Below are 57,050 nucleotides of genomic sequence, written 5' to 3' on the forward strand. Positions count from 1 at the left end.
CCGATACGCGTATCGATCCCGGTCCTGGTTTCAATCTGTTCTGTGGCGACAACGGACAGGGTAAATCCAATCTGCTGGAGGCCGTGGACTACGTAGCCTGTCTCCGGAGCTTTCGGGGAGCGGGCACGGCCGACCTCATCCAACGGGGGCGGGAGTGCGCAACGCTCGCCATGAGCGTGCAGGACAACGGCCCGCCTCGTACCCAGCGTGTGCTGCTGCAACGGGCCCATGGGCGCAGGCTCAGTGTGGACGGAAAGCGACCGCGCAGCCGCTCCGCCTACTTCAAGGGCTGTCAGGCGGTGCTCTTTCACCCGGGGGACAACCAACTGGTGCTTGGGTCCCCGGAAGGACGCCGAGCCTTTCTGGATCGCATTCTGGAGCAGATCGATCCCACCTACGCGAGCGCGCTGACCACCTACCAGCGAGCATTGCGCAGCCGCAACCGCCTGTTGCGTCAGCCCCCGGCGGCGCGTCCGGCGGTCCAGTCCTACGATCCGTTGCTCGCGAGCGCGGGCGCGGTCTTGGGCGCCTCCCGAGCCCTGCTGGTGGAAGCGCTTGGAGCCGCGCTCGAGCCGTCCTTCAGGCAGATTTCGGGTGATGGTCTGGCCATCAGCGCTCGCTATCTGCCCCGTGTGGAGCCTCGTGTGGAGCTATTGGCTCGTGCGCTTGCCGAGGATTTCGACAAGGACACGGCGCGGGGTTTCACGGGTCGTGGGCCGCACGCAGACGAGCTCGAACTGCGACTGAACGACGAGCCCGCGCGGCACCATGCTTCTCAAGGGCAGCAGCGAACCATCGTTCTGGCTCTCAAGCTTGCCGAGCTGCGCTATTTTGAAACCTGCACCGGGCGGCGACCGTTGCTATTGCTGGACGATGTATCAAGCGAGCTGGATCCAATCCGTAGTCAGAGGTTCTTCGGCCTGCTTCGGGAGCTTGCAGGTCAGGTGTTCGTGACCACCACACGTCGCGAGTACGTGCAGCTCGGCGCCGAACATCGTGTCTACCACGTGGACGCTGGGGTGGTCAGCCTCGTAGACTAGTCCAGGGTGCCGCTGCTGTGCGAAGATTGGCGTGAGCGCTTGCGCTCGCTCGACCCGGTAGCTGTAGAGGGTCGGATCGATGCTGTCGTGGGTCTCGGCCTGCGCGCGGTCATGCCCGAGATCCGGGTGGGTGCCTTGGTCCGCGTGCGGCGCCGCGCTGGTGAGCCGCTGCTGGCGGAGGTGGTTGGTTTTCAGGGCGACCAGGCACTGCTGCTGCCGTTCGGCGAGACGCGCGGAGTCGGGCCCGATGACCGTGTCGAGCTCTTGCAAGCGCCGCTCGAGATCACCTTCGGGGATTGCCTGCGTGGCCGTGTCCTCGACGGGCTGGGCCGTCCCATCGACGGCGCCGGAGAGCTGCGCGGCGTGCGCTGGCCGGTCATGCGAAAGCCGCCCGCGCCGCTGCAACGTGCGCGCATCGAGCGGCCGCTGGCGCTAGGGATACGCGCGATCGATGCGTTCGCAACGGTAGGCGAGGGCCAGCGCGTGGGCGTGTTTGCCGGCAGCGGTGTGGGCAAGAGCACGCTGCTTGGCCAGATAGCGCGGCACGCGGACGCGGATGTGTTTGTTGTGTGCTTGGTCGGAGAGCGAGGCCGTGAGCTGCGCGAGTTCTTGGAGGATTGCCTGGGCGCGACCGGCGCCGGTCGCTCGGTAGCGGTATGCGCCACGAGCGACGCCCCCGCGCTGCTGCGCGTCCAAGCGGCCTACGTGGCCACTGCCGTGGCCGAAGGGTTCCGCGATCGGGGCCGCAGAGTAGTGCTGCTCATGGACAGCCTGACCCGTTTCGCTCGGGCGGCGCGCGAGGTAGGGCTTGCTGCCGGCGAACCGCCCGCTCGCCGTGGTTTCCCTCCCAGTGTGTTCGCGGCTCTGCCAGGGCTGGTCGAGCGGGCGGGCACCGCGAGCAAGGGCTCGATCACGGCCTTCTATGCAGTGCTCGTGGAAGGGGGCGACCTGGATGAGCCGGTCGCCGACGAAGTTCGCGGCATCGTCGATGGACACATCGTGCTCAGTCGGGAGATCGCAGCCAGAGGTCGCTGGCCGGCCGTGGACGTGCTGGTGAGCCTGTCCCGCGTCATGGATCGGGTGGTGGATCCGCCGCACCGAAGGGCAGCCGAGCGCGTGCGCGAGCATCTCGCGATCTACGAGGCCAAGCGCGACCTTGTGCTGCTCGGCGCCTACAAGCCGGGGAGCGATCCGAGGCTCGATCGGGCGCTCGAGCGTATCGAGGCCATCGAACGTTTTCTGAGGCAGCGCTCGGACGAGACAACCCCCTACGATCAGACCCGCTCCGCCCTACTCGAGCTAGCCGGGATAGAGGCGAGCTAACCCGTCGCCGACATGAGTTCCCGCCCAGAATCGCGCGACAGCGGTTTACGTCCTCGCCCCGGCCCTGCGAAATACTTCCAGTATTCCTCGGTCCGGCGCTCCGGGCGCACGCGCTCTCGCATCGATTCTGGGCGGGAACTAACCGAGCCAGGTGCGTAGCTTTTCCAAGAACGACTGCTGTCTTGGGTGGGTTTCGGCGTCGAGCTCGGCAGCGAGCTGCTGAACCAGGCGGGCCTGGCGTTCGCTGAGCTTGGCTGGAACCTCAAGATGCACGGTCACCAGCTGGTCCCCCTTGCCGTAACCACCGAAGACCGGGAAACCCTTACCTCGCAACCGAAATACCGTGCCGGGCTGTGTGCCTGCAGGCACTCTCATGCGCAGCTTGCCCTCGAGCGTGGGCACATCCACGTGTGCGCCGAGCGCAGCCTGGGCGAAACTGATGGGTATCTCGCACAGGATGTTCGCATCTTCGCGGGTAAACAGCGGGTGCTTTTTCAGATGCACCTCGACGTGCAGGTTGCCCGTGCCGCCGAGCGTCTGCTCGCCGCCGCCCCGCAGCGTCCGCACCGCGCCATGTTCTATCCCGGCGGGCACACGCACCGTCATCGTTTCAGTGCGCTGTACGGTGCACTCTGCGCGGCACTCGCTGCAGGCAGTCTGGATGCGTTTGCCGCTGCCGTTGCAGGCGCTGCATGAACGACTGGCGCTGAAGAAGCCACGCTGGAACTGAATCTCGCCCCGGCCCTGACACGCCGGGCATTCGGTGAGCGGCGTACCGGGCTCGGCTCCACTTCCCGAGCAGTGCGGGCAGATAACCTGCCGCTCGAGCTGGATCTCCTTGGTCACGCCCTTGGCTGCTTCCTCCAGGGTCAGCTCCAACTCGTAGCGAAGGTTTCGCGGAGCCCTGTGCCGCGGTCCGGCTCGGCGCATTCGGAACACGTCGCCGATCAAGCCTTCCAGTATGTCGCTGATTGCCCCGAAATCCACCTGGTCGCGGTTGGATCCCGAGGTTCTTTCGTAGGCGGCGGCTCCGACCCGGTCGTAGTGGCGACGCTTGTCCGGATCGCTTAGCACGGAAAACGCTTGACTCGCAGTCTTGAAGGCTTCCTCTGCGCCTTCGTCGTCGGGATTGTGATCGGGATGGTGCTTTATGGCGAGCTTGCGATAGGCTCGCTTGATGTCTTCGGTGGAGGCGGTTCGGTCTACACCCAATACCTCGTAGTAGTCCCGGGAGGCCATGGTGCGCAGCCTGTCCTAGGGTGTTGTGGAAGGCAACTGCCAGAGCCGAGTCATGGCCCGTAACGACCAGCCGGGGGGCGATCAAGCGAGCAGCCTGACCGTTGCCCGCGATCAGGCGGGTCTTCGGCTCGATGTCTTCATCCGGGAGCGCTTCCCCGGCTGCGGCCGTAGCCGGGCGCGGGCGCTGCTCAGACAGGGAGCCGTGCTGCTCAACGATCGCAGGGCAACCGCCGGCCAGCGCCTCGAGGCGGGCGACCGTGTGAACTTCAGGCGAGCACCCGAACAAACCGCTTTCGAGCCTCAGGTCAACCCGGCGTTCGAGCTCGAGCTGCTCTTCGAGGACGCGCACCTGGTTGCCGTAAACAAGCCGCCTCACCTGCCGAGCCATCCACTGCGGTCGGACGAGCGGGACACCGTGGTCAACTTCCTGCTCGCGCGCTTTCCGGAAATGCTGGATGTGGGCTACCGGCCGCGCGAAGGGGGGCTAGTGCACCGGCTTGACGGGGGCACGTCGGGACTGATGCTGGCCGCGCGCACTCGCCCTGCGTTCGAGGCACTGCGGCTGCAGCTTCGCAGCTCAGAGCTCGACAAGCGCTACTTGGCGTTGTGTGCCGGCGAGCTTTCGGCTCCGATCGAGCTCAGGCACCGCTTGCTCGTGGCTCATCGGCGCAAGGTGGTTGTGCAAAAAAGATGCAGCTCGGGCGGAGTTTGGGTACGCAGCTGGATCCTCCGAAGGTCGCTTTTTGATTCGCGGACCGCTCTCGGCCCCCTGTCGCTGCTATGGTTGAAAGCGCCCCGCGCGGTTCGTCACCAACTGCGCGCTCAACTGGCCGCCATCGGTCATCCGATCGTGGGCGACCGCCTGTACCAAGGACCCGAGCTTGCTCCCCTCGATCGCCATTTCTTGCACGCCAGTGAGATTCGCTTCCGACATCCGGTCAGCGCTAGACCGTTGCGGCTGCGCGCGCCGCTCAGCGACGATCTGCGGAGCTGTCTGGCCGGGATAGCTCCCTGAAATGAGGATACCAGCGACAGCAACGGCGGGCTCTTTGCGCCAGAGCATGGTCGACCAGCAGCTACGGCGACGTGGCATCGCCGACGAACGTGTGCTTCGTGCCATGGCCGCCGTGCCGCGCGAAGCCTTCGTACCCACTCGGTTGGTCACCGAGGCGTACGCCGACCGCGCATTGCCCATCGGACATGGTCAGACCATCTCCCAGCCCTTCATTGTTGCGCGCACGTGCGAGCTCGCCAGCATTGCGCCTGAGGCCACAGTGCTCGAGCTCGGCAGCGGCTCGGGCTACCAGGCGGCTGTGCTGGGCGAGCTGTGCAGGCACGTGGTCACGATCGAGTGCATTGCCGAACTCGCTGCACGAGCGGCTCGCAATCTCGAGTCCATCGGCCAGCGGCGCGTTCAGGTCGTGACCGGCGACGGCCGGCAAGGCTATCCGGCGCTCGCTCCCTATGCTGCGATCGTGGTGGCAGCGGCCGCCCCCGCGGTGCCGCCAGCGCTCATCGAGCAGCTCGCCCAGGGCGGCCGCCTCGTCATGCCGGTCGGTGCGCGCGGCCTGCAGTCGCTCATTGTCATGCACAAGGGCGAAGAGCGGCTCACCGAGACGTCCTACGATCCGTGCGTGTTTGTTCCTCTGGTGGGCCAGGACTAGCTACATGGCGGTGCAAGAGTAGGGGAGGTCTTTCAATGCCTTCAGCAACCGGATAACTGGGCTGCCAACCGGAGCTGCGCTTTTTTTCGCAGGACCGAGCCCGAGGCCGAGAGCGCCCTCTTCCAGGAGCGCTGGTTGCGCTTGCAGCCCAGGCAGCCTACTCTTACTGGTAGGAGTAATACTATGAAGATTACGTCAAAGGGCCAGGTGACCATCCCGTTCGAAGTGCGTGAGAGGCTCGGTTTGCTTCCGAATACAGAGGTAGAGTTCGTGATGGAGCGGAACGCGGTGCGCATCGTCAAGGTCGTGCCCCGACGAGGACGCGGTCGGGGGGGGGACGCCGTTGCTCGCCTGAAGGGACGAGCGGACGTTCGCATGAGCACAGAAGCGATCCTCGCCCTCACGCGCGCGAAGCGATGACCCGTGTTCTCGTCGACAGCAACGTCATTCTGGATGTAGCGACAAATGACCCCGACTGGTCCGACTGGTCAGCGAACGCGCTCGAATCTGTAGCGAATCGATCGTCCCTCGCGATCAATGCTCTGATATACGCGGAGGTCTCGATCGCCTTCAGCCGTATCGAGGATCTGGAGCAAGCGCTCCCGTCAGCGCTGTATCACCGCGCAGTGCTTCCGTATGAAGCCGCCTTTCTTGCGGGTAAGGCCTTTGTTAAGTACCGGCGCAGGGGTGGTGTACGCACAGCTCCGCTTCCCGACTTCTACATCGGAGCACACGCCGCGGTTGCTGGCTTTCGGCTGCTGACAAGGGACACCAAGCGTTACAGGACGTACTTCCCGTCAGTCGAGCTTATCGGCCCGGAGCCGGAGTAGCCTACAGTCCGGCGGCCCCCACCGCGCCGCATGCGGAACGGGGCTGTCAGAAGCGTGCGTCGACCGCCTCAACACAAGCGCTGCCGCCGTTCCAAGCTAGCGCGTATTCCGCAAGCGGGTTCCATCTGGCCGGGCGAGGTCGTTCACTGGTTAGGGCCCGGAGGCCGGAGCTTCCCGCCGCTCTGATTGACGGTGAAGGTGATGCTCTCGGCAGTCCATATGCAGCCGTAGGTGTTCCAGTTGTCGCGGCCGATCGGTGCAGTGCTGCCCTTGGGCGGGTCGCGGGTAGTTTGAAGGACTAGAACGGTAGGCGCAGGCCGGCCATTCCGATCATGGCTTTGCCGTAGCGAGGATCGAAGCGCGTTACCGTGTAGGTGCGCCATGCGTAGTCGAAGCTCAGGTCGGCCCATGCCCTGCTGGCGAAGCCGAACAGGCTGTCCTCGAGGAAGAACAAACGCATCCGAATCTGCGCGCCCGCTTCGTGGCTGGAGAACGCCCCCATTTTGGGGTCCGCGCTGAAGTAGATGTCGATCTGCTGCGAATAGGGCTGATTCTCCTTGAAGAAGATCGCACCCGATTGACGATAGTAGCGATAGCGCCAGCGCAGCACCAGGTCGTCACCCACTTCCTTGAAGACCCGCAGCTCGGGCGTCAGCGCGGCCAGCTTCCACGAGTCCAGGTAGGCGCGATACATGGCATGCACGGCGATCTGTGTGTCCGGGTGGTACCACGCCAGTCGTGCCTGCAGGTTGTGCCGCAGGCGCCGGCCCGGGTGCTGCTCGGGTACGGGGGGCGAATCGTTGGTGCGAACCGAGCGATAGCGGTTCGCCAAAAACCCGGTGAGATATCCAAACGTGTAGGAAAACGAGGCCACCATGGTGGGGGAGACGACCTGGTCCCAACCGAGCAGCGTGCTCGCGCCCCGCAGGATACGGCGCTGCTGTTCCGATACCACGTTGAAGCCGCGCAGCACCCTGCCCACTTCGTCCTGCGGCAGCACGGTGAGCGCCAGGTGCAGCACGCTGTTGCGCTCGTTCAGCGACAGCTGCACGGCGGCTCCCGCGCTGCGTGACACGTAGTCCGGCTCCTGGCTGATGCGACCCGACACCGTTGTTTTGAGCTGAGCTTCGCCCAGATCCGCTTCGTAGCCGACGTACAGTCCCCCTTCTTTGCGCCACTCGGTAAAGCGGCGATCGACCAGCAATCCGGCTGAGATGCTCGCGCTGGTGATCACGTCCACCAAGCCCGTGGCGCCGAACTCGAGCCCTCCGGGAGTCTGGACGTGCCCGTAGAGTGTGGGCACGACGACTCGAGTGGATCGATCCCAGTAGTAGCGGGCGCGCGGCTCGAGGTAGCCCGACCAGCTCCCGGTGCCCTGGTCGGCTTGCGCCGCTGCTGTCACGCTCGACAGCAACAACACCATGCCTATCCAGCGCCGCGTGCGAGGTCCGAGTACCCACCCTGTTGCCACGCTCCTAGTTGCAGCCACAACCGCCACCCGTGCTGCTGCTGCTTCCGACGGCTCCTTCGCGCGAATCGTAGATATGGCCCCGGAACGTCTCCTGGGGTCCCTCACGCTCGAGATCCATGCTGGGCCGGGCGAGGTACTCGCGTTCGTAGGGTGCCACGTGAACGCAGCCCGCAGCGAAGCCGGCCAGGCACACCGTGACCAGCAGAAGCTTAGGAGGCTGCGCCCGGTCGGAGCGGCTGTTTCTCGGAGCCTCTTTAATCCTCATTGTCGAGTGCACGTGCCAGCCAAATCAGCGGCGAGAGCAGCTGTCGCGTGAACCCGCGCAGCGTTTCGTTGTGCCGAATTGCTCGAGCCGCCACGGGCCCGTGCCGGTAGTACAGGTCGACCAGATAGCGTCCGGCTGCGTAGGGCATCAGGTAACGATCCCGGAACCTGCGAAGGACGAAGACCTCCTCGGCCAGCGGCGTGCCAAAGGCAGCGCTCGCCACGAAACAGGGGGAGACCGTGGTGAAGTGGATCTCGCTCGTGGTCACTTCAGCCACCGCGATCGGCCCGGCGCTCGCGCAGCTGTCCACGGCGCGAATCCCCACGTAGTAGCGGGTCTCGGGAGCCAGGCCGCCGAAATCGATCGAGATCGTCGGCTCTTCGCCGGCAACTGGAATCTTCAGCGCATCCATTTCCGAGCTGGCCGATTTGGCGGGCAGCGCACGCAGGAAGGAGGTCTCGTCGCTGATCGGTTCGGTACCGACACGCACTTCGTAGCGCGCTATCTGCACGTCGTCTTCAGGGGCCGTGAAGCTCAGGTGGGCCCACTGATGCGAGTGCTTTTCGTTTCCGTGCCGGAGCACGCTCAGGTCTTGGATGGCTCCCGGTGCACGATCGCTCTTACAGCCGCCCGAAACGCCGATCTTGAAGCGGCTGCCGTCGGACATGGCCCGCAGGCGGTCGGCGCCGCTGCCGGGTGCCAGGGCCGGATTGTCCCGTATGCCCAACATGCTTTGGTTGATCTCTCCAAAACCAGGCGCCGTGCTATCCCAGGTGCCACGACCAGCAGCCTCCTTGGTCTGGAAGGTCGTCTCCCGGCCGCTGTACGTCTCGAACGGCAGGGCGTAGACGACGGACGGTTGGCCCCGATAGGGGTAGCCAAAGGTCAAGGCCCAAGAGTCCCAGCTGTCTTGAGGCGTGCTTGGCGTCGGCAACGCGTCGGGTCCAAAGGCCGTGCTGCCGGCGCCGTAGTCGCCCTCGACGTTGATTTCGAGCCAGGCCACGTAATCGCCGGGCGCCAAATCCAAGGGAAACGGCCACGTGTAGTCGACGAGCTCGTCTCCCGGCTGAGTAGCGTGGGTGACCGCGTCGATCTCGGGCATCACCTGGCGCACATCGCTGGCGAAGCGGGCAACGTCCTGGTGGTCGAAGCACGAGGTGGCGGCACACCGCCTGACGTCGCTGCGTGCGGGATAGAGCGAGCTCAGCGACAGCGGACGCATCGTGCCCGCGCCCCGGCTGGCCTCGTAGGGCTCCCCGTAGCCACTACCCACGTCGAGCGACGTAAGGTAACGGCCCTTGTCGCTGTTGAACTGGCTCGCGCAGGTTATGGCGTCGAGCTGGTCGTGCCGCGACAGCTCGGCGTTGAACGACAGGCAGAAGTAATCGTCGGGGGAGAAATCGTTGCTCGAGCGCGATGCGTAGCCCTCCGCAGGCACGCCGCCGGCATTGCGACGGTCCTGAAAGATGACGCGAGGGAAGCTCTGCGCGCCGGGTGCCTGCGCCCTGGCGTGCGCCCACACCGGCAGCACCCCTTCGCGGCGCCCGTAGGGCCAGCGCCAACCGCTGTTCATCTGTGAAGCACCGGGCCGGTTGCCGATGCCTCGGCGAGCCACGGCTTCGGTAAGCCAAACGGTACGCAAGAACTCGCCTTCGGCGCTCTCGATCCAGATGGCTATCTGGGCTCGCTTGGTGGGAACGAATTCGAAACGCACCAGGGTGGAGGCTTGCTGGGCAGCCGCCTCCGGGCAGCTCGAAAGAGCACCCAGTGCCGCCAGCGCCACACCAAGCCAGCGCGCGAACCCTCCTCCCGAGCATGATGGCATCCGCGCAGCCTAGCGCGCGGACCGGTCGCACTCAAGCGTTTAGCGCGGGCCTTCTTGGGGCCACCTTGGCGGCTACGTGGGCCTTGCGCGGCTGCATTTTGCGCGGTAGCCCGATCAGCGGCGAGCCCGCCGAAAAGCGCGTCTCTGACGCCCTTGGCGCGTGTTTCCAGGTTGCTGGGCTCCGCCCTGCAGGTTGGTGATGCGGTCCCTCAGCTCCCCCGCCCTCTCGAACTCGAGTTGATCTGCCGCAATCAGCATTTCGCTCCGCAGCCGTTCGATCAGCAGCGGGAGCGACTCCGAGTGCGCGTCGTCCTCGGGTGCGTCCCCTTTGGGCACGGGCAGATAGTCTTGTTCGAGGGCGTCGGTCGCCATGTCCGGCAACGCCTTGCGCACGCTGCGAGGCGTAATGCCGTGCTGGTGATTGTACTGCGCCTGGATCTCGCGGCGGCGCTCCGTTTCGTCGATGGCTTGCTGCATGGCCCGCGTAAGACGATCGGCGTACATGATGACTTGTCCGTGTACGTTGCGCGCCGCCCGGCCGATGGTCTGAATCAGCGAGCGCGGCGAGCGCAGGAACCCTTCCTTGTCGGCGTCCAAAATCGCCACCAGCGATACTTCAGGCAAGTCCAGCCCCTCTCGAAGCAGGTTGATTCCCACCAGCACATCGAACTTGCCGGAGCGAAGATCCCGCAGGATTTCCACACGCTCCAAGGTGTCGATGTCGCTATGCAGGTAGCGCACCCGCACGCCCAACTCCGCGTAGTACTCCGTAAGATCTTCGGCCATGCGTTTGGTCAGCGTGGTGACGAGCACGCGTTCATCGCGCTCGGCGCGCAGTCGGATCTCGTGCAGCAGATCGTCGACCTGGTTGCTGACAGGCTTGACCGTGACCTTCGGGTCCATCAGGCCGGTGGGTCGCACGACCTGTTCGATCACGACACCGCCCGTCTTGTCGAGCTCGTAGTCGCCAGGCGTCGCGCTCACGTAGATACGCTGGCTGGCCCGCTGCTCGAACTCCTCGAACCGGAGCGGCCGGTTGTCGAGCGCGCTCGGCAGGCGAAAGCCGAAGTTCACGAGGGTTTGTTTGCGCGAGCGGTCCCCACGGAACATCGCGCCGAGCTGCGGGACGGTCTGATGCGACTCGTCGAGCACGAGCAGATGATCCTCTGGCAGGTAGTCGAGCAGGGTCGGTGGAGGCTCGCCCGCGGAGCGACCCGAAAGATGCCTCGAGTAGTTCTCGATGCCGTGGCAGAATCCCATCTGTTCCAGCATCTCCAGGTCGTACAGTGTTCGCTGCTCGAGACGCTGCCGTTCGAGCAGCTTGCCCTCTTGTGCGAGCTTGGGCAGCTGCACGCGCAGTTCCGCGCGGATGGACTCGATCGCCCGCCGGCGCTGATCCTCGGGCGTGACGTAGTGCGACCCCGGATAGACGCCGTAGCGCTCGAGCTCACGCACGACCTTGCCCCGCAGCGGCTCGATCTCGCTGATGCGCTCGATCTCGTCGCCCCAGTACTCGATCCGTACGCCCAGGTCTTCTTCGTAGGCAGGAAAGATCTCGACCACGTCACCTCGGACACGGAAGGTACCCCGGTGAAAGTCGACGTCGTTGCGTTGGTACTGGATGTCGACCAGCCGCCGCAGCAGCTCGTCGCGCAGCAGCTCTTCGCCTCGCTTGATGGTGACGATCATGCCTTGATAGGCTTCCGCCGAGCCCATGCCGTAGATGCACGACACGCTGGCGACGATAATCACGTCGCGGCGCGACAACAGCGATCGGGTAGCGCTGTGTCGCATGCGGTCGATGCGGTCGTTGATGATCGCATCCTTTTCGATGTAGGTATCGGTGGTGGGAAGGTAGGCTTCGGGCTGATAGTAGTCGTAGTAGCTGACGAAGTACTCCACCGCGTTGCGCGGGAAGAAGCTTTTCATCTCCGAGTAGAGCTGCGCGGCGAGCGTCTTGTTGGGCGCGATGATCAACGCGGGGCGCTGCAACTGCTGGATCAGCTGGGCGACGGTGAACGTCTTGCCGCTGCCCGTGATGCCCAGCAGCACCTGATGCTGCTGCCCCTGCGTCAGGCTCTGGCACAACTGCTCGATCGCCTGCGGTTGATCACCGCGCGGCGACAGGTCGCTCAGTAGCTCGAATCGTTGCGCCGCTTCGGGCATGCCGCGACTAGTAGCACGAATCACGAGTTCACCAGGGTCCTGCGGACCGGCCACCAGTCCAAGGGCCCGCGGAAGAATAGCTCATCCATTTCGCCGGTTCTGACCACCGCCGGCTATGTTGCTCCTCCTCGAAGTATCCCCAATACTCCTCGTCGGCGCGCCTCGCCAGCGGCGCCCAGTCCTCACCGAAACGCACGAGTTATTCTTCCGCGGGCCCTAAGGGCCCGAATCCTGGTTGACCGCCTTGCGCACGAAGAGGTCCTCGAGGGTCTCGCGCTTCGGCGTCACCGCGATCAAGGTAGCCTGATGGTCGAGCGCGCTGCGGACGACTTCAGGCACTGCTGCATCGCCTTCGATCGTGACTACCAGGCTGCCCTCCAAGTCGCTGATCTGCATGGCTTGCCGTTCGAGCTGCGCGCGGCACGCCGCGGTCACGTTCGCAAGCTCGACCTCGACGTGGCGCACCTCGGGTCGCAGGAGCGTGGAAAGCGACCCCGTTGCACTGACGAGGCCTTGATTCAGAATCGTCACCTCATCGCAGAGCATCTCGACATCGCTCAGGATGTGACTCGTGAAGATCAAGGTCTTGCCGCGCCTGCGTTGATCCAGCAGCACATCGCGCACGTGCTTGCGCCCTACGGGATCGAGCCCGCTGAACGGTTCGTCCAGGATCAGCATCTCGGGATCGTGCAGCAGCGCCTGCGCCAGGCCGATGCGTTGCATCATGCCTTTGGAGAAGCGACCGATCGGTCGATCGACGGCGTCCGAAAGCCCCACGTCTTCGAGCTGCTTCGTGCTGCGCGCCTTGCGTTCGCGTTCTTGGAGCCCCACCAGCCGGCCGCACAGGTCCAGAAACTCGAGCGGACGCAAATACTCGTAGACATAGGGGTTTTCGGGCAGGTAGCCCAGTCGCGCGCGCGCCTCGCGGCTGGCGCCCTCCGAGCCGAACAGCCGGATGCTGCCCCGGGGGGGATGGATCAGGCGCAGTGCCATCTTGATCGTCGTGGTCTTTCCTGCGCCGTTCGGTCCCAGAAAGCCGAAGATCTGGCCCCGCCGCACGCTGAAGCTAATGCCCCTGACCGCATGCACCGGCTTGCGAAAAAAGCCGATGCGGAACGTCTTGTGCAGGTCACGGACCTCGAGCACGCTGTCGCCAGCCATGGAGCAGGGTGCGCGGCTGGCACGCGTCATGGTGCTTTTCCCGCGCCGCCCCCCAGCACAGCAGCGACGGCGTCGATCACGAGTTGCTGTTCGCCGGCTTGCAGCGTCGGATAGAGCGGCAATGCGATGCCGTATTCGGCGATGTGCTGAGCGTTTGGAAAGGAGCGTCCCCGTTGCCGAGCCAGCTGGCTGGCCTGTGCCAGCTGCGGCAAGCTATGCATCGCGTACGAGAGCATACCGGCCTCGACGTTCCTGGCACGCAGCTGTTCGAGCACGCTGGCGCGCCGGCTTGCAGACCGCGGAAGCAGCGCGCCCATGGTCTGAACGTTCCACTCGGCACCGGCTGGGGCGCGCTGGAACTCGAGCCCGCCCAGCGCCGCACGGTAGCGGGCCGAGAGCGCTCGCCTGCGGGCCACGATGGCATCCAGACGTCCGAGCTGGATGCTGCCCATGGCGGCAGCCATTTCGGTGAGCCGGAAGTTACCCGCAGGCTCGCGGAACCGGCCGGGCGCGGATTGACCGTGGTTGCGCAAGACCGTGAGCCTGTGCGCCAGCTCGGGTTGGTCGGTCAGGCAGGCGCCCCCTTCGCCCGTAGTCAGCAGCTTTCTCGGATGGAAGCTGAGGCAGGCGATGAGTCCCATCGAACCGCAGGGCTCACCATGCAGGGAGCTTCCGAGGCTGCAGGCCGCGTCCACGATCAGCGGTAGCTCGCCCAGCGCCGCCTGGATTTCGGTCACTCGGGCGGGGACACCAAACTGGTCGATCACCACGGCGGCGCGCGTCCGATCGGTACGTGCTTCGGCGAACGCGGCGGGTAGGGCGTTCCATTCGTGGCGATCCACATCCACCAGCACGGGGCTCGCGCCGCAGCGGATGATGGCATGTGCGGGGCTTGGCCAGCTCAGATCCGGGCACAGTACCTCGTCGCCGGAGCCCACCCCCGCCGCCTGCAGCGCGAGGCTCAGCGCGGCCGTACCGCTCGCCACGGCGACCGCGAAGGTGCGCCGGCAGGTCGCGGCCAGCAACTCCTCGAACTCGGCGACCCGTTGCCCTTGCACGAGGCGGCCCGAACCGAGCACCGCCGCCACGGCGTCGAGCTCTTCGGAGCCCAGCATCGGCTTGCACAGAGGGATCACTGCCAGGTCGCGTTGTCCCAAGCCACGTCTTGCGCTCGATCATACGTCAGTTCGGGGGTCCCTCTGCGCTTCTAGTTTGATACTTTTGGCCGTGTTCGTACCCACGGGACGGGGCCGCGCGGACCCCGTTCGTCTTCCCGCGCTCGGTCAGGCCGGGTTATCGTGCCCGCATGCAGCCCGAAGGCCTGCTCGAGGCCGCGCTGATCGCGCTTGACAAGCTGGGTGTCGAGGTACGCGTCCAGAGGCTGCCCGACGAAGCGCAAGTACTCGGTGGCGTCTGCCGCATCCAGGGCCGGCTCACCGTCTTTGTGTCGCCGCACGCTCCCGTCGCCGACAGGCTGGCGCTCGTTCTCGACGCGCTGCGGCGTTCGGACCACGAGTCCATCTGGCTTGCGCCGCTGCTGCGCGACGCGCTGCGATCGGGGCCGGCAGGACAACAGCCGAGAGATACGAGACTGGAGAGCAACAGTTGAGAGGTAACCGTTATCCGAACCGCAGCCCGGCGTATTCCTCGTGCGACTGCTGCGGGCGTGCGCGCCCAGAAAACCGCCCGAAAGCCCGGCTTCCTGGGACCCCGAACGGTTTCGTTGAGAGCCGAAGCCGAGCGCCTACTGTCGACCCCGTAGCGCCCATGTCACGATTGTTACGCTCGTGTGTCGAAAGCGACCCGTTTTTCCACAGCGCGGATCGGCGCCCATGTGGATTCCCTGTGCAAAAAACGTATAAGCACTCGATAATAAAAATCAAACGCCTGCTGCCGCTTGTGGATGGCTGGTTGCGTTATTGTCACCCCTGGGGGATGGGTGAAAACCCTCGCCTTTAGGCGAAGCCTTCAGGAGGCGTAGCCGAAGCGGATTATCCCCCGCATGAATGCGGGGGTTTTGACCTGTTTTTTCGTGAATGCCTACCTTTCCTATCGTGGTAATATCGGGGTGACCCGGATCAGCCCGGGCCCCGAGCGTCCAAGACGTGGCCGAGCTGCGTTTGATCCAGGGCGGCTGACCCATGTCCGACTCTCCCACACGCAGCCACCCGGAGTCCCACGGCCACAGCGGGGTGAGCTCGAGCGACCATGGCGCGTCCGGCTTTGCGCCGCCGACCGCGCTGGAGCGCGCTTGGGCCGACCGCGCGGCCGGGCAGCGAGAGCGGGCCCTTCGCCTGGCCCTGACCGCGATCGAGGGCCGCACCGCGGGTCCGTGGGCGGCTCTGCTGGTGGTGCGGCTGCTGCTCGAGGCGAGGCGCGACCAGGTGGCGTCCCGCGCCATCGATCCCCTCGTCACCGCGTTCATCGACCGCGGTGACCTGCCGGGCGGGGTGGTAGCCGCAGGGCTGCTTGCCGCAGAGCGAAGGCAGGCGGCGCTGCGGCGTCTGGCTCAGGCGTTTGCGCGGGGCTCGGAGCGCGTGACCGATGCCCCTGTCGCCCCGCCGCCGTTGCCAGACGGCAAGCCGGCGCCAGCCGAGCAGCAAGCGCTAGCCGGCGAGCCCCTCTTGGGGCGGGCGGAGCAACTGCTGCAGCTGTATCTGTCCCTGGAGGCCGGCAGCGGCGCACCGTCCCGGCTGCCACGGCTCGCGCTGTTCGGGTCGCTGTCCGCCGACGCGCTCGTGCGCCTGTTGGGTATTCTCGGTTCACGGGAAATCCAACCCGGGGCCAATGTGGTTCGCGAGGGGGAGCCTGGTCGCGAGGCCTTCGTGCTGGCGCGGGGTCGGCTGCAGGTCGTTCGGCAGAGCGCGGGCGAGCATGCAGGGCTCGCGAATCTGGGCCCGGGCGATCTGTTCGGCGAAATGGCGCTCGTCAGCGACGCTCCCCGTGCGGCCTCGGTCATCGCAGCCACCGCCTCGGAGGTGCTGGTGGCGTCGCGCGAGCGCCTTGAAGAGCTTGCGGGTCAAGAGCCCGCGCTCGGCGAGACCTTGGCCCGTTTTTGCCAGCGCAGGATGCTCCAAAACCTCGTACGCCACAGTCCCATCCTGTCGAGCCTACAGCCCAAGCAGCGCGAACAGCTCATGGGTCGCTTCAAGACCTGCCACTTTGGAGCGGGTCGGGCACTGATAACGCAGGGAAGCCAAGCCCCCGGGCTGTATCTGATTGCCAGCGGCGAGGTGAGCGTCTGCAGTCCTGACGAAGACGGCGACACCGTGGTCCTCGCCGTGCTCGGTCCGGGCGACGTCGTGGGCGAAATTTCGCTCGTTCTGCGTCGAGAGGCCAACGCCAGCGTGGTCGCGACCCATCCCACAGTCGCGCTGGAACTCACACACGAGCAGTTTCAACACAGCATCCGCGAGCACCCCAACCTGCTCGCACGGCTTTACGAAATCGCCACCCAGCGCGACGAAGAAACCCGTAGCGTGGTTGCACAACGAGCCCTAGATGTGGAAGATGTTGTGCTGGTTTAGGCAGCTGGCGGGATGGTTGTGTTCGCGCAAACCCACAGCGAACGAGTGGCTTGCCGGAACATGATGGAGCTTGGCTTGGCCCTGACAGACTCGGATGCTGCTCTCGCGCTTGGCGTTTCCGGGCGCCGCCGGAGCTTTTATTTCGGGGGCGTGCGTTTCGATGTCCGGGTAAGGGGGTTGCAGTGGGATGTTCCTCCAGCGGTACAGTCCTACATCACCGCCTGCTCGGACGCACTTCCGGTGGCTGGCCGAATCGCGTGTGCGCTCGAAGCGGGCCCGGGCCCTACGCTCGAGGGGGACGCTGACGTCGCATGCGAATGGCACGGCGATCGGGCTAGAGTTCGCACACGCGGTTTGCATGCGATGCTCCGTCGGTGCGACCGGGGTGACTACGCGGCAAGGGCGCTCGTGCCGTCCGCGCACGAGGGAATCCGGGCGCTTACCTCCGCGCTCTCTGCGACGGTCGTGGAGCGTGAGGGTGGCATTCGTCTGCATGCTGTCCCGCTTCAGCTCGGTGAGAAGGTCGTACTGCTCATGGGTCCTTCGGGCGCCGGCAAGTCCACCTCGGCCGATCAGTGCGCCGGCGCTCGTGTGCTGTCTTATGATCATGCTGCTCTGGTTCGCTGCCGCAGCCGCTGGTTCGCGTGGGGAGTCCCGGGCGGCGCGCCTGCGCACTCACCAGTATCTTCGAGTAGGGCTCTGGCGGTGGCCGGTATCCTGCGAGTTCGCAAGGCAAGTTGCTCGCCCGCTCGCATAGTCCCGCTGCATTTGGTTCACGCCACCCTCGCTGTGCGTGAGAATGCCAAGAGCGGTACCGGGGCTTCTGGCGAGGCGAGGTTCTTGGCGGCCTGTGCCGAGATCAGCCGCGCGCTCCCCGTCGCCGAGCTTTGGACTGTCCTCGGAGCCCCGTTGCGCGACGTCATTGAAGAATGGATGAACAATGCCTGAGCAACTCGCTCCAGGGTCGAGCACCAAGCTCAATGGTCTGATTCGAAGGGCCGACCGGGTGGCATGGCGTAACGTTGACGGTCGTGCGGTTCTGGTGATTATCGATCGTCAGGAGCTCCATGCGCTAAACGATGTGGGCAGCCGAGTCTGGGAACTCGCGGACCGCCGCTCCATCCGTGAGATTGCGGTTCGCCTCGCAGAGGAATTCGAAGTGGACTGCGTCAAGGCGGAGGCGGACGCGCGCTGCTTCGTTGAGCGCCTCCACGAGTTGGGAGCATTGCAGTGCGAGTAACAGCCACGAGCGGGGCGGCAGCTAGTCAGACGGCAAACGCGGATGACTTGCTCTTTCGCCTTGGCGAGGCACGCGACTTTCCCCTCACGGCAACCATCGAAATCGCGGACCGCTGCAACGAGGTTTGTGTCCACTGTTATCAAGTGCAGGGTAAGAAGGGGGAGATGACAACCGAGCAGGTCAAACGGGTCATGGATGAACTGGCCGGTCTGGGCGTGCTCATGTTGTGCATCTCGGGTGGCGAGGCTACGCTCCGCAGGGATTTTCTCGAGCTCGTCGAGTATGCGAGCGGGCTTGGCTTCTCGATCACTTTGTTCACCAACGGGCTGACGATGAGCAAGGAGTTGGCCCGTGCCCTCGCGCGCCTCAACGTGCGTGAGGTGCAGATTAGCCTGTATTCGCCACGCCCAGAGGTACACGACTGGGTGACGGGCGTGCCGGGATCGTGGGAACGCACCACCAGAGGAGTGCGGTACCTTGTCGAAGAGAACGTGCGCGTGCGCGTCAAGACGCCGATCATGACTGTCAACGGCGGCGACTACAGGCGCTACATGCGGTTGGCCAGCGACCTTGGTGCGCTTTTCAGTCTGGATCAGAGCGTGCTTATGCCGCGCGAAGACGGCCGCCGGGATCCCGAGGCCATGGCGTATCCATGGGAGCTCAAGCAGCGCATCGTTAGCGACCCCGAGATCAAGAGGAGAGCGCAGATCACCGGGCCTCGTTACAAGAGCAATGAACGTCCTGTTTGCGGAGCCTGCCGAACGCTTCATATCGAGGCCAACGGAGAGCTCAGACCGTGCTCTCAACTCGAGGTGGCGTGCGGGAACGCGTCGCGCGACGGGATCGAGGCTTCCTGGAAGTACGACGAAAACGTCAGGACGATTCGAGAGCTGACCTGGGACGATCTGCATGGCTGTCGAGAGTGCGACCTGCGCCATTATTGTTCTCGCTGCTTTGCGACGGCGCGCGCAGCCGGCGATGCCCTCGGCCCCTATGGGGCAGCATGTGCGGCCGCCAAGACGCGCTACCAGTCGGTTCACGGGAGATCGCCCTTCGATCGAGAGGTATCGCCCATTGGGCCGTACCGCCAGGCTGCAAGGGGTAGTTTCGAGTCGTTTCCCGACCGGATCACACCTCGCGACGAAGAGCTCTCGGCGGCGCTGAAATGGGTGCGACCCGAAGAGGGTGGGGCGCCAGCACCCGAGGCTTCGGCGATGCCGGGCCAGCTCGTTAAGTTGCGGAGGCCGGGGAAGCGACCGACTTGGGAGACCGTCCCCTCTGGGGCGGCGCCGACTTGAACATATGCAGAGTGACCCACAGGCGCTGGACTTGTCATGGAGCGGATTTCGGACGAAGGAGACACTCACATGGTGATCGGCCAGGTTCCAGGCGTTGATAGAAGAGCAGCCGCGGTGAAACAGCTGGATCGCCCTGCCGCGCGGGAAGCGGGCGTCATCTGGACGCTTGCATCTGTATTGTTTTGCGGCTGCAGCGTCAGCGACGATGGCGCGGGCATGCTCACGATCGTGAGCCCAGCGCCCAACCAGATGTTCACACCGGCGGACGATATCAGTCCGGACCAGCCTGGCTTTCAGACGCTGGTGGCGGTCACGTCCACGAATCTCACCAGGCAGGCGAGGATCGTCTTGCATGTCGACGCCGGAGACCCGGTGCTCGCGAGGCTGCTCGAGGGGGTGGGCGCGCCCGACGACGCGGGCAACGCCATGATCATGGTGACATTGCCCGCCGGCACGCACGAGCTGAGCGCGGAGACGTTCCTCGGCAGCGTTCGGTCCGCGGGTGTGGTGTACACGGCTCCGGACCTTGGGGGTGGTCCGCCGATCGGGCCGGGAGGATGTCCCACGGCCTTGTTCGTGACACCGCTGCCGCCGGCCATGGGTGCCACGCAGCGGACGCTCGGACCGGGAAGCGACACCGTGGGCGAGGGCTGCGGGATGACCTTTGCCACCACCGTCGCGCTGGCGACCAACGCGCTCGACGGCGTGGAAGGGCAGCTGTTCGTCAACGGCACGCCGGGGCCGGTGGTCGCGGCAGCGGGTGGGGCGCTGGTATTCGACGACGTCGAGCTCGGCAACCGCGGCACGTTTCCGAACCTGCTCGAGGTCAGGTTCAACCTCGCGGGCGTCGTGTGCGATGCGCTGCGCTATCCAGGCGATCTGCTGGTCGACTGCGAAGGCGCAAGTTGCGAGCTGACCGCACCACGCACCGATACGGGTTTTCTCAACCTCGAGGACGATGTGTCGAGCATGCCCGGTTTTCAGACGGACTTTCAGGTCACGACCGACAGCTCCGCCGCGAACCAGCCCGTGCGGCTCATCGTGGACGGCAATTTCAATACCCCCCCCATGATGAATCCGGTGGTCAACGGGCCCCAGGCCATTGCGACTTTCGGAGGCGTTTCACTTGAAGACGGCGGCCACACGGTCTTTGCCGAATGCCGGGACGACGCTGGCAACCTCACCAGGTCCGCTGCCGGGCGCTGGGTCGTGGACACCGTGCCCTGCACCCTGGGTATCGATTCGCCTGCGGCGGGCACGAGCTTCATCGAGACCGACGACGTCAACAGCATGCAGGCCGGGCTGCAAGTCGAGCTTGAAGGCACCCTCATGGGCGACGGCTGCACCGGGGTGCGGGCAGCGGAGTGCACCGGGATCGAGGGCGTTCCGTTCCAGACGCACGATGGATCGCGGAGCGTGAGCGCCAATGTCACGCTGTCGAGTAACCGTATGCAGTCCCTGTGCCTCGAAGTGCGTGACGTGGCTCGCAACGTTGCCCAGGAACGAGTCGCCGTTGAGCGCCAATCAGATGCACCGAAGCTCGCCTTCGCCGTTCCGGACCCTCAGAACCCGGATGCATTGCGCTTCAACTCTGCGGGAAACACGTACGAGGGCCAAAGCTATGTGGCGGACCTTGACCCGACGACACCCGCTTGCGACGTGCGATTCGAGGTGCTGTGCGACGAGGTGGGCCGCCCCGTTACACTTCATGTTGAAGCTACGGGTGTTCAGCTGTCGGGCGGCAGCGCCGACTGCGTCGCGGCGCCGGCCATGCCCATGGGATTCCGAGGTCGAGCCACCTTCGCTTCAGTAGCCGTCGCCGCGGGGACCTCGCCCACCGTCAATATCGTCGCCCGTCAGCAGGGCGGCCGGCTGGAAGGCCAGTCAAGCCCGCTCACGCTGAACCACGACTGTCAACCACCGGATGTACTTTTCTACGAGCAGGATCCAGTGGACGGCGCCTTGTGCCAAGCATTCACTCCTTCGACCTCAGGGGGCGAGATCACCAAGAATGTTCGGGTATTCTCGCCGGTTGCAGCGCTTGAGCTGAAGATCTTCCGTACCGATGGCATGACGCCAGCCGTGCCGGTTTTCACGTCAACGACGCCCGTTCCCTCAGGCGCCTCACAGTTTCTGTTCCCGAATGTGAGCTTCCAAAACGGAGGAACCTACTCGGTGGTGGTGGAGGCTACCGACGGTGCTGGCAACCTCGGCATCACCCCCCCGTGTCAGGTGCAGGTCGTGGATATCCCCACCCTTGCGATTACGGCCCCCATGAACGGGGCGGCATTGGATGCCTCGGGGGGATGCGCGGGTACGGGGATGTTCAATGTTCAGGTCGAAGCAACTACAGACGCGGCCGCGGGCTCGTTGGTCGAGATTCAGATTGCGGACCTTCCCGTCGAGACCACGTCCGTCGGCGTTAGTGGAGACATCAGCGAGTGCGTGGCGGCCAAGCAGGGCGAGGTTGATATTCGAGTGAGAGTTTCGGACACAGCAAGAGGTGGTGCGTTCGCCGAGCAGGTGCTGACTGTGACCATTGACAGCCTTCCGCCGCCCAACCCGATCACGGATCTGACTCTTCTGGATCCAACAACGACGCCTGCTACGGAGGATGACAATCCGCGCGCAGGCACGGTGCGCTTTCGCTGGACCGCGGTGGATGATGCGGCAATGGGTCAGCCTCTTGCAGGCTACGAGCTTCGCTGTGTTGTGGCGCCGGGGCAGATCGCCGACGAAGCCAGCTGGTCGGCGGCTAGGTCCTATACGCTGGGCGTGAACCCAGCGGCGGGCGGGAACGTGCAGGAGGCGAATGTTTCGGGGTTTCGGATGGGGGAGCCTGTGCGGTGCATTCTTCGAGGGGTGGACGGAGGAGGCCAATTGACGCCTCTACCTGCTGCGTCGGACCCGGGCTACAACGTTCCCGTCGCTCTGAGCTTTCGTGACCACCAAGTCCAGCTTGCCGGCTCGGCTCGGCTCGGCATGCGCATGGTAGCGTTGGGAGACGTCAACGGGGACGGCCGCCCCGATCTCATGCTCGGTGGCGATGGCGAGGCGTATCTGTACTTTGGCGCTCGGGCCGGAGATCGCTTGCCGGATGCCCCATCGGTGACTTTCACGGGCTTGCCGGACTCGATGACAGTCCAGCATGGAGCCTTCGGTGAGCAAATCGCGGGCCTCGGAGACTTCAACGGGGACGGTTGTGCTGATTTTGCTATTGGAGAAGGTGCTGGGCTCGGCTCAACGCAGGGCGGGGACATGGGACGAGTCTATGTGTTTTTCGGGCGTGATGCTGATCCAGGCAAAGCCTGTCCCGATGAGTGGCCCACCGCTATCGATGTACCGGCGGGTTGCGGCGTGGCGGGACGGGTTGACGTGTGTTTGGTATCGAGTGAGTCCCTTGCCGTGCTGGGTGGGCGGGTAGACGCTGTCGGTGATTTCGACGGCGACGGTCTCTCGGACCTGGCAACGAGTGCCCGATTCGCCAGCGGGTTCGAGGGCAGAGTCTACGTTGTGCTGGGCCGGAAAGCCTATGCATCCGGTACCAGGATCGTCGTTCCTGGAACGCCCGGAATGGCGGGGAATGACCCGGATGGCTTTGTTTTCGCCGTTTCCGGAAGGTACCAGTTCGGTTGGGGGGTGACGGGGGTCGGTGACTTGCAGGGTGATAACCGTTCCGACCTCGTAATCACGACTCTGGGTCGTGGCCGAACCGGTACCCCCTGGTCGGTCTACCGTGTATTTGGCCAGACCTACAGTGCTGGCGGCGGGCTGGTCGCCGTGGATCAGAGTGAGCTGCTCGAGATCGCTTCGGGACCGCCAACTGGTAGCCCAGTTCGGGTCGCAGCGTTGGGTGACGTTGTCGGCGGTTCTGGACCCGATCTGGGGCTGTGGTTCCTCGCCGGGGGCCTCGGTCAGGTGCAGGTGTGGCCCGGCGACGGGCTCGGAAGCTTCGACCCCAGCCAAGCGGTTGTGCTTGACAACGCGGGCGGCGCCAACACGGATTCCCTCGGCGTGGCGATGGCATCGGTTCGCGGCCCCTTTTCCTCGAACGCAGACATTGATGGTGACGGCAAGGGCGAGCTGTTCATCGGTAGCGCCGGGTTGGGTGGACATCCCGGTGCCGGGCTGCTGTTCTATGCCGACAACGTCGCGTCGGGCGCACAGTCCGGCGCCATCGGCACAGACGTGGCTTCTGTTAGGCTACGGCATGACATGGCGGGCGAGCCCCTAATAGTTGCGGGCAATTCCAGCGACAATCAGAACGTATGGGGCTTCGTCCAGTATGTAGGTGATATAAACGGCGACGGTTTCCCTGATCTCGCATTCGGCGACCCCAAATCGAACTCGGGTCGCGGCCGGGTGCAGATACTCTACTAGTGAAGCCTTGGAGAATCCAAATGAAGGACGAAGTCCCTGGGCAGAGCGAACCACCTCAGGACCCAGCTAGGCGGCCCTACGAGCCACCGGCGATCGAAGAGAGCGCTCAATTCAGCGTGCTGGCCTTGGGCTGCGATATTCAGCCGGGGGTTTGCGAGTTCCCCGATACGCCCAGTGCGAGCCTTTAGGGCCCGCGAGAGAATGATTTGCGCGTTTCGGCGAGGACCGGGCGCCGCTGGCAAGGCGCAACGACGAGGAATGTTGGGGATATTTCGAGGAGGATGGACACAGCCAGCCGTGGTCGGAAGCGGCGAAACCCATGGGGGCGCCGCTTCTGTTCGTGGAGACCTTGCTGTTAACGATGCTAACGATGAGAGGGGTTTCTTCCTTGCTCTGTCCAAGCTGAGCGCTCCGCTGCGCCTGCAAGGAAACAGCATGATGCCTTGGGTGTGGCCGGGAACACGGGTGTCCGTTGTTGCCTGCAGACCGGAAGAGTTGCGAAAGGGAGACGTGGCTGTCGTGGCGCTGACGGGAGCGCTGCGGGTCCACCGGGTGATCAGCCGAGACCCTGGAGCTGGTTGGATCCTCCGCGGCGATGCGTTGGCTAAGTGCGATCCCAAACACTACAGCACTCGGATCGTTGCGCGAGTGCCCGGTACGGTGCTCTTTCGGTGGCATTGGCCGACGGCGCCCCCGGCGCTTGGCTGGGCCGTCAACCGTGCGATACTGTTTTCCACACGTGCCTCACGACCGATCTACCGGCGCTTGCGCAGAATTCGTGCGAGAGCGGAAGGGCTTGAGCGTGAAGTGCTCGCCTGCCGCAACACCACGAGAATCAAGCGTCTCGTTTCGCGGGGGACAGCAGTCCGAGCAGCAGCCAAAGATAGCGCTGGTGCAGAACATCGCTGGTGAAACCGACCAACATTAGCGCACAAGTGGTCAGCCACAGCGTTCGATCTTCAACGTCACAGCGTCGGCGCCAGAGCGTCGCAAGTAGCCCCACAAGACTGATCACACCGAGTATGCCGGCCTCGGCGGCGAGCCCGAGGTAGGTGTTGTGTGGGGTAGCATATTCGTTGGTGCGAGGGTCGGGTCCGAGCTGATAGCGTTTGGCCACAAAACGGAGCGCGTGCCCGCCGTAGTTTCCTGGCCCTACTCCGAACCATGGGTTCTCGAGGAAGGCTGCGATGGAGGTCCTGTTGGCGAGCATGTACCGGGTCAGTGAACCACCGCGATCGTGTCGAGCTCTAAACACTACGCAGCGCTTGCGCTCCTGGAAGAAGGCGACCTGATGCTCCAGGTCGATCCGCGCACAGTCTACTGTGCGGCGGTCTGAGTCGGCTTGTGGCCAGGTATCGATTCCCAGGTTCATGATCCAGCCAGCGCCCGCCAGTCCCACAGATGCTGCGAGCGCCGCTGCCTTCACGAGTCCAGGAGCTGGATTCTTGGCCATCCTCAGAGCAACAGCGCCTGCTACGATAGGGGCCCCCAACCAAGCTCGGCTGAAACTGAGCACTTCGGTGACGCATCCAAGCGTGAGCCAGGGGCCTAAGCGCCGGGCGCCGTGGCCCGCGCCTAGCAGGGTAACGAGGGCGGTCCAGACTAGCGTGTACTCACCCATGGCCTGGGTGTCTGAGCCGAAACTTCCGGTCAGCCTCGGCCACATGTCGAACAACGGATGCCGTCCGATGTGAACGAACGCTCCTCGAGGCAGCAGTTGGGTCGTGCAAGACAGCAGGTAGCCAAGCACGGACGCAGTCAGGGCGAGGGTGCCTCCCGCCACCGCCGCGCGGATCACTAGACGGTCTCGCCTGTCGGCAGCCAGCGCCGCGCAGGCTGCAGCAACGTAGGGGAGGCCCCAAACCTTCAGGGTGCTGCGTAGGCTGCTGCCGTTCACCAGGCCGCTTGCCGTCAGGGCCAGTGCCATCGCGACGCAAGCGATGAGCAGCCGTGATCCTACGAGCCTGTCGCGGTTCCTCCAGAGCAACGGCGCGAAAGCAGGCACCGCGAGCAACATCGCAAGGTCGGCGAGTCGCAGACCTAATGCCCTGTCAACACGCCAGTGCCCGATGCCCTCGAACGGAATCAGGAAGGCGTATGCGGACAGGCCCCAGCTGCCCAGTCGAGCGCCAATTCCGTTGCACGGACGTGGGCGTGTCGGGTCCAGCACGGCAAGGAGTGGGTCACGCGACCTCAACCTAAAGCCAAGAGAAAGGAGGCACATCATAGCCCGACAGAGGCTACTGCCAGCCTAGCAGGCGGCCGCCCTGAAACACGAGGAAGCTCGCCGTCCACGCGAGCAGGGTCATGTAAACGAACATGAAGCTCGGCCAGCGAAAGCCGCCGGTCTCGTGCTTGACGACCGCGAGCGTGCTCATGCACTGGCAAGCCAAGGCGAAGAACACCATCAGCGACAGGCCGACAAGCGGCGTGTAGGTCCTGGTTCCGTCCTCGCGCAGCTCGCGCTTGAGCCGGTCCCTCAGGGTCGTGCTGCGCTCGTCCGTCCCTGCACCGAGGTTGTAGACCACGCCCATCGTGGATACGAACACCTCGCGCGCGGCAAAGGCGCCCACCAGGCCGACGCCGATCTTCCAGTCGAAGCCCAGCGGCTCGATCGCCGGCTCGATCAAGCGCCCGAGGCGACCCGCGTAGCTGCTGCGCAAGCGTGCTCCAGCGCGTTCCTGCTCGATCGCTTCGGCGGCTTCGGCGCTTTCGGCGCGCTCGAGCCGGGCATCGAGCTCGCTCTGGTTCGGCGGCTGCTGCGGGAAGCTCAGCAAGACCCACAGCACGATCGTGCAGCCCAAGATCACGGTGCCCGCCTCGGTCAAGAAGAGCTTGCTGCGCCTCCACATCATGCGCAGCACGTCGGCCATGCGTGGCAGGCGGTAGGGCGGGAGCTCGAGCAGGAGCGGCACCGGAGCCGCGCGCAGAGCCGTCCTGGAGAGCACCCAGGCGGCCCCCAAAGCCATGAGCACCGAAAACAGGTACATGGCGATCATCAGGGCACCCTGCACGGAGACGAAACCGAGCGCCGCGCTCGCAGGAAAGAGCGCCCCGATGATCAGCGTGTAGACCGGCAGGCGTGCCGAACAGGTCATCAGCGGAACCACCATCATCGTCAGCAATCGATCGCGCCGGCGTTCCATCGTGCGCGTGGCCATGATCGCAGGCACGGCGCAGGCGAACCCGGAGAGCATCGGCACGAATGCGCGACCGTTCAGCCGCATCAGCTTCATGATGCGATCCATCAGGTAGGCGACGCGCGCCAGGTAACCGCTGTCTTCCATCAAGCCGATGAACAAAAAGAGCAGCAAGATCTGAGGCAGAAACACCAGCACGCTGCCCACGCCACCGATCACCGCTTCGCAGATGAACGCGTTTATGATGCCCTCGGGCAGCAGCGAAGACACGAGCTCGGAAAACCCGGCAAGGAGCCACTCGACCCCGGTAACAACGGGATCGGCCCAAGCGAACAGCGACTGAAACACCATGAACATCAGGAGCAGGAAGATGCCGAAACCAACGACGGGGTGCAGCACCGCCGCGTCCACGCGCTCGGTCAGTGCACGCCGGGGGCTCGGGGACAGCAGCGGCGCAATCTCCCGATCGAGCCAGGCATAGCGGCCCTGGACCGCTTCGTCGTCCACGGCCTCGCCATCGAGGGGGCTCTTGCCAACCGCCGCCCGCAGCGTGTCGGGCACGTGCCTGAGCCCGTCTCCCTCGCCCAGCGACATGAGAGCCCACAGCGCAAGGCCGTCGCTCGCGGGCCAGTGCGAAGGCAGCGCCGCACGGATGCGCGCGAGCTCGCGGCGCAAGGGCGAGCTCGGCGTCCAGCGACGGCGTGGCTCGAGCGGCGGGGTGTCGAGCAGCTCCGCAAGGCGCTGCTTGAGCTCGTCGATTCCTTGGCCGCGCCGCGGTACGGTGGCCACGACGGGACAGCCGAGCCGGTGGGATAGCGGCCCGGCGTCCGCCAGCACACCCGGAGCCTCGTCCGTCATGGTCAACGCCACCAGCGTATTGAGCCCGAGCTCCTGCAGCTGCAGCAGCAGGTACAGGTTGCGCACCAGGTTGGTGGCATCCACGCACACGATCACCGCAGCCGGCCGCTTGCCGTCGACCAGGCCCAGCAGGCGGTCGATCGCCAGCTGCTCCTCGGCCGAACGGGCCACCAGCGAATAGCTGCCCGGCACATCCAGAAGCTCCACATCGCACGCCGGCGCGAGCCGCGTGGTGCCGGAGAGCAGGTCCACGGTGATTCCGGGATAGTTGCCAACCCGCGCGCTCAGGCCCGTGAGCCGGTTGAACAGGGTGCTCTTGCCGGTATTGGGGTTGCCTGCGATGGCCACGACAGGGCGAGCCGCCAGCGGTTTCGCCCGAGCGGGCACAGGCACCGCCTCGGCTTCGATCACGAAAGCACCCGGAGGCGTCGCGGCCGCTCGGGGCTGGACACCTCGAGCGCTGCGATCTCGTGACGCCGCAGCGACAGCCTCGAACCGCGCACCTCGAGCTCGAGCGGGTCGCCAAGCGGGGCGACCTTGGCGACCCGGATCCGGGTCCCCGGCACCAGTCCGAGCTCCATCAAGCGCCGGCGGAAGGCACGGGATCCCTTGATCCTGCGGATCGACGCCGCTTGCCCAAAGGGCCAAGCCAGCAAGGAACAGCAGGCCTGCCCCGCATGGGGTGCTTCGGTGTGGGGGTCGTGGGCCATGACTCGGGTCGGAAAAGCCAGGTGGGGAGCGTCGGATCGGGTATCACACCGATAATGACAATCAATTTCATTTTGTGCTAGAAGGCCGCTCGACGAAGAACGCCAAAGCGGCTATGCGGCTCCCTTGTGCGCACAAAGCGACCACGACGCGTCTTGAACACACCCCCGTCGATCCCGATGGACCGATTTCGAAAGCACGGCTGCATTCCAACCTGAAGACCAAGTTCAAAAAGCGAGGTATCCATGCGCCCACCTAGCAGCTCTGGCAGCATGATCGGCGTAGCTGGCCTTTTGGCCGTGGCAGCGCTGGCCTGCGGAGGCGAAGACGAGCACGCGGCACACGGCCTGACACCGGAAGATCGCACGTGGCTGCAGGACCTGTTGGCAACTGCGCCCGCGACCGGGGGTTTCGGCACGTCCGACCGCACCACGCTGCAGGGGATCGCAACCGCGATCCAGATGGCCGCCGGGCCGACCGGCGGCTTCGGCGCATCCGACCGCACCACGTTGCAGGGGATCGCAACCGCGATCGAGATGGCCGCCATGCCGGTCACCACGCTTCCGCCCCAGGGCGGGCCGGGCTGTCATGCCTTGCGCCCCGGGCTCGAGCATAGCGGCACCGAGGGCGAGTTCATCGTGCGGCTGTTGAACGCCTCGCCGTGGCCCGAGCACCCCGGCAGACACACCTGGCTCGTCCAGCTGCTCGACATGAGCGGCAAGCCACCGATGGGCGTCGGCATGGAGGTCGAGGCCCGCATGCCCGCGCACGCGCACGACGCCGGCCCGATCACCGTGCGCGATCGCTCGCCTGACTTCGGCGATGGAGTGTTCGAGATCGCCGGCATGGACCTAGCCATGGCCGGGCTGTGGGAGATCCGGATCGAGGCGACGCACAGAAACACGACCGACCAGATCCAGTTCAACGTGTGCCTGGTCGACCCGCCAGCGCCCGGACACGCCTTCGAGCAGCTCTACGTGTTCAGCCAGAGGCTCGGCAGCCCCAACGACCCCATGGACGACGAGGCCTGGATCACGATCCTCCGGCCCGGTGCCGAGAGGCCCGTGCTCGAGGAAATCGAAATGCACGGGGCCAACTGGGGCGATGCGGTCGTGGCTCCATCCGGCGAGCGGCTCTTCGTCAACGACCGGGGCAAGAACCAACTGGTGGTGATCGATACAGCCGCGCAAGCGGTGGAGGCCAGGCTCGACGTGGGTGGCCGGCCCACGCATCTGTACAACCCCAACCACGGGCACGAAATCTGGACCCACTCCGACGCAGAGGGCGCGTTCTACATCGCGGACATCGACACGCTCGAGCTAATGGGACCGGTCGTGGCGGCGCTCGACAACTCGGGTCACGGCAAGCTGGTCTACGACCCCTCGATCGCGCCGAAGGCGTACGCGACCAACACCAACGATGCCGCGGTCTTCCCGTTGGATCTGGACCACAAGACCGTGGACTACGCCATCCCGGTCTGCGGTTACACCGACAGCGCGGGCATGCCGGCCGGCGGCACCCACGACAAGGCCATCTCGCCCTTCAACGGCTATGCCTACTTCCAGTGCACCGGCGGCCAGGGTTTTTCCATTGTCGATACCAGCAACGATTCGGTGGTTCGCGACAAGCTGCCGCTGAGCGGTTCGGTGAGCCAGTCCCCGGACCACCGTTTCATCTTGGTGATCAATGCCTGCGTGGATGAACCGAGCTGCACCCAGGGCGAAGTCAACGTCTGGGACACGCTGCTCGGCGATGGCGTCGCTGTTGATCACACCGTGTCGCTGAGCGGCCAGCCCAGCGCGCGCGGGACCCACTTCCTCGTGCCTGGAGGAAACTACAACCGCATGCTCGCCTACATCCCGCAGTCAGGCGGCAACGGCGTGGCCGTGCTCGATTTCGCCAAGCTCGTAGCCGATCCCCTGACCCCGCAAGCGGCAGTGAGCGTGGTCGGCGTGGGCGCGGTGGCCGACCCGGGCACGTCGCACTGGTCGCGCCGCGGGGCGCTCGGTGCGGATGCCTTCTACACGGTCGTCGACGATGTTTCGGGCCAAGCGGTCGCTGCGATCGCCCTGGACGATCACAGGGTCATGGGCGAACCGATCGCCATCAAAGGCGTGATCTCCCGCCTCGCGGTGGTTCCGGCCGGCCGAGGTCATGCCCGCGCAGCGGGCCCTTAGGGCCCGCGGAAGAATAGCTCGTCTGTATCGCCCGGTGAGTGACTCGTCAGCCATAGCGCCCTTCAATGTAGTTGGCGGTTCGCTTGTCCGTGGGATTGAGGAACAGGGTCTCGGTGCGAAGGTGCTCTATCTTCTCCCCCAGCAGCATGAAGACACACTCGTCGCTGACACGCCGGGCCTGAGCCATGTTGTGGGTGACGATCAAGATCGTGTAGCCGCCGCGAAGCTCCCTGATCAGCTCCTCCACCCGCTGGGTGGCCGCAGGATCAAGCGCAGAGCAGGGCTCGTCCATCAGCAACACCTCGGGCTTCAGCGGCAGCAGGCGGGCAATGCACAGCTTCTGCTGCTGCTCGAGAGGAAGGGTGGTCGCCCGCGCACGAAGCTTGTCCTTGAGGTCGTCCCATAGCCCGACTCGGCTCAGCGCCTGCTCTACGTAGGCCTCCGTTTCGCCTGACTTCGAGCGTTGCCCTCGATGAATCCTGAGTCCGAACACGATGTTCTCGGCTATGGACAGCGGAAGTGGGTTCGGCCGTTGGAAGACCATTCCGACCCGCCTGCGAAGCTCGATCAGATCGACCTCCGGCGCATAGATATCGTGGCCGAGTATCTGCACCGAGCCCACCGTACGCACGCCTTCGATGCGTTCGTTGATCCGGTTGAAGCAGCGCAGCAGCGTGGTCTTTCCGCATCCAGAAGGGCCGATGAGCGCGGTGACCAACCCGTGCTTGATATCGAGGCTTACGTCCTTGAGCGCCTGAAAGTCCCCGTACCACAGGCTCAGCTCGCTGGCCCGGATTCCTTGCCGCACGGCCGTCATCCGAACACGCCGTGCACGTACTCGAAGGTTCGGCGGTCAGCCGGTGTCCGGCCGAACACATCGTTCGTGGCCCCGACCTCCACCAGCTCGCCGTTCAGCAGGAATGCCGTTCTGTCGGCCAAACGCCGAGCTTGCTGCACGAGATTCGTCACCAGTATGATGGCCATTCGCTCGCGCAACTGCTTGAGCACGTCCTCGATTCGCATCGTGGTGACCGGATCGACGGCGATCGAAAACTCATCGAGACAAAGCACTTCGGGCTCGTGCGATAGCGCTCGCGCTATGGTGAGCCGTTGCTGCTGGCCGCCCGACAGCCGGGTTCCCAGGTCGTCGAGCCGGTCCTTGACCTCGTCCCACAACGCCGCCTGCTCGAGGCAGCGTTGCACGAGCCGGCCGATCTCGGTCCGGTCTCGAGGCCCGGCCATGCGGGGAGCAAAAGCAACATTGTCGAAAATCGACATGGGCAGTCCCACGGGTAGCGGCGCCACCATGCCGATACGACGCCGCAACATGGAGACGTTGCGCATCCTGTAGACGTCTTCCCCGTCCAAGCGGACGGAGCCCTCCACCTTCACGTCCGCAATCCGCTCCAGGGTGCGATTGAGCACCTTCAGCAGGGTCGTCTTGCCGGACCCGGCGGGTCCTATGACGCCCAGGATCTCGTGAGCCCTCAGGTCGAGAGAGACCCTGTGCAAGGCCACCTTCGGGCCGTAGCTGACGCTGAGACCATCGAACGCCACCTTGCTCACCACCTTGCTCACCATTTTCTGCGGCTCCTGAGGTGGATTCGGAAGGCGATCGAGGCGGCGTTGACGGACAAGACGACGGCCAGCAGGGTCAGGGCGGTCGCGTAGGGAATGGCCTCGGGCACGTTCGGTACTTGGGTCGAGATCGTGAACAGGTGCATCGACAGCGCCATGCACTGGTCGTTGACCGATTCAGGCAGCAGAGGCAGAAAGAAGGCGGCCCCGGTAAACATGATGGGGGCGGTTTCACCGGCGGCCCGCGAGACTTGGAGGATCACGCCGGTGAGGATGCCGGCGATCGAGTTTGGGAGCACGACATGCCGGATGGTCTGCCAGCGAGACGCTCCCACGTTCCAACAGGCTTCCCGAAAGGCCATGGGGACGGCGGCAAGCGCTTCCTTGGTACTGGCGATGATGACGGGCAGCGTCATGATCGCCAGGGTCAGAGCCGCCGACAGAATGCTGGTCCCCAGGCCGAGAAAGAGCACGAAGGCCCCCACCCCGAACAACGCGTGCACGATCGAGGGCACACCCGCGAGATTGATGATGGCAAGGTTGATGATCCGGGTGAACCAGTTATCGCGCGCGTATTCGTTCAGATACACTGCCGCCAGCACGCCGATGGGTGCGGCCACCAGCAGCGAGACGCCCACGAGCCATACGGTACCGACGATGGCTGGATAGATGCCGCCTGCCGTCATTCCGCGCATCGGCTCATCGAGAAGGAAGTCGAGGGTCATGGCGGGCGCCCCGCGAACGATCAGCAGTCCGATGATGCCCGTGAGAGGCAGGATGAGCACGAGGGTCATGCCGAAGAAAACGCCGTAGGCGACCTTCTCCGAGCGGTGCTTGCGCGCTCCTAGCTCAGTGGTGGCAAAGACCGACATGATCATGATCCTTCATGTAGCGGCGGCGACGACGTCAAGAACCTGAAATGACCTTTACTTCGGCTACCGCTGACGCACTCCGCGGACTGCGACATCCGCGATCAGATTCACCATGAAGGTAAGCAGAAACAACAGCGTTCCCAGCACGAACAGGATCCGATAATGATCACTGCCCCTCGCCGTTTCACCGAGCTCGGCAGCTATGGTTGCGGTGATCGTGCGAACCGAATCGAGGGGACTCGTGGGGATGTTGACGGCGTGGCCCGTGGCCATGAGGACCGCCATCGTCTCGCCGATGGCCCTGCCCACGCCGAGCAGCACCGCGGCCAGCAGGCCGTTGCGCGCTGCGGGCAGCAGCACGCGCCAGGTTGTTTGCCAGCGTGTCGCTCCCATGGCCACGGCCGCCTCGCGGTACGTGTCGGGTACGGCCTTGAGCGCGTCCTCTCCGATCGAAACCATGATGGGCACGCTCATCAGCGCCAGCAGCAGCGCTCCGTTGAGGATATTGAGGCCGACGGGTGCGTCTAGCAGATCTATAATGATAGGATTGAGAATCATCAAGCCGATGAAACCCCAGACCACCGATGGGATCGCCGCCAGCAGCTCGACCACGACCTTGAGCGTCTCCTTGAGCCTGCCGGTGCAAAACTCCGAGACGTAGACCGCTGCGCCGAGCCCCAGCGGGATCGCCAGCAGCGTGGCCAGCAGCGTCACGCTGACCGTGCCGGCGATCAGCGCCAGCGCACCGTAGCGGGCGTTGACTTCGGAATCCGGATACCATGCGGGGCTGCCGACGAACTGGACGTAGTCAAGCCCACCGAAGAGCAGCGGAGCCGCCTCGCGGAACACGAAGTAGAAGATCCCGAACACGAAGATGACGGCGCTGACACCGCAGGCACGGATCACCCACTCGATCAAGAGCTCGCTGGTGCGCCCGACACGCGCTCTGACGCTGCGGGACGGTTCGATCCGGCTACCTCGCGCATCCCCGGCGCCGCCGGCCGTGTGGTTGCTGCTCAAGATGGCCTCGTTGGGCTCCCATGGCGTCCAGATCGCTGCCCGGCCGTCCGAGACCTGTGGCCGCATGCCTCCATAGGGGGGCGGGAGACTCCGAGCTGCAGGGTTGGGTCCACGCGCCTCAATGTTGTCTGAGCGTGGCCTTGGTGATCGGGGCGTAGCCCACGCTCTTGACGATCGCCTGAGCCGCCTGGGACTTCACCCAGCTCAGGTACTTGGCGATGGCACCCTTGGGCTCGCCCAACGTGTACATGTACAGCGCTCGCGCGATCGGGTAGCGCCCCGACATGGCCGTCTCCATGGTGGGCTCGACGCACGGCTTGCCCGCATCAACCTGCACGCACATGGCCTTGACCGCGCCGGTTTTGTACCCCATGCCGCTGTAACCGATCGCGCACGGCGTGTGCTGGACCAGATCCACGACGTCCTTGGAGCCTTGCATATCCCGCGAACCGAGCTTGAAGTCCTGGGTCTTGCCAAGCACCCATGACCGGAAGAACGCATACGTTCCCGAGTTGTTCTGGCGACCCACCCGCACGATTTCCTGTCCGGCGCATCCAGGGACCTCGACCTTGAGGTCGGTCCACTTGGTGCAGGTGCCCTTCTCTCCGTAGATGCAGGCCAGCTGCTCTCGAGAGATGTGTGCCATGGGGTTGGATTTGTGTGCGTAGACCGCCAGGGCATCGTAGGCGACGGTGTGCTCGACCGGGTCCTTGCCGGTGTTCTTCTTGGCCGCCTTTCGCTCCTTGTCCTTGATCCGACGGCTGGCGTTGGCGATGTCGACCGTGCCGTTCATGAGCGCCGCGATCCCGGTCCCCGAACCGCCGCCGGTCACCGCGATCACCACGTTGGAATCCACCTTGCGGTATTCCTCCGCCCAGGCCTGCGCCAGGTTGACGATCGTATCCGACCCCTTGTTCTGGATCATCGCGCGTTCGCCCCGCCCGCTGCTGCATGCCAGCCCGCCGCTGCATGCCAAGAGCGCGGCCCCGAGTAAGACGACGTACCTCATGCTTCTTCCTCTCTGCGGTCAGCGCCTATCAAAGCGTCGGTCAATTCCTTGATTCGCGAATCCAAGGATTCGAAGCATTCTTGATATGCCTTGTGCCGTTCTTCTGCGGAACCGGTTGCCAAGGACGGGTCCGCAATGTCCCAGTGAAGCTGAACCGCATCGTAGGCGACGGCCGGGCACGTGTCCTCGGCTTCCTTGCACAGGGTCACGATGACATTGAAGTCTTCGATCGGACCCAGCTTGGCGGTCGACTTGGAGCGTTGCCGCGAAATGTCGAGTCCCCGCTCCAGCATGAAATCGACCGCTCCTCGATCGAGCGCGCCAGGATCGGTGCCGGCACTTGCGAAGATCAGGTGGCCCGGGGCGACGCTTCGGGCAATCGCCTCCGCCATTTGGCTTCTGCACGCATTGCGCCTGCAGAGAAACAGCACGCGCACGTCCTCGCGAGGCAGATGGCGCAACACCTCACCGCGTACAACATACACCGCCTCCTCCGCGATGTTGCAGGCTCGATCGGCCACCCGCTCGATGCGATTGATGAGCCCCACGAGCGCGAATCGCACCGGCAGATTGACATTCCCCTCCGCGGGCTCGGCCAGCGCCTCGAAGATCTGGGAGTTGAGCCGGTCGACCTGCTGATCGGCGTCGAGGGTTCGAGTCGCAGCCTCCGCGTCTCCCTGGAGAAACGCTTCTACCGCATCGTCCAACATCCCAAAAGACACCTTGGACATCTGCAGAATGTGCTCGCGCTGGGGAATGTTCCGGGCCTCCGACGTGACGGCCACCCTCCTGGCGATAGCTTCCGCATAGTCACCGATCCGCTCCAGCTCCGAGTTGACCTTCGCGACAGCCACGGCAAAGCGCAGATGCGTCGACACGGGCATGTGGCGCACCAGGAACTCCTGGCACATCCGATCGATGTGGCGCTCCATGACGTCGATCCGGTGATCCCTGAGCACGACCCGGTAAGCGAGCTTGCGATCACCTTCCGAAAAAGCGCTGACGGCGTCCTTGAGCTGACTCACCACCAGCTTGGCCATGCTGCGGACCCGCTCGCGCAGCGCCGTGATGTCGCGCTCGAGCCGCTCCTCGAGGTGCAGTGCCGGGCTGTTCATTTCGGGCTCGAGCCTAGTTGATGTCCGGGGATGCCACAACAGCGACGACCGTGCGGCGGCGTGTCGCGTGCGCCGCGGTTGAGCCGCGGCACCCGAGCGGGGAGGCCGGCCCAGGGCTGCCTCGGACGCAGCCGCGGGTTGGCCCTGGCAGCCGGGGGCTCCCGCAAGCCATGCCAATGGCCATTACGACGAAGGCGAACCCGACGTCTCGCGTTTCCTTCACGGCATTCCTGAAGCGGATGATGGGCAGCGCGCCCACCAGCGAGAAGGCACGCGCCAGGTTGGAGCCTATGATCAACATGATAGGAGCCACGACCATGCCCAGAAGCACCAGGGTTTGAGTGTATGACTGCGAGTACGAAATACCCTGGTGAGTGTAGCGATAGATCCATGCGATCATCGACGACAATACGTAGCTGAGCAGCAGCACGATGCCGACATCCGCCAGCGTGAAAGCGCTGGTGATATCCCTGAACCGCTCCATTTCCTTCAAAAGCTCGTCCAAGTGTTCCTCCTACAACCGTATGGCCAGCTCCGAGCGTCGAGCGAGAGAATTCTGCAAGGTGGCAACGCCGGCGCAGTACTTGCTGATCCTACGCAGCTGACAGCCATGGCGAGTCAGCAGACGGCTCACCCACAGCGGCACGGCCTCGTTGGCTTTGAGGCCGCAGCCCCCCGGCCCGTCTGGCGCGACTCACTCGAAGAGGCCTATGTAGTGCCTTCACATCGCTACCACCCTAGCGCCCGCCGGCGGCGTTGGGACCTTCTCGAATGTGCCGTGCACCGCATCGACCTGCACCGCATCGACCTGAGCCGCATCGACCTGAGCCGCATCGACCTGAGCCGAATCGAAACGAAGCCGGGCAACTCGAATCGACTTTCAGGACCGTTGTTCTAGGCTGCGTGTATGCCGCAAACACGACAACTACCTGCCGGGCAAACGTCTTATTCGACCGATGGCACCCCATAGTGCAACTCATGAACCAGGTTGGGGTCAGGGTTGAGAGCTCGGTGCGCCGTCCGAGCGCTTGCGCTGCAGCACTGTGGTTGGCGTTCGGTGCGGGAGGGCTGAGCGCATGCGCGGGACCAGCACCCGAGCTCGCGCCGGACGCGGCCGCTGCAGGCTCTGGAGGCGACGGCGGGGCCAGCCCGGCCCCGCCCGAGCCCCCTCAACCGGGCCCCGACGCGGGCGGCAGGGAGGGCGGCATGACCTCGCAGGACGCTTCCCAGCCTGCGCTCGAAGCCAGCCTGGACGCCTCGGCGGATGCCGCCCACGACGCAGGCACGTTGGACGCCCAGGCTCCGCCCGCTCCACGCCCCAGCGACCTGAGGCCCCCGCTGCTGTCGGCGACGTTCATCGACCTCAGCGGTGACTACGATCGGAGCACGCGCAGGCTCGCGGCATTGGATTGCAGCGAAACCGCCGCAGCCTCGGGCAAGCCTTGCGTAACAGTCTTCGGCCTGCCCGCGAGCTCGGAGGCAGGCCCAGCTGAGCTCGGCGCCATCGGGCTGAGGGCCCGAGCGGGGACTCCGGTGCTGGCCGCGATGGCAGGCGTGGTGGATGGTGTGAGGGCCCGGGGCGACAGGACAAGCAACCAGGTACGTTTCGCGCTGTCGCTCAGACGCGGTCCCGAGAGCGCGTTCTGGCTCGATTACGCAGGACTCGACAGGCTCGTGGTTGCGCAGGGCGCCCGAGTGCAGGCCGGCGACGTGCTGGGTTACGTGGCCTCGGATGGCGCAGCGCAGCCCGCACACGTCCGGGTCTCGTTGCGCAAACAGCTCGACCGGGTGCAGCGCCTGTGTCCGCTGCGCTACGCCACCGCGGCATTCAAGACCCGCCTTCAAGCCGCGCTGGCAGCCAGTCTCGAGGCCTACCCCTCCAGCACCGCGAGCGCGCTGTGCTCGGCGGGTTCGCTGCTCTGCACGCAGGGTGACTGCTCCCGTGCCGAGCACTTCGTCGCCCGGCTCGGCGACCTCGAGCAAGGCCTGACGATCTACCGCAGCGCCTGCGGCAGCTGTCACGGCGAGCAAGCTCAGGGCGGCATCGGCCCCGACCTGCTCGATTGCGCCAGCTGCTCGACCCCACTTCGGATGGCGCAGCGCACCCGCATCGACATGCCACCGGAAGGTCGCTGCAGCCTCCGCTGCTCCGAAGACGTAGCGACCTTCATCTTCCACAGCTATACCGAGCCGTGGCGGGCCGCGCATCCACAGCAGTAACCGTTCAGGGGGTGACCACGCTTGCACGACGGCTTCCCAGGCGGTCTTCTGGGCGGCTTTCGTCCTCGGCCTCGCCCTGCGAAGTACGCGTAGTACTCCTCGGGCGATTCCTGCGGGCGCGCTCGCCCAGAAGACCGCCTAAAAACCCGACTGACAGGGGCCTGGACAGTTACCCACAGCAGGATGCGGGGACGGCGGCGCCCGACGCGATGTCGACGGCGGCCGATGCGGCAACTGCGCAGGACGCGGCCCCACCGGACGAGGGTTAGTTAGTTAAGTTTAGTGCCCATCCCGAAACGCCCGTTCCCGTTCAGAATGGATGCCAGAGCGAGCGCGCCCGCAGGAGCGGAGCGAAGGAATAGCAGCGCTATTTCAAGCTTCGGTCTGAGGACGAAAGCCGCTCTGGCGCCATTCTGAACGGGAACTAGTTAGTCTAGGGCTTGTCGTGGCTGGCCTCGACCCGTTAGCCTGGGGGGCAAGGAGGAGACGATGAAGCTCTATTCGAACCCCTTGTCGCCGAATTGCCGCAAGGTCCACGCAACGCTTGCGCATGTGGGCCTCGAGGTCGAGCAACAGCTCGTGGATGTCATGAAAGGGGAGCAGCGAACTCCGGAGTTCCTCGCCATCAACCCGAACGGGAAGGTTCCGGCGCTGGTCGATGGCGCTTTCAACCTGTGGGAGTCCAACGTGATCGCCTGCTACCTCGCAGGCAAAGCCAACTCGGACCTATGGCCAGCCAATCAGGAAAGGTACTCGATTCTGCGCTGGCTGAACTGGGAAGCCGCCCACCTTTCGCAGGCCGTCGGCACCGTCATCGGCGAGAAGATCTTCAAGCCCTTACGGGGAGCCGAGCCCGACCCGAGCGTGGTCGAGCAGGGCACCGGCGATTTCCGCAAGTTGGCCACCGTACTTTCGGGCGTGCTCGAGTCGGGCGGGTTTCTGGCCGGTGCCTCGCCCACCGTGGCGGACTACAGCGTGGCGGTATGGTTCTCCTACGACGAGCCCTGCGGCCTACCCACGCGCGAGTACCGCCACGTGACACGCTGGCTCGATCAAGTACGCGGGCTTCCAGGTGGCCCAAGCCTGGCGGCCCCCCCGATCCCCAGCTAGTTGGCGCTCCAGGGAGCGTCCGGCAGGCGGTCGCGATCGGTCTGTGAAGACCCGTGCCCAGTCCGACGGCTGCTGCCTCTTCCGCGTGAGATCAACTACGCTCTCGATTCCGAGGTGAAGACCCGTGCCCAGTCCGACGGCTGCTGCCTCACCAGCACGACGTGGGGCTGGAAATCGGGAGGCAATCGTGCTTAGTCTGCCGAAAGCTACCAGTTGGAGCAGCATGCCCCGAGCGCAGTGATGTTGGCCGAGCAAGATATCCTGCCCTTGCTGAGCGCGGCCGCGGCGGCCCGAAACAATGCGTACGCTCCGTACTCGCGCTTCCGAGTGGGAGCGGCATTGCTGGCGGGCGAGCGTGTGATTCGCGGCTGCAACGTGGAAAACGCCGCCTATGGAGACAGCATCTGTGCCGAGCGTGGCGCCGTGCTGGCCGCGGTCGCGGCCGGGCTTAGGGAGTTTCGCGCCCTGGCGGTGTCCACGGAAGCGAGCACGCCCGTGCCACCCTGCGGTAGCTGCCGTCAGGTACTGCGCGAGTTCTGCCTCGACGACTTCCCCATCGTGATGGGCGCAGCGAGCGGTACCTACACCGTGGTCAGCCTCAACGACCTGTTGCCGGCCGCCTTTACGAGCCGCTCGCTATCGGACGCTGGCCGGCCCCCGTGGCCGCCCCGCCCGCCGCCGCGCTAGAACGCCGCCTGCAGCTGCACGCGCAACCGGACGACGCCCTGGCTCCGCTGCTCGCCGTATCCCCACAACTGGAACAGATCCGCCTGCAACTTGAAGGGGTGGCGCGCGAAATAGTAGCCGCCCACGATGCCCAACTCGTTCTTGCCCTTGAGCACCGAAGCGTCGCCGCCGGGACGGGTCATCCCGAAGCGTGCCCCGAGCTCCAAAGCCATGCCTGGAAGCAGGTACCCGCCCTGCAGCATCCAGCCTATGCCGTCGGCCAGGTCGGTGCCTCCGCGACCATCGCGCCAATAGAAATCGCCGAGCACCGAGAGCCCGGCGTACTTGAACAGCAGATCGGCGTTGGCATTGTGAAAGGTGTCGTCGTCCGCTTCGGGCGCCCTGCCCTTGATGCCCTGCACGCCCGGTGCGTTCTGCAGGTAGGCATAGCCCACCCCGAGCGAGAGCCGCGGCTTCGCTGTGCGTTCGAAGTCCGCCTCCGAGTAATCCTTGAACATGCCGAAGGGCAGCAGCTCGAAGCGAATCAGGTACATGAGGCCCAGGTCACCCGCACCGGGAGTCCTATCCGAGGTGTTGCGGCCCTCGCCGATGTAGACGCCCGCGTAGTAGCGAAACAAGCCCAGGCCGAGTAGATCCTTGGACCGGAAGTCGAGTCCCAGATCCCGGTCCAAGGTGAACTCGCCGTTCGTGATGGCGCGATCGACGAACTGCAGATTGCCCGACGAGATCACCCGCTGCCGGCTGTAGGGCACCTTGTACTGGCCGACGCGCAGGGTCAGGTCGCGCAGGTAGTCGAACGTCATGTACCAGTCGAGCAGCGGCGTGGTGCCTACAACATTGCTACGCGTCGTGCCCGTCACTCCCATGCCCATGCCCGTGGGATCCTGAAGCACGACCGTCGGCTGCGTCAGGTCTTCGTCGCGCGGCGAAAACGCGAGCTCGATCTTGAACGTGTTGTGCTTGCCCCACATGTTGCCGACGAACTGCAAGCGCGCGCGACGAATGTGGAAGACCTCCTCGTCGGGTCCCCCGGCTACCCCTTCGTACTCGTAGCGGAACTGGCCGCGCAAGCGCGTGACCAGAGCAAAGCGTCCGTCCGCACTCTTGAACTCCAAGCCCTTGCCCGGGCGGAAGCGCGCACTCGAGGCATCCGCCGGGTGGTCCTTGACGAGATCCCTTTCCCAGCTCGGGGGAGGATTGGGCCCCAAGGCATCCGAGTCGGTTTTCACGTTCGCTGCACGATGGGGTTCTGCCAAGCTCGTTCCTGCAGGCGGCGGCGAGCGCTCACCGCTTTCGTGCGCGTGTTGGGCCTGCCCAGCGTTCGCCGCTCCGAGCCACAACCAACAGATGGCGGCACCCCTGAGCCGCTGCCTACTTCGATCCAATGACATGCTTTTGCGCCTCGTGTACGTCCCGGCGGTCCTGGAACAGTGATTGCTTAGATAGCTCGGGTAGCTTGGGTAACTCGGTGAGCGAAACCTTAAAACCCAAGTTCCCTCAAAGCTCAAGCTCGGGAAAGTGCAGGGGCATGCACCAATCCGGACCAATCGAGCCGTACAACGCCCCAGGATACAGGCGTGACCGCCCCGGAGACGGGGAGGGCAGCGAGCACCCCATGCATGCAGGCCCGTACCAACCCGCATCCGAGCTCACTCGCCGGTTGGCGCGCAGCCCAACAGCGTGGCCGCTCGAGCGTTTCGTAGGCTCAGAACGCCGCTTGCAGCTGGACGCGCAGGCGAGTGTTTTGGCCCGCTTTGCTGCCCTGATTCCACAGCTGAAACAAGTCCGCCTGAACCTTCAGGGGATGCTGTGCAAAGTAGTGGCCCACCACGACGCCGAGCTCGTTCTTGCCCTTGAGCACGGATGAGCGTCCGCGGGGACGGGTCATGCCGTAGCGAGCCCCGAACTCGAGGGCCGTGTAGGGCAGCAGGTAGCCTCCCTGCAGCATCCAGCCGTAGCCGTCGGACAGGTCCTCGCCGCCGCGGCCTTTGCGTACATAGAAATCGCTCAGCACGCACAGCCCGGCGAACTTGAACAACAGGTCGGCGTTGGCATTGTGGTAGTTCACCTGCTGCTTGGGCGTGCTTCCGAGGATTCCTCGACTTCCCGGTGCGTTCCGCAGGTAGGCGTAACCGGCACCGATGGAGAGCCTCGGCCTGAAGCTGCGCTCGAAGTCGGCCTCGGAATAGTCCTTGAACATCCCGAACGGCAAGACTTCGATACGCCCGAGCGCCATCAAGCCGAGGTCGCCCGCTCCGCGCGTCTTGTTCGAAGTGTTGCGACCCTCTCCAATGTAAACGCCGGCATAGTACTTGAGCACTCCGAGGCCGAGAAAGTCCTTGGACCGAAAATCAAGACCCAGGTCTCGATCCAGCGTGAACTCGGCATTGGTGACGGCGCGATCCACGAACTGCAGGTTGCCCGAGGAAACGACGCGCTGGCGGCTGTAGGGAATCTTGTACTGGCCCACGCGCAGCGTCAGGTCTCGCAGATGATCGAACGTCACGTACCAATCGAGCAGCGGGGTGGTACCCACCACGTTGGCAGCGCTGTTCGTGTTGTCGGAGAGCGCGATCGGCTGGCGTGCCATGTCGCGCGGCGCGACGGCGAACTCGACTTTGAACGTGTTGTGCTTTCCCCAGAAGTTGCCAAGAAACTGCAGGCGCGCGCGGCGGATCTGAAACGCCTGCCGGTCCTCGGCACCGCTTACCGACTCGTAGTCGTATAGGAACTGTGCTCGCAAGCGCGTTATGAGTGCGAACCGACCGTCCCCGGTCTTGACCTCGAGCCCCTTGCCCGGCCGGAAACGCATGCTAGCAGGCGCTGCCGCGTGGTTTCGGACGAGCTCGCTCTCCCAGGCCGGTACGAGGTCGTTGCGTTCTTCCGGAGCGGTGCTCGGTTGGGAAACAACACGCTGCGGCGAAGCACCAAGCTGGTCGACACCGTGCCGAGCGACACCATACCGAGTGTCAGCACCTTGTTCGGCCCTTGCGAAGAACTGCTGGGCCTTTGCGGAAGGCGCTCCCGCGGTCAAGAACAAGAGCAACGCGGCGGCATGCGCACGCGCAGGGCTCCCGTTGACTTTGCGAACCTTCGATTGCGTCAGTCGTAGCGGCATGGTTGCTTCCTATGCACCTTGCGGGGCGGTGTACTATTCGCTCCCTGGGTAGAGCGACCGCGTAACCTTGGCGGCGAGTCAGTCGCTACTATTCATCGATCGCCGGCGTCACGGGCAAGCGACAGCGTTGTGGCATCGAGGTGACATCAGGAATGGTCCTGGAGCATGTGTCACAGCCGAGCGGCAGCCCTGTGGCATCGAGGTGACAGGTTTGGCGTCTTCAGCCCGAATCTGGCGAAACCGGCCAATCGCTGATCGAGGGTGCTGGGCGCTCGCCGGGTCATCAAGCCGGACGGCCGCCAAGCCGGCCGGCTTCCAGCCACGGGTCGCGAGCGCAGCGCATCAACCACTCGAACATGGTCGAACAAGAGCCCGAGGAATGCCTCCCGAAGCTTGAACGTTGAACGAGGACGAGCTAGTTCACGATGCGGAAGTCGACGTATTCGCCGGTGTAGCTTCGCCAGTACGTTTCGACCTGATCGACCCTGGCTGTCGAGGGACCGCGCTGGGTCCAGGCGAGCAGGTCCTTGACCTGGTCCTCCTCGCCTTCGGCCATCACCTCCACTGCACCATCGGAACGGTTGCGCACCCATCCCGTGAGGCCGAGTCGCTTGGCCTCGCGCTGCGCGGAGGCGCGGAAGAACACGCCCTGGACCCGTCCCCGAACCACTACTCGTATGCGTTTCTGTGCCATCGTTGTCTCGTTGTTCGCAGCTGGGGCCCGGCGCAGCAGCCATGGCAGCGCGGGGCTTGCGTGCCCGAGCACGATCCGCTACGACCCCGCGCGTTGCATGGGCCTGAGCCTGGCTCTCCGGGGCCGAAGGGTGGCCCGCCAGTGTAGGGCACTCACTCACCAACCAGCCACAAGCTGAATAGCAGCCATGAAGCCAGGCATCCATCCCGAATACCAACAGTCCGTTATCACCTGCGCGTGTGGGGCGCGCTACGAGACCCGCTCGACGCGCGGTTCGTTCACCGTCGACCTATGCGCTCAGTGCCATCCCTTCTACACGGGACAGCAGCGTGTCGTGGATTCCGCCGGTCGCATCGATCGCTTTCGCAGGAAATACGCCAAAAAGGCGGACACGAAACGCAAGAAACCGACTGACACCTCTTAGGGCCGTCCAAGAATAACCGGTCGAGACCGGCCGCGCAGCGTGGAGGCGATTCGTCCCCGGATGCGACCCCCACCTTGGTGCGGTATACTGATCCGTCATGACGGAAGGCGCTGCGAAGTACATAGGTGGGCAGGCCGTCATCGAGGGGGTAATGATGCGGTCGTCCTGCGGCCTTTCGGTGGCCGTGCGCCGGCCGAACGGCGACATCGCAGTCAGCGACAAACCGCTGGTCGATCGTTGGGAAAGCTCGAGGCTCTGGAGGCTGCCGGGCTTTCGAGGCGTCGCCGCCCTGATCAGCTCGGTTTCGGACGGTTTCAGCGCGCTGCGCTTCTCGGCAGAACAGCAGCTCGATGAGGCGGAGCGCAAGCAGGAAGCGCAGGCATCGACCAAGGGCGCGTTCGTCGTATCGACCTTGATCGCGCTGCTTGTCTTCATCGCGCTGCCTCAGCTGATGACGGCCGGAGCGGCGAGCTTCATGGGCACTGAGCTCGCGGTTCAAGACTGGCGCTTTCACCTGATCACGGGTGGCTTCAAGCTGCTGCTGCTGGCGGGTTATCTTTGTCTAATCGGACAGATCCCCGACGTGCGCCGCGTGTTCCAGTACCATGGTGCGGAGCACAAGACGATCTATGCGTACGAGCAGGGTTTCGAGCTGACCGTGGACAACGTACAGCGCCAGTCCAAGCTGCATCCGCGTTGCGGAACGACGTTTCTGATCGTGGTGATCGTCATCTCGATCGTGCTCGGCTCGCTGGCGACCCCGTTGTTGCTTCCCGGCGCCCAGGGGGTGAGCGGCCAGCTGTTGACGCTGGCGCTGCGACTGGCGCTGCTGCCGATCGTGGCGGGGATGTCGTACGAGCTTCAGCGCTGGCTGGCGCGGCAGCCTGATTCGGGCCTGCTCGGCGTGCTGCTCTGGCCTGGATACGCGTTTCAGCTCATCACTACGAGGGAGCCAGACGACACCCAGGTCGAGATCGCGATCGCAGCCATGCAGACCGCTATTTGGCGCGAAACCGTGGGCAGGGAGGTGCCAGAAGGCGAGCCGCTCGTGTTCCGCGGGTTCGAGGCCTTCAACAAGGCGCTGCCCTCGCTGCGCCCCCTAGCAGCGGCTGCATAGCAGGTCTTGCTTCCCAACGAAAAACTCGAATCGCTGCGCTCGCGCTACCTGGAGCTCGAGGATCTGCTGTGCCAGCAGCACGTGTTGTCCAACGCCAAGCAGTACACGACCATCAACCGAGAGCGAGCCGAGCTCGAGCCGGTGGTCGAGGCGTACGCGCGCTACTGCGAGCTGCAGCAGCGGCTCGAGGAAGACCGGGAGCACATCAACGATCCCGAGCTTCGGCCTATGGTCTTGGCAGAGATCCCGGAGCTCGAGGCCGGGCTCGCAGAGCTCGAACGACAGCTTTCGGTGCTGCTGCTGCCTCGGGATCCCAACGATGCGCGTAACACCGTGCTCGAGATCCGCAGCGGCACGGGGGGCGAGGAGGCCGCCCTTTTCGCCGCCGACCTGTTTCGCATGTACTCGCGCTACGCCGAGAGCCGCAGGTGGAAACTCGAAGTGCTATCGGCCAGCACCGCCGATGCGGGCGGATTCAAGGAGATCGTGGCCTTGGTCAGCGGGGAGCGCGTGTACTCGCACCTGCGGTTCGAAGGTGGCGTGCATCGGGTGCAGCGGGTGCCAACTACAGAAACCCAGGGCAGGATACACACCTCGACAGCTACGGTCGCGGTGCTGCCGGAAGCAGACGAGGTCGACGTCGGCATCGATGACGCGGACCTGGAGGTCAGCATAGCGGCCGCCAGCGGGCCTGGTGGACAGGGAGTGAACACGACCAACTCCGCGGTGCAGATCCTGCATGTTCCGACGGGAATCATCGTCCGCTGCCAGGATGAACGCTCACAGATCAAGAACAAGGCGCGGGCTCTGAAGATCCTGCGCGCACGCTTGTTGGAGCGACAGCAGCGCGCGCAACACGAAGCGGTCGCCGAGGAGCGCCGCGGCATGGTGGGCACGGGGGAGCGTTCGGAGAAGATTCGCACGTACAACTACCCCCAAAACCGAGTCACAGACCACCGTCTCGGCCTGACGCTGCACAAGCTTGACGACATCGTTGACGGCGATCTGGACCAACTGCTGATCCCGCTGCGCACCGATCATCAAGCGGCGCTGCTGCAAGCGCAGGTGGGTGACCTACGCTGAGGCGTCGGGTCGAGACAGCGCGCGCATGGTCCGCCGACTCACAGCTTGACGGCGCACAATCCGTTCCTACATTAGCACGGCTGTTCGCTGCTTATCACGAAAGATGCCAGGAAACGCCCACGCCCTCCGATCGCAGCCGAGCGAACGGAATCCACCAGCTCGACTCAGCCGCTACGCGGAAGCCATCGTCCCAACCGATTATGGATCATTGCAAGTAGTGGTCTATCGAGAACGGGAGAGCAGCCACGAGCACTGCGCGCTCGTGGCCGGCAACGTGAGCAACCAAGACGACGTGCTGGTGCGGGTACACAGCGAGTGTTTCACGGGCGAAGTGCTTCATTCGCTCAAGTGCGATTGCCGCGAACAGCTCGATAGTGCGCTCCGGCAAATCACCGCGGCGGGTCGCGGTGCGGTCCTTTACCTGCGACAAGAGGGCCGGGGCATCGGTCTGGGCAACAAGATCCGCGCCTACGCGCTGCAGGCCGGCGGTGCCGATACCGTCGATGCCAACCGGCTGCTGGGGTTTGGCGACGACCTGAGACGCTACGACGCCGCAAGCGCGATGTTGAAAGACCTTGGCGTCCGCTCCGTGACACTGCTGACAAACAACCCAAAGAAGGTCCAGGCGCTGCAGGCTGACGGTGTGATCGTCTCCGACCGAATCTCCATGAAGGTATCGCTCAACAAGCACAATCGCCAGTACCTGATTACGAAGCGCTGCCGCATGGGACACGTGCTCTAAGGCACCCCCTACTCGTCGAGCGAGCAGGCCTTTGGACCGGCTCCCCACAGCAGTTGTGCAGGTCGCGGACACCTGTCGCTCGTGTTGAGGTCACAGCGATCGCAGCACTCGGGAAACGGCCCGTGCGTGCAGCCGCGGCAGTGCTCGATAAACTGCAGGGTTTCCCCAAGCTCCCTATGCACGCGCTTCAGCAGGTTGATCTTGCGCTCGAGCGCCTTGGCGCGTTCCCCCAGCGCGTTGCCCAGGCCCGCGACCGCCTGCTCGGGTGACTCGCAGCGGCTCTTGAGCTCCATGAGGTTTCGGATCTCGTCGACGGTTAGCCCGGCCTCGCGAAAACCGACAATGGCCCGCAACCGCTCGAGCTCACGCGGATCGAACTTCCGGTGTCCCCCCGGAGTACGCGAGACAGGACGGATCAGCCCGACATCCTCGTAGAAGCGCACGGTGCGAAGCGTGGACTCGGACCCGCTTGCCATCTCCCCGGTGGTTAGCAGCCGCCTCTTCACCCGTTGGGTACTCCCGCGCCAAAAATCTAGCCTGATGGCGACATTTTCATATAGAGAGCGGCCCTGTCGGGGTCAACCCGTCTGGCCGGCGGTATGCCGGCGGTAGCAGGATTTGGGCCGTGAGCCCTTGCTGGCAAGCTATGGCGACCTTAGGCTGGGGACAAGGCACATCGCTATGAGCACGCCGATTCGTCCCCCAGGAGGCGCCCCTGCGCCCGTCACGGTTCCAACCGAGGCGCTCGAAAGCGCGCAGCCGGCCAGCCAGGAAGCGGGCCCCATGAGCACAGGCGTGAAGGCGCCCGCCCCCGCCGATGGGTCGCACCCCATCGCTACAGAACTGGCTGCGGGACGTATCGATCTAGATTCGGCCATGAACGCCCTCGTGGATAGCGTGGCAGACGGAGCACTCAACCCAACCGTGGCTGCTGCAGAGCGCGAGCAGCTGGTCGCGCTGCTGAGGAGTGCCCTGGCCGGGGACCCGTCGCTTCAGGCCCTGATGCGAGACTTGGAACGCTCGCTGGAATCCTAGCCAGGGTCGTGAGGACACCGTATTGGCCTTTTCGCCCGCACCGAGGGCAGCCGCGGGCCTCGCGACCTTGGGCTGGCTGGTCGTCTGCTGCGGCGGCGACGATCGCCGCGGGCCCACAGAGCGACCGCGGGCATTTTACGCGATGGTGCAGGAAGCTGCGAAGCCGGCGGGGCTCGTCAAGGTGCTGGGATCTCGGCACGCGCGAGGCAGGAGCGGCCATCGCGCCACCTTGGGCAAGGCGCCACGCCACGAGCCCCCTTCCGCGTCCGATCCAGCCTACGCCGGTGCCGAACCGGTTCACGCACGCAGGCTCGTCTACCGCGTCCGTTTCCTGGTGCCCAAGGCGTTTGGCGAGCGCCCGCCCGATGTCTTTGCCGCCGCCACCGAGCTGACGATCGATGTGTCGCCGGACCGCCTGCGCGCGCAGTTTTCTGGGCCTGGATGGCCGGTCGACGCCGATTCCCAGGTGCGCCTGCGTGGCGATCGGCCGGGTGTCTACGTGTTCGACAGCGAGGGGGGGCGCCCGCTCGGCGCCTCGCAGCTGGCCGCTTGGTTCGAGGGTCGGCTGCCGGGTCACCAATCCACGACCCGGCTGGGCGTGGGCAGGGTCTGGGGAAGGCGGGTGGATGGGCCCGGTGAGCTCACGTGCGCCTTGTTCGCGGAATGGTCGGGCCGGGCTCGCGAAGGTGTCATGGGGCGTTGCCGGGGCAACGCCATGCCGCCCGTCTTCGTGCTCGGACCCTGGCGCGGCGAGCTCACCGCCGCCGTTGCACTGGAGCTGGCCAGGCGGGATCTGGCGGCCGACGCGACCCGACCGCCCCAAGGCATCCGGGTCGGGTCAGCCCCCTTTCTCGAGCCCCGGGCACTCGGCAGGCTGCAACCGGCCCGAGACAAGAGCGGCGAGGGCAAGGTCGAGCCGCCGCCGGCCGCCGGGCCCACCACCCTCGAGGTGGTGAACCACGAGCTGTTCACGGTGGTCGTCGTGGTGGACGGCACCCCCGTGGGCGCTGTGCGCGCGCAGCAGGCGGCGCGCTTCCTCGGATTGATGGCCGGGCCCCATCGCGTGGGGCTCATGCGTCCACTTGGGCTGTGGGCTCGCAGACCAAGATTGAAGTTCTTGCCCCATCGCCTGACCGTCGGGTCCGTCCAGGAGTAGCTCGACCGGCTGCGGCAGCGGCAGGACTTGCTCGCGGCTTTCGGGCTCGCAACGGCTCGTTCTCGGAGGCGGCGTTGGCTACCTACCTGTCGTTGCGACGCGGATCCCGGTGGACGGCTACCGTGCAGACGGCTTGCACCGATTGCGATGTCAGCTAGTGTCGCGGTCGGGTCTTCGTATGCCGGACGGAGCCAAAGCGCAGTCCGCCGCGGGTTACATGGGAGTCGCTGGTGAGACACGGGCCGAGCGCGTCCACGTCCCGGCGGCGGACGGTGGCCTCGACAGCGTGGAGATCTACCGCTGCATCAACGTGGCCACCGATCCGGAGCTCAAAGAGCGGGCGCTCGAGGGTCGCCTGCATCGCCTGGCCGATGGACGCGAGCTCGCCGTGCCGTTTGTCTACCACGACCCCGCGTCAAGCAGGTTCGCGCTGGTGGTCCCGAGCGTGTTGGCCTACCGAGAGCTTCCCGAGCGTGCCCAGCTTCTGTGCGAAGTCGCGCGCGAAACCGCTCACGCCATACCCGCCTACGTGCGCGCCTGTCCGAGTCTCGTGGGACTCGACGCCCTTAGGAGCTTCCTCGAGCAAGCGCCTCAGCAGCAACCGGGGCCAAGACAAGCCAGCGCCACGCAAACAGCCAGCGAGCCCACGCAGCCGGAGCCAACGCCGCGCCCTAGAACGCCGCCAGGGCCCATGCACGAAAGCGTCGAGTGGACTACCCAGATCACCGAGGGCGAGCTGCACGAGGTACGTGAAGCGCTCAACGCTCTGGACAGCGACGACGAGGTGGTGCCGCCCCCGTCGCAGGCTCCCGAACGGCACCCGGCCAGGGGCTCTCTACCACCCCCGATACGCAGCGCACCTCCCGGGCTGGGGTCCCGACCCGGAAGCAGGCCACCACCGCTGCATCGTAGAGCCGAAGCGGTGCCGCCCCCGCTGCACTTGACGCGCAGGTCAAGCCCGGTCCCGCGCAACGATGGGCCGACGGCGGCGCTTTCGGCGCCCCAAGGGGGCGTCCGGTCGGCTCCCCCGCCATTGCCTCGACATGACGCAAGCCGCGACGGTAGCGAGCCAGGCAGAAACGACAGCGGCGACAGCGATAGCGACACCTACGCGGTAGCCGAGCCCACGCACGTAGAGGGTCCGCAGCCAGGTGTGGCTCCGCCACCTTCATTCTTCGACACCTCGGGGCCGCATTTGGCCGCAGTGGTGGCCGGCGAGGAGCTTTGGCTGTTTGCTCGCATGGAACCGAGCTTCTTTGAAGCTCACCGGCCGCAAACACTCGAGCTGTGGGTGCAGGGGATCGAGGCCCAGGGCTGTCCCTTGGTTGTTGTCGTGCTAGGTGAAGCGCGGTCCGAGGCTTCACGCTACCTGTTGCGTGTACCGCTGGCGCTTCACGAGCGGGACGATAGGCGCGTGATCGACGCGCTCGTGCGAGCCTTCGAGGCCAGGGTGGCGCTCTACCGTGGCGAGCGCTACCAGCGCACGATCCAGGTACGCGGCCACGACCGCGGCACGCAGCTGCGGCACGTACTCGAACGGCTGGACCAGCTGCCGCGCCCGATGCCGCACACAAGCGCCGCTGCCATGGCGCGGCTGCGTAGCGATCCACCGCCCTTCGAACCGAATGCCGCCAGCCTGTTGCTGCGCACGGACGCACATGGGCGCTACAGCGCGGTCCCTTCGCAAGCAGGGTCCCCCGCGGCGCGCGCGGCATCCACGCGACCAGCCGGGAGCACCCCGCCGCCCCCCCCCACCCCGGCAGCCGCGCGAGCCGACGCAGCTCCCGCACACCCGTCACCCCCGGTGGGAACCGGCGGGGACGGCGGTCACCGCTTGGCTACGCTCCTGACTATGTGCCGCAAACGTGACCCGGCCGCGCTGCCTAAGCTCCTTGCCGATGTGCAAGAACTGACCATCTTCGAGGCTGCCCAGGTATTCGCAGCGACGGTGGGCTTCGGCGGCAGCGTATTGCCGGTGCTGCTCGAGGGGCTCAGTGAAACGTCCCCGGCCATCCGCCAGCTGTCGATGCTGGCCATCGGCGAGCTCGGGGACAGCCGTGCTGTCGTCCCCATGCTCCAGCAGCTGCGCCGCGAGCCAACCGAAGCGTGGCGCGAGGCCGCGAGGGCGCTCGGCTGCATGGGATCGGAGGTCTTCAAGGCCATCGACGACAGCCTCGACCTGAGTGACTACGAGGACCGCCACGTGCTCGCGCTCGCCCACCTGTCCAACCGGGGAGCGCTATCCGACTTGCAGAAAATGGAAAAAGGGGACGGCCAGAAACGGCGCAACGTGGCCCGCAAGGCGCTCGCGGTTCGGGGCCTGGTGCGGAGCGAGGACCGGGCCGTTCGTTCCGCGGGGGTGCTTCCCAGGGAAGACGAAGTGAAACGATTGTCGCAGGGCTTCTACGCAGCGCTGCACCCCTAGTTCCGCGGCCCGGGAATTCGAACCGGGGTTTCTGGGCCGTCGTGCCCGAGTCGGCCAAGAGTGCACGGATGCACCTGGTGGCCGATCCGGATCGAAGTATCCGGCGGGTGCGCGGGGATAGACACGGTAGTGACCGCGTCCTATACAGACTGACTATCGATGCGCATCGGGGTCTTCAGCGACGTTCACGCCAATGTTGAGGCGCTGAGCGCCGTTCTCGAGGCCTACCGCGACGAACGTGTCGACCGCTACTATTGCCTGGGCGACGTCGTGGGCTACGGTGCGAGCCCCAACGAGTGCATCGAATTGGTGCGAGAAACCGCCGAGCTCACGATTCTGGGCAACCACGACGCGGCGGTGGCCGGGCGCATGGACTACTCGTACTACTACGAGGCGGCACGGCGCGCGCTTGATACGCATGCCCGTATGCTGACCCCGGAGCACATGCAGTGGCTCAAGTCGCTCCCTTACAAGCATGACCTGGACGAGCTCGGTGTCTTGTTGTGCCACGGCTCGCCCGTGCGGCTCGAGGAGTTCGAGTACATCTTCGCCCCCGAGCAAGCCCGCGAATGCCTCGAGGTTTACGACGAGCTGGGCGACCTCACACTGATCGGTCATTCCCACTTGTGCAAGGTCTTTGCGCTCTCTCGCTACGATGTCCGCGAGCTGCCTCCGGCCAGCTTTTCCTTGGAACAAGGCTGGAAGTACATCGTAAGCGTGGGTTCGGTAGGCCAGCCGCGCGACTACGACAATCGCGCGAGCTACACCGTCTACGACTCTGGGACGCGCTCTTTCGAATTCAAGCGGGTCGAGTACGACATCGACGCGGCAGCCAACAAGATCTTCGCCAGCGACCTCGAGCACAACTTCGGCCACCGGCTGTTCATCGGCGTGTAGGCTGGATCGTGCCGAAGTTGACCGGGCCATCCCGCCCACTGCAAGATCGGGGGGGACGCCCGACTGGCAGGGGCTACGAAGGTGCCGCCGGTCGCTCATGGCTTGCACGCCGGCCGACCCATGACCCTCGCATCCATCCGCGCGCGTACCTACGAGCTATTGTCGGTCGAGCACCGCGCGGATCGCACGAGCCGCCGGTTCAACGGGCTGATCGGAGGCTTGATCGTGGGCAACGTGCTCGCGACGGTGCTGGAATCGGTGAGCTCGATTCGGCAGGGGCATGAAGCATGGTTCAGCTACTTCGAAACGCTGTCGGTGGCCGCGTTCAGCATCGAGTACGTGGCGCGGCTGTGGAGCGCGGCGGCCGGCTTCGGTGCCCGCGTGCGTCTGATGTTCCGGCCGATGATGCTCGTGGATCTGCTTGCGATCCTGCCTTGGTATCTGCCGCGCGCCGGCGTAGACCTGAGGGTATTGCGCGCACTGCGGCTGTTTCGTGTGGCGCGTGTCATGCGGCTCGGCCCTTACGTGTCGGCGCAGCGCACCTTGATGCGCATGTTCGAGCGCTGTCGTTATGAGCTCGGCGCGACCTTGGCCCTCGGCATACTGTTGCTGTTGCTCGCTTCATCCGGCATGTACTTCGTCGAACGCGAGGCCCAACCCGAAGCGTTCTCGTCGATTCCAGCGGCGATGTGGTGGGCCGTCGTGACGCTCACGACCGTGGGCTACGGCGATACCTACCCCGTGACCGCCGCCGGACAGCTCCTCGGGGGTGTGATCGCGACGCTGGGCATCGGCTTGTTCGCGCTGCCCACGGCGATTCTGGGCGCATCGTTTCTCGAAGCGCTCAAGGAGGAACGCCAACACCCGGAGCCCGCACGCTGCCCGCGTTGCGGCGCTGATCTCTCGCCCCGATCCCGAGGCGGTGCTTGATACGCCGCCTCGCTCGCGTAGCGATCGCTCGACCGGCAACGAAGCTCCTGCTCAGCGGTCACGCTGCGTTTCGGCAAAGCGACTCTCCAGCACATCGAGCGCGCGCAGCCGAGCGAAATGCAGCAACGAGGCCAGGTGCTGTCTGGGCGAATCGAGCACGATGGGAAACAGCAGCAGGCGCCTGCGCCAAGGCGCGAGGCCGGGCCACCGAAACTGCAGCACGCCCTCGTGCGAAGCGGTCACGCGCCGCACGTAGCGCCGGCGCAGCGTCCGAGGTGACAGCCCCGCGAGCGTGGCCTCGGGCACTGGGCTCGAGAAGCGCTGGCGCGCAGAGGTGAGCAGCAGCCAGAGCGCGATGCAACAGCCCCACGAGCGGGCGCGCCCCGACAGCACATCCCAGCGGATCGGAAACGCGCGGATGAGACGATGGGCGTCCTCGATGTTGCGCAGATCCGCATCGAGCCCGTGCCCATGGACGGTGCGGTGCAGTGCCAGGTGCAGCAAGCTGTCCTCGGCGCACAAGCGCCGGACGGGCTGCCCCGAGAGCTCGCTGGTTTGCGCGCGAGCAAACAGGCCCTCGAGATCGATCCGGTAGCGGACAGGATGAATCAGGTTGGTGTGGATCTCGACCGGAACTGGACGGGCGGCAGCGCCCGAAAGGAAGGTACGCTCGTAGAACTGGCGCGCTGTGGCGGGGCGACCTGGCGGCGGCCTGATTCGATAACCCAGGCCTTGCAGAGCTGCGACCGAACGCTCCTGCTCGTCCGGGTGAACCAGCAGATCGATGTCGGTCACCTTGCGTTCGCCCGGCTCGTAGATGCTTGTCCAAAACGCCGTGCCTTTGAGCAGCAGCGCATTGACCTCTTGGGCCGACAGCGCGCAGAGCACCTCTGCCAGCTGCGAGCCTACGAGCAGCTCGACCCCGACGCGCGTCCAGCGCGGCCGTGATGGACTCGGATCGCACATACGCTGAGGTCCGGCCTGGAAAGCGCGGTCAAGCCGTTGGCGTGCCGCGCCCGCCAGTCCCGTCGCCGGCGAGGCCCCGCTCGAGCGATTCCAGCCCGCGCAGCACGGCCAACCGCAGGACGATCGATCGCGACACACGGCCCACGACCATCATCTGATCGTCGTCGCGCAGCTGTGGGATCAGGCGGTCAGCGCGCTCAACCAGCGACTTCGGCAGGCGCAAGGTAACGATGGTCGAGTCTGCCATTCACAATCTCCGCATGGGTTGGGTATCACCCTCGAGTCTGCCGTCCGTCGTCTCGAGCGAACTACTCACCGCTGGGACAACACCTCGTTTCACTTTAACACGGCTGCCTGCATTCTCGTAAAGGTTACCCTGCAGCGGAACGATCAGCCCTGACACGAGAAAATCACATATTGGGTGGAAAAGGGGCTCCTACAACCCTTGTTCAAGTCGCCGCTGGGTGAAATCGGCATCGGTCACCGACGGCTGGTTGAAGCGCACGCCGTCGAACTCGAGCACGGTGGTCGATTCCACCTTGCCCTTGCGCACAGTACGTACGGCGATGCGGTGCGCCATCCAGATCCCATCGACTTTGCGCAACTGGGTGAACTTCAAGTACTTGAGCTTGCGCCCTTCCATGACCCAGGCCTTGGACTGGACGGGCATCAGCTTCGACTTGCTGATCCACTGGTGGACCTTGAGGTAGCCGGTTTCCTTTTTCTCCTTGGCGGTGCGCGGCCGCGCTTCGATCACCCAGCACTCCTCACCGTCGACCCGAGCCGACGCCTCGAGCAGCTTGTAGTCGTACTGAGCCACGTCCCGCTTGGTCATGTCAGCGTAGCTGATGTCCGTACCCAGAAACGAGCGCGACTTCTCGGACGTCGAGATACGCGTAGAGCGATGCAGGCTGGGCAGATACAGCCACTGATCGTCGTCCTTTTGACCCGCGTCGTAGTCGATCGTCAACAGCCCCGTGTTGCGAACGTCCGCCGGTGCCTCGAACAGCATCAGGGTCTTGCTGCCCCCTGGGAAATCCATGGAGCGTGTCCTTAGCGTGCGGACTCGCTTGCGACCGCTCGGATCGCCCAGCGTCATGGTCATGCGCGTCACACGCTTGTTGCCGTCATCGCGGTCGTTGACAGCTTTTGCAATCGCCCGCGGGTCGCGCGTGCTCGGTTCGATCGCATAGGCACGGGGCACGAGCGCAACGGCGAGCAGAACAAGCAGCAGGGGATGCACTCCGATCATCCTCGGGCACTCGCTAGCCATTTGCAGCTCCCTTCATCTGGTCGGCCGGCACCCGGGCGCGGGCAGCCTATGGTACTCTGGTCGCGCTTCAGCAGCAGCGTGCAATCCAGTTCGTCGCCAACCGATACGGAAGCAAACTCGGTCGTCAGGACCTGTCGGGACCCTGCCGGGCCCTGGCGATCGCCTCGCGCGCCTCGTCAAAGGCCTCGGGGCTCTCGACGCTGACCCGCGGCACCGCCCTGTCGATGCGTGCGAGCAGCGAGCTCAGCACGCGCCCGGGCCCGATTTCGACGAAGACCGAGGCGCCTGCTTCGAGCATGCGCTCGATCGACTGCTGCCACAGCACCGAGCGGCTGACCTGACGCGCAAGGGCGTCCCGGGCCGCCTCGGCACTGCGCACGGTCTCGGCATCCACATTGACGACCACGGGCCAGGCCGGGTCACGGAAGTCGGCCTCGCGCAGATGCGGCGCGAGCCGCGCTTCGGCCGGTCGCATCAGGCTCGAGTGGAAGGGCGCGCTCACAGCCAAGGGCCTGAGCTTCGCACCGAGCGCCTTGATCTTGATCCCCGCCCGTTCCACAGCCGCGGCCTCGCCCGCGATGACCAGCTGCCCCGGGCAGTTGTAGTTGACGACTTCGACCGTGCCGCCGGTCTCGGCGCAAGCTTTCTCGATCGCGCTCGCGTCCCCGCCGAGAGCGGCTGCCATGGCGCCTTGACCCACGGCAACCGCCTCTTGCATGTACTGACCTCGGCGGCGAACCAGCTGAATCGCGTCCTCGAAACGCAGCGTGCCCGCAGCCACGTGCGCCGAGTACTCGCCCAAGCTGTGCCCCGCCGCCAGGTCGCAGCGTTCGCCGAGGGCTCGAAAAAGTGCGATCGAAGTCGCAAGCAGCGCGGGCTGCGTATTGACGGTAAGGCGCAGCTGCTGTTCGGGTCCACGAAAACACAGCTCGGAAAGCGACTCGGACAGCACATCGTCGGCGCTGGCGAACACCGCCCGCGCCGCCGCGCTGTGCTTGGCCGCCGCCTCGCCCATACCGACTTTCTGCGACCCTTGCCCGGGAAATAGAAAAGCAACTTTGCCCATCACAAGCTCATCTACCCATCAAGCTCATCCATAGCACTTCCGTGTGCCCAAAACCCGCCACGCCGCCTGCAGCATACGTTCGGCGCGCTCGGACCGCGGCCCCGCCATCCCGGCTCCGCCATCATTGCGAGTCAGGGGGGGGCGTGCCCGGAAGCGCTCCCTCGATCACGTAGCTGAGCGCCTGAACGACCTGTTCCGGGG

Annotated in this window: 52 protein-coding genes and 1 pseudogene (1 of these 53 running past the window's edge); 27 read left to right on the forward strand and 26 right to left on the reverse strand. The window is 65.2% G+C overall.

Going from position 1 to position 57,050, the window contains the following annotated elements; all coding sequences use genetic code 11:
- On the forward strand, nt 1-1,040 hold a 1,040-nt coding region (gene recF / locus MJD61_07675), incomplete at its 5' end, for a DNA replication and repair protein RecF (GenBank protein ID MCG8555153.1).
- Between the two features lie 6 nt (nt 1,041-1,046).
- Nucleotides 1,047-2,363, forward strand: coding sequence for a FliI/YscN family ATPase (locus MJD61_07680; protein ID MCG8555154.1), 1,317 nt, complete (start codon nt 1,047-1,049; stop codon nt 2,361-2,363).
- A 138-nt stretch (nt 2,364-2,501) separates the two neighbouring features.
- Here MJD61_07680 and dnaJ read toward each other — a convergent pair whose 3' ends face one another.
- Complete coding sequence (dnaJ, locus tag MJD61_07685) at nt 2,502-3,602, reverse strand: molecular chaperone DnaJ (GenBank protein MCG8555155.1); 1,101 nt, start codon at nt 3,600-3,602, stop codon at nt 2,502-2,504.
- A gap of 52 nt (nt 3,603-3,654) precedes the next feature.
- Between dnaJ and MJD61_07690 the strand changes: the two genes are divergently transcribed.
- From MJD61_07690 to MJD61_07705, 4 genes are all read left to right on the forward strand, one after another.
- Nucleotides 3,655-4,617 (forward strand): RluA family pseudouridine synthase, encoded by a 963-nt coding sequence (locus tag MJD61_07690; GenBank protein MCG8555156.1) that lies wholly within the window; start codon nt 3,655-3,657, stop codon nt 4,615-4,617.
- Nucleotide 4,618: 1 nt separating this feature from the next.
- Nucleotides 4,619-5,266, forward strand: a complete 648-nt coding sequence (locus MJD61_07695; protein ID MCG8555157.1) for a protein-L-isoaspartate(D-aspartate) O-methyltransferase — start codon at nt 4,619-4,621, stop codon at nt 5,264-5,266.
- Nucleotides 5,267-5,449: 183 nt separating this feature from the next.
- Complete coding sequence (locus MJD61_07700; protein ID MCG8555158.1) at nt 5,450-5,686, forward strand: AbrB/MazE/SpoVT family DNA-binding domain-containing protein; 237 nt, start codon at nt 5,450-5,452, stop codon at nt 5,684-5,686.
- The gene (locus MJD61_07705; protein MCG8555159.1) at nt 5,683-6,096 is read left to right on the forward strand and encodes a type II toxin-antitoxin system VapC family toxin; all 414 of its coding nucleotides are present in this window, start codon (nt 5,683-5,685) and stop codon (nt 6,094-6,096) included. The genes MJD61_07700 and MJD61_07705 overlap by 4 nt, the downstream gene beginning before the upstream one ends.
- A gap of 298 nt (nt 6,097-6,394) precedes the next feature.
- Here MJD61_07705 and MJD61_07710 read toward each other — a convergent pair whose 3' ends face one another.
- From MJD61_07710 to MJD61_07735, 6 genes are all read right to left on the reverse strand, one after another.
- Nucleotides 6,395-7,519: a DUF3570 domain-containing protein gene (locus MJD61_07710; protein MCG8555160.1), complete on the reverse strand. Its 1,125-nt coding sequence runs from the start codon at nt 7,517-7,519 to the stop codon at nt 6,395-6,397.
- Between the two features lie 52 nt (nt 7,520-7,571).
- Nucleotides 7,572-7,832 carry a DUF4266 domain-containing protein gene (locus MJD61_07715; protein ID MCG8555161.1) on the reverse strand — a complete coding sequence of 87 codons (261 nt, stop codon included), beginning with the start codon at nt 7,830-7,832 and terminating at the stop codon, nt 7,572-7,574.
- The gene (locus tag MJD61_07720) at nt 7,822-9,657 is read right to left on the reverse strand and encodes a hypothetical protein (protein ID MCG8555162.1); all 1,836 of its coding nucleotides are present in this window, start codon (nt 9,655-9,657) and stop codon (nt 7,822-7,824) included. The genes MJD61_07715 and MJD61_07720 overlap by 11 nt, the downstream gene beginning before the upstream one ends.
- A 114-nt stretch (nt 9,658-9,771) precedes the next feature.
- The gene (gene uvrB, locus MJD61_07725) at nt 9,772-11,823 is read right to left on the reverse strand and encodes an excinuclease ABC subunit UvrB (protein ID MCG8555163.1); all 2,052 of its coding nucleotides are present in this window, start codon (nt 11,821-11,823) and stop codon (nt 9,772-9,774) included.
- Nucleotides 11,824-12,039: 216 nt separating this feature from the next.
- Nucleotides 12,040-13,014, reverse strand: a complete 975-nt coding sequence (locus tag MJD61_07730; protein ID MCG8555164.1) for an ABC transporter ATP-binding protein — start codon at nt 13,012-13,014, stop codon at nt 12,040-12,042.
- Nucleotides 13,011-14,141: a DegT/DnrJ/EryC1/StrS family aminotransferase gene (locus MJD61_07735; GenBank protein MCG8555165.1), complete on the reverse strand. Its 1,131-nt coding sequence runs from the start codon at nt 14,139-14,141 to the stop codon at nt 13,011-13,013. Before MJD61_07735 ends, MJD61_07730 begins: the two co-directional genes overlap by 4 nt.
- A 149-nt stretch (nt 14,142-14,290) precedes the next feature.
- Between MJD61_07735 and MJD61_07740 the strand changes: the two genes are divergently transcribed.
- The 7 genes from MJD61_07740 (at nt 14,291) to MJD61_07770 (ending at nt 23,617) form a co-directional block, all read left to right on the forward strand.
- Nucleotides 14,291-14,593, forward strand: coding sequence for a hypothetical protein (locus MJD61_07740; GenBank protein MCG8555166.1), 303 nt, complete (start codon nt 14,291-14,293; stop codon nt 14,591-14,593).
- Nucleotides 14,594-15,125: 532 nt separating this feature from the next.
- Complete coding sequence (locus MJD61_07745; protein ID MCG8555167.1) at nt 15,126-16,511, forward strand: cyclic nucleotide-binding domain-containing protein; 1,386 nt, start codon at nt 15,126-15,128, stop codon at nt 16,509-16,511.
- Between the two features lie 60 nt (nt 16,512-16,571).
- Nucleotides 16,572-17,459 carry a hypothetical protein gene (locus MJD61_07750; GenBank protein MCG8555168.1) on the forward strand — a complete coding sequence of 296 codons (888 nt, stop codon included), beginning with the start codon at nt 16,572-16,574 and terminating at the stop codon, nt 17,457-17,459.
- A complete protein-coding gene (locus MJD61_07755; protein ID MCG8555169.1) occupies nt 17,452-17,751 on the forward strand; it encodes a PqqD family protein in 300 nt (99 codons plus the stop codon). The genes MJD61_07750 and MJD61_07755 overlap by 8 nt, the downstream gene beginning before the upstream one ends.
- Nucleotides 17,742-19,049, forward strand: a complete 1,308-nt coding sequence (locus MJD61_07760; GenBank protein ID MCG8555170.1) for a radical SAM protein — start codon at nt 17,742-17,744, stop codon at nt 19,047-19,049. The genes MJD61_07755 and MJD61_07760 overlap by 10 nt, the downstream gene beginning before the upstream one ends.
- Before the next feature lie 36 nt (nt 19,050-19,085).
- Nucleotides 19,086-23,429 (forward strand): FG-GAP and VCBS repeat-containing protein, encoded by a 4,344-nt coding sequence (locus MJD61_07765; protein ID MCG8555171.1) that lies wholly within the window; start codon nt 19,086-19,088, stop codon nt 23,427-23,429.
- A gap of 20 nt (nt 23,430-23,449) precedes the next feature.
- Entirely contained in the window at nt 23,450-23,617 is a 168-nt protein-coding gene (locus tag MJD61_07770; protein MCG8555172.1) for a hypothetical protein, read from the forward strand.
- A gap of 647 nt (nt 23,618-24,264) precedes the next feature.
- Here the strand turns inward: MJD61_07770 and MJD61_07775 are convergent.
- The 3 genes from MJD61_07775 to MJD61_07785 form a co-directional block, all read right to left on the reverse strand.
- Entirely contained in the window at nt 24,265-25,599 is a 1,335-nt protein-coding gene (locus MJD61_07775; protein MCG8555173.1) for an O-antigen ligase family protein, read from the reverse strand.
- Between the two features lie 70 nt (nt 25,600-25,669).
- Entirely contained in the window at nt 25,670-27,838 is a 2,169-nt protein-coding gene (feoB, locus tag MJD61_07780; protein ID MCG8555174.1) for a ferrous iron transport protein B, read from the reverse strand.
- The gene (locus MJD61_07785; GenBank protein MCG8555175.1) at nt 27,835-28,083 is read right to left on the reverse strand and encodes a ferrous iron transport protein A; all 249 of its coding nucleotides are present in this window, start codon (nt 28,081-28,083) and stop codon (nt 27,835-27,837) included. The genes feoB and MJD61_07785 overlap by 4 nt, the downstream gene beginning before the upstream one ends.
- Nucleotides 28,084-28,380: 297 nt before the next feature.
- Between MJD61_07785 and MJD61_07790 the strand changes: the two genes are divergently transcribed.
- Nucleotides 28,381-30,312, forward strand: a complete 1,932-nt coding sequence (locus MJD61_07790; protein MCG8555176.1) for a hypothetical protein — start codon at nt 28,381-28,383, stop codon at nt 30,310-30,312.
- A 46-nt stretch (nt 30,313-30,358) separates the two neighbouring features.
- Here MJD61_07790 and MJD61_07795 read toward each other — a convergent pair whose 3' ends face one another.
- From MJD61_07795 to MJD61_07825, 7 genes and pseudogenes are all read right to left on the reverse strand, one after another.
- Entirely contained in the window at nt 30,359-31,120 is a 762-nt protein-coding gene (locus MJD61_07795) for a phosphate ABC transporter ATP-binding protein (protein MCG8555177.1), read from the reverse strand.
- Nucleotides 31,121-31,125: 5 nt separating this feature from the next.
- A complete protein-coding gene (locus MJD61_07800; protein ID MCG8555178.1) occupies nt 31,126-31,893 on the reverse strand; it encodes an ATP-binding cassette domain-containing protein in 768 nt (255 codons plus the stop codon).
- Nucleotides 31,887-32,762: a phosphate ABC transporter permease PstA gene (gene pstA / locus MJD61_07805; GenBank protein ID MCG8555179.1), complete on the reverse strand. Its 876-nt coding sequence runs from the start codon at nt 32,760-32,762 to the stop codon at nt 31,887-31,889. Before pstA ends, MJD61_07800 begins: the two co-directional genes overlap by 7 nt.
- Before the next feature lie 63 nt (nt 32,763-32,825).
- Nucleotides 32,826-33,848 carry a phosphate ABC transporter permease subunit PstC gene (gene pstC, locus MJD61_07810; GenBank protein MCG8555180.1) on the reverse strand — a complete coding sequence of 341 codons (1,023 nt, stop codon included), beginning with the start codon at nt 33,846-33,848 and terminating at the stop codon, nt 32,826-32,828.
- A 52-nt stretch (nt 33,849-33,900) separates the two neighbouring features.
- Nucleotides 33,901-34,791, reverse strand: coding sequence for a phosphate ABC transporter substrate-binding protein (locus MJD61_07815; GenBank protein MCG8555181.1), 891 nt, complete (start codon nt 34,789-34,791; stop codon nt 33,901-33,903).
- Nucleotides 34,788-35,906: a phosphate signaling complex protein PhoU gene (gene phoU / locus MJD61_07820; protein MCG8555182.1), complete on the reverse strand. Its 1,119-nt coding sequence runs from the start codon at nt 35,904-35,906 to the stop codon at nt 34,788-34,790. Before phoU ends, MJD61_07815 begins: the two co-directional genes overlap by 4 nt.
- A gap of 157 nt (nt 35,907-36,063) precedes the next feature.
- A pseudogene (locus MJD61_07825) lies at nt 36,064-36,390 on the reverse strand (DUF4956 domain-containing protein).
- A 126-nt stretch (nt 36,391-36,516) separates the two neighbouring features.
- Here MJD61_07825 and MJD61_07830 point away from each other — a divergent pair.
- From MJD61_07830 to cdd, 4 genes are all read left to right on the forward strand, one after another.
- Entirely contained in the window at nt 36,517-36,804 is a 288-nt protein-coding gene (locus MJD61_07830) for a hypothetical protein (protein MCG8555183.1), read from the forward strand.
- An 80-nt stretch (nt 36,805-36,884) separates the two neighbouring features.
- Entirely contained in the window at nt 36,885-38,126 is a 1,242-nt protein-coding gene (locus tag MJD61_07835) for a peptidoglycan DD-metalloendopeptidase family protein (protein MCG8555184.1), read from the forward strand.
- 489 nt (nt 38,127-38,615) lie between these two features.
- Nucleotides 38,616-39,236 carry a glutathione S-transferase family protein gene (locus MJD61_07840; protein ID MCG8555185.1) on the forward strand — a complete coding sequence of 207 codons (621 nt, stop codon included), beginning with the start codon at nt 38,616-38,618 and terminating at the stop codon, nt 39,234-39,236.
- Between the two features lie 240 nt (nt 39,237-39,476).
- Nucleotides 39,477-39,923: a cytidine deaminase gene (cdd, locus tag MJD61_07845; GenBank protein MCG8555186.1), complete on the forward strand. Its 447-nt coding sequence runs from the start codon at nt 39,477-39,479 to the stop codon at nt 39,921-39,923.
- On the opposite strand, the gene MJD61_07850 is transcribed toward cdd, so the two are convergent.
- The 3 genes from MJD61_07850 to yccX all read right to left on the reverse strand — a co-directional run bounded on the left by MJD61_07850 (nt 39,920) and on the right by yccX (nt 43,735).
- Nucleotides 39,920-41,152, reverse strand: a complete 1,233-nt coding sequence (locus MJD61_07850) for an OprO/OprP family phosphate-selective porin (GenBank protein MCG8555187.1) — start codon at nt 41,150-41,152, stop codon at nt 39,920-39,922. The two genes, cdd and MJD61_07850, sit on opposite strands and share 4 nt — an antisense overlap.
- A gap of 476 nt (nt 41,153-41,628) precedes the next feature.
- Nucleotides 41,629-43,041 (reverse strand): OprO/OprP family phosphate-selective porin, encoded by a 1,413-nt coding sequence (locus MJD61_07855; GenBank protein MCG8555188.1) that lies wholly within the window; start codon nt 43,039-43,041, stop codon nt 41,629-41,631.
- 415 nt (nt 43,042-43,456) lie between these two features.
- Nucleotides 43,457-43,735, reverse strand: a complete 279-nt coding sequence (yccX, locus tag MJD61_07860) for an acylphosphatase (protein MCG8555189.1) — start codon at nt 43,733-43,735, stop codon at nt 43,457-43,459.
- 187 nt (nt 43,736-43,922) lie between these two features.
- On the opposite strand from yccX, the gene rpmE reads away from it, so the two are divergent.
- The 4 genes from rpmE (at nt 43,923) to ribA (ending at nt 47,101) form a co-directional block, all read left to right on the forward strand.
- Nucleotides 43,923-44,159, forward strand: coding sequence for a 50S ribosomal protein L31 (rpmE, locus tag MJD61_07865; GenBank protein MCG8555190.1), 237 nt, complete (start codon nt 43,923-43,925; stop codon nt 44,157-44,159).
- 97 nt (nt 44,160-44,256) lie between these two features.
- On the forward strand, nt 44,257-45,276 hold the full coding sequence (locus MJD61_07870; protein ID MCG8555191.1) for a DUF1385 domain-containing protein: 1,020 nt from the start codon (nt 44,257-44,259) through the stop codon (nt 45,274-45,276).
- Nucleotides 45,277-45,282: 6 nt separating this feature from the next.
- Nucleotides 45,283-46,359, forward strand: coding sequence for a peptide chain release factor 1 (gene prfA / locus MJD61_07875; protein MCG8555192.1), 1,077 nt, complete (start codon nt 45,283-45,285; stop codon nt 46,357-46,359).
- 103 nt (nt 46,360-46,462) lie between these two features.
- Nucleotides 46,463-47,101 (forward strand): GTP cyclohydrolase II, encoded by a 639-nt coding sequence (gene ribA, locus MJD61_07880; protein MCG8555193.1) that lies wholly within the window; start codon nt 46,463-46,465, stop codon nt 47,099-47,101.
- An 8-nt stretch (nt 47,102-47,109) separates the two neighbouring features.
- Here the strand turns inward: ribA and MJD61_07885 are convergent, their stop codons facing one another.
- Nucleotides 47,110-47,607, reverse strand: coding sequence for a MerR family transcriptional regulator (locus tag MJD61_07885; GenBank protein ID MCG8555194.1), 498 nt, complete (start codon nt 47,605-47,607; stop codon nt 47,110-47,112).
- 175 nt (nt 47,608-47,782) lie between these two features.
- On the opposite strand from MJD61_07885, the gene MJD61_07890 reads away from it, so the two are divergent.
- From MJD61_07890 to MJD61_07910, 5 genes are all read left to right on the forward strand, one after another.
- Nucleotides 47,783-48,136, forward strand: coding sequence for a hypothetical protein (locus MJD61_07890; GenBank protein MCG8555195.1), 354 nt, complete (start codon nt 47,783-47,785; stop codon nt 48,134-48,136).
- Between the two features lie 142 nt (nt 48,137-48,278).
- The gene (locus tag MJD61_07895; GenBank protein ID MCG8555196.1) at nt 48,279-49,292 is read left to right on the forward strand and encodes a hypothetical protein; all 1,014 of its coding nucleotides are present in this window, start codon (nt 48,279-48,281) and stop codon (nt 49,290-49,292) included.
- Nucleotides 49,293-49,470: 178 nt separating this feature from the next.
- Nucleotides 49,471-51,717: a hypothetical protein gene (locus tag MJD61_07900; protein MCG8555197.1), complete on the forward strand. Its 2,247-nt coding sequence runs from the start codon at nt 49,471-49,473 to the stop codon at nt 51,715-51,717.
- A gap of 159 nt (nt 51,718-51,876) precedes the next feature.
- Nucleotides 51,877-52,614 carry a metallophosphatase family protein gene (locus tag MJD61_07905; protein MCG8555198.1) on the forward strand — a complete coding sequence of 246 codons (738 nt, stop codon included), beginning with the start codon at nt 51,877-51,879 and terminating at the stop codon, nt 52,612-52,614.
- A 120-nt stretch (nt 52,615-52,734) separates the two neighbouring features.
- Nucleotides 52,735-53,544 carry an ion transporter gene (locus MJD61_07910; GenBank protein ID MCG8555199.1) on the forward strand — a complete coding sequence of 270 codons (810 nt, stop codon included), beginning with the start codon at nt 52,735-52,737 and terminating at the stop codon, nt 53,542-53,544.
- 51 nt (nt 53,545-53,595) lie between these two features.
- On the opposite strand, the gene MJD61_07915 is transcribed toward MJD61_07910, so the two are convergent.
- From MJD61_07915 to MJD61_07935, 5 genes are all read right to left on the reverse strand, one after another.
- The gene (locus MJD61_07915; protein ID MCG8555200.1) at nt 53,596-54,510 is read right to left on the reverse strand and encodes a nucleotidyltransferase family protein; all 915 of its coding nucleotides are present in this window, start codon (nt 54,508-54,510) and stop codon (nt 53,596-53,598) included.
- 28 nt (nt 54,511-54,538) lie between these two features.
- Entirely contained in the window at nt 54,539-54,757 is a 219-nt protein-coding gene (locus MJD61_07920; GenBank protein ID MCG8555201.1) for a hypothetical protein, read from the reverse strand.
- 189 nt (nt 54,758-54,946) lie between these two features.
- Nucleotides 54,947-55,783, reverse strand: a complete 837-nt coding sequence (locus MJD61_07925; protein ID MCG8555202.1) for an outer membrane lipoprotein-sorting protein — start codon at nt 55,781-55,783, stop codon at nt 54,947-54,949.
- Between the two features lie 124 nt (nt 55,784-55,907).
- On the reverse strand, nt 55,908-56,849 hold the full coding sequence (fabD, locus tag MJD61_07930; GenBank protein ID MCG8555203.1) for an ACP S-malonyltransferase: 942 nt from the start codon (nt 56,847-56,849) through the stop codon (nt 55,908-55,910).
- Nucleotides 56,850-56,970: 121 nt separating this feature from the next.
- On the reverse strand, nt 56,971-57,050 hold the end of the coding sequence (locus MJD61_07935; protein MCG8555204.1) for a YtoQ family protein. Its footprint extends 406 nt past the window's final position; 80 of the gene's 486 nt are visible here — the last part of the coding sequence; the start codon falls outside the window, past its right edge; its stop codon occupies nt 56,971-56,973.

Source organism: Pseudomonadota bacterium (assembly GCA_022361155.1).
In the GTDB taxonomy this organism is placed as follows: domain Bacteria; phylum Myxococcota_A; class Polyangia; order Polyangiales; family JAKSBK01; genus JAKSBK01.

Excerpts from the sequence above, each read along its gene's own strand:
- dnaJ (MCG8555155.1), bottom strand. The coding sequence starts at position 3,602 with ATGGCCTCCCGGGACTACTACGAGGTATTGGGTGTAGACCGAACCGCC.
- MJD61_07690 (MCG8555156.1), top strand. The coding sequence starts at position 3,655 with ATGGCCCGTAACGACCAGCCGGGGGGCGATCAAGCGAGCAGCCTGACC.
- MJD61_07695 (MCG8555157.1), top strand. The coding sequence starts at position 4,619 with ATGAGGATACCAGCGACAGCAACGGCGGGCTCTTTGCGCCAGAGCATG.
- MJD61_07700 (MCG8555158.1), top strand. The coding sequence starts at position 5,450 with ATGAAGATTACGTCAAAGGGCCAGGTGACCATCCCGTTCGAAGTGCGT.
- MJD61_07705 (MCG8555159.1), top strand. The coding sequence starts at position 5,683 with ATGACCCGTGTTCTCGTCGACAGCAACGTCATTCTGGATGTAGCGACA.
- MJD61_07710 (MCG8555160.1), bottom strand. The coding sequence starts at position 7,519 with ATGGTGTTGTTGCTGTCGAGCGTGACAGCAGCGGCGCAAGCCGACCAG.
- MJD61_07715 (MCG8555161.1), bottom strand. The coding sequence starts at position 7,832 with ATGAGGATTAAAGAGGCTCCGAGAAACAGCCGCTCCGACCGGGCGCAG.
- MJD61_07720 (MCG8555162.1), bottom strand. The coding sequence starts at position 9,657 with ATGCCATCATGCTCGGGAGGAGGGTTCGCGCGCTGGCTTGGTGTGGCG.
- uvrB (MCG8555163.1), bottom strand. The coding sequence starts at position 11,823 with ATGCCCGAAGCGGCGCAACGATTCGAGCTACTGAGCGACCTGTCGCCG.
- MJD61_07730 (MCG8555164.1), bottom strand. The coding sequence starts at position 13,014 with ATGACGCGTGCCAGCCGCGCACCCTGCTCCATGGCTGGCGACAGCGTG.
- MJD61_07740 (MCG8555166.1), top strand. The coding sequence starts at position 14,291 with ATGCAGCCCGAAGGCCTGCTCGAGGCCGCGCTGATCGCGCTTGACAAG.
- MJD61_07745 (MCG8555167.1), top strand. The coding sequence starts at position 15,126 with ATGTCCGACTCTCCCACACGCAGCCACCCGGAGTCCCACGGCCACAGC.
- MJD61_07750 (MCG8555168.1), top strand. The coding sequence starts at position 16,572 with ATGATGGAGCTTGGCTTGGCCCTGACAGACTCGGATGCTGCTCTCGCG.
- MJD61_07755 (MCG8555169.1), top strand. The coding sequence starts at position 17,452 with ATGCCTGAGCAACTCGCTCCAGGGTCGAGCACCAAGCTCAATGGTCTG.
- MJD61_07765 (MCG8555171.1), top strand. The coding sequence starts at position 19,086 with ATGGAGCGGATTTCGGACGAAGGAGACACTCACATGGTGATCGGCCAG.
- MJD61_07770 (MCG8555172.1), top strand. The coding sequence starts at position 23,450 with ATGAAGGACGAAGTCCCTGGGCAGAGCGAACCACCTCAGGACCCAGCT.
- MJD61_07790 (MCG8555176.1), top strand. The coding sequence starts at position 28,381 with ATGCGCCCACCTAGCAGCTCTGGCAGCATGATCGGCGTAGCTGGCCTT.
- MJD61_07800 (MCG8555178.1), bottom strand. The coding sequence starts at position 31,893 with ATGGTGAGCAAGGTGGTGAGCAAGGTGGCGTTCGATGGTCTCAGCGTC.
- pstA (MCG8555179.1), bottom strand. The coding sequence starts at position 32,762 with ATGTCGGTCTTTGCCACCACTGAGCTAGGAGCGCGCAAGCACCGCTCG.
- pstC (MCG8555180.1), bottom strand. The coding sequence starts at position 33,848 with ATGCGGCCACAGGTCTCGGACGGCCGGGCAGCGATCTGGACGCCATGG.
- MJD61_07815 (MCG8555181.1), bottom strand. The coding sequence starts at position 34,791 with ATGAGGTACGTCGTCTTACTCGGGGCCGCGCTCTTGGCATGCAGCGGC.
- phoU (MCG8555182.1), bottom strand. The coding sequence starts at position 35,906 with ATGAACAGCCCGGCACTGCACCTCGAGGAGCGGCTCGAGCGCGACATC.
- MJD61_07830 (MCG8555183.1), top strand. The coding sequence starts at position 36,517 with ATGGCGAGTCAGCAGACGGCTCACCCACAGCGGCACGGCCTCGTTGGC.
- MJD61_07835 (MCG8555184.1), top strand. The coding sequence starts at position 36,885 with ATGAACCAGGTTGGGGTCAGGGTTGAGAGCTCGGTGCGCCGTCCGAGC.
- MJD61_07840 (MCG8555185.1), top strand. The coding sequence starts at position 38,616 with ATGAAGCTCTATTCGAACCCCTTGTCGCCGAATTGCCGCAAGGTCCAC.
- cdd (MCG8555186.1), top strand. The coding sequence starts at position 39,477 with ATGTTGGCCGAGCAAGATATCCTGCCCTTGCTGAGCGCGGCCGCGGCG.
- MJD61_07855 (MCG8555188.1), bottom strand. The coding sequence starts at position 43,041 with ATGCCGCTACGACTGACGCAATCGAAGGTTCGCAAAGTCAACGGGAGC.
- yccX (MCG8555189.1), bottom strand. The coding sequence starts at position 43,735 with ATGGCACAGAAACGCATACGAGTAGTGGTTCGGGGACGGGTCCAGGGC.
- rpmE (MCG8555190.1), top strand. The coding sequence starts at position 43,923 with ATGAAGCCAGGCATCCATCCCGAATACCAACAGTCCGTTATCACCTGC.
- MJD61_07870 (MCG8555191.1), top strand. The coding sequence starts at position 44,257 with ATGACGGAAGGCGCTGCGAAGTACATAGGTGGGCAGGCCGTCATCGAG.
- ribA (MCG8555193.1), top strand. The coding sequence starts at position 46,463 with ATGCCAGGAAACGCCCACGCCCTCCGATCGCAGCCGAGCGAACGGAAT.
- MJD61_07890 (MCG8555195.1), top strand. The coding sequence starts at position 47,783 with ATGAGCACGCCGATTCGTCCCCCAGGAGGCGCCCCTGCGCCCGTCACG.
- MJD61_07895 (MCG8555196.1), top strand. The coding sequence starts at position 48,279 with ATGGTGCAGGAAGCTGCGAAGCCGGCGGGGCTCGTCAAGGTGCTGGGA.
- MJD61_07900 (MCG8555197.1), top strand. The coding sequence starts at position 49,471 with ATGCCGGACGGAGCCAAAGCGCAGTCCGCCGCGGGTTACATGGGAGTC.
- MJD61_07905 (MCG8555198.1), top strand. The coding sequence starts at position 51,877 with ATGCGCATCGGGGTCTTCAGCGACGTTCACGCCAATGTTGAGGCGCTG.
- MJD61_07910 (MCG8555199.1), top strand. The coding sequence starts at position 52,735 with ATGACCCTCGCATCCATCCGCGCGCGTACCTACGAGCTATTGTCGGTC.
- MJD61_07915 (MCG8555200.1), bottom strand. The coding sequence starts at position 54,510 with ATGTGCGATCCGAGTCCATCACGGCCGCGCTGGACGCGCGTCGGGGTC.
- MJD61_07920 (MCG8555201.1), bottom strand. The coding sequence starts at position 54,757 with ATGGCAGACTCGACCATCGTTACCTTGCGCCTGCCGAAGTCGCTGGTT.
- MJD61_07925 (MCG8555202.1), bottom strand. The coding sequence starts at position 55,783 with ATGGCTAGCGAGTGCCCGAGGATGATCGGAGTGCATCCCCTGCTGCTT.
- fabD (MCG8555203.1), bottom strand. The coding sequence starts at position 56,849 with ATGGGCAAAGTTGCTTTTCTATTTCCCGGGCAAGGGTCGCAGAAAGTC.